This is a genomic window from Prevotella sp. P5-50, assembly GCF_002251295.1.
In the GTDB taxonomy this organism is placed as follows: Bacteria; Bacteroidota; Bacteroidia; order Bacteroidales; family Bacteroidaceae; genus Prevotella.
The window spans coordinates 1-57,671 of the sequence record NZ_NPJA01000041.1; the positions used below are offsets into that span (position 1 = coordinate 1).

The 57,671-nt window shown below is 44.8% G+C and carries 39 protein-coding genes, 4 tRNA genes and 1 pseudogene (1 of these 44 running past the window's edge); 25 read left to right on the forward strand and 19 right to left on the reverse strand.

The window, feature by feature from the left end; translation table 11 throughout:
• The 11 genes and pseudogenes from tet to mltG form a co-directional block, all read right to left on the reverse strand.
• A partial coding sequence (gene tet, locus CIK88_RS09325; protein WP_094436070.1) for a tetracycline resistance ribosomal protection protein occupies positions 1-1,594 on the reverse strand: 1,594 nt, incomplete at its 3' end.
• Positions 1,595-2,253: 659 nt separating this feature from the next.
• A pseudogene (locus CIK88_RS09330) lies at positions 2,254-4,527 on the reverse strand (helicase-related protein); the annotation flags it as partial.
• Between the two features lie 230 nt (positions 4,528-4,757).
• Positions 4,758-5,876: an AAA family ATPase gene (locus CIK88_RS09340; protein WP_094436072.1), complete on the reverse strand. Its 1,119-nt coding sequence runs from the start codon at positions 5,874-5,876 to the stop codon at positions 4,758-4,760.
• A 125-nt stretch (positions 5,877-6,001) separates the two neighbouring features.
• Complete coding sequence (locus tag CIK88_RS09345) at positions 6,002-6,340, reverse strand: helix-turn-helix domain-containing protein (protein WP_094436074.1); 339 nt, start codon at positions 6,338-6,340, stop codon at positions 6,002-6,004.
• Positions 6,341-6,511: 171 nt separating this feature from the next.
• The gene (locus CIK88_RS09350; RefSeq protein ID WP_254046882.1) at positions 6,512-7,231 is read right to left on the reverse strand and encodes a hypothetical protein; all 720 of its coding nucleotides are present in this window, start codon (positions 7,229-7,231) and stop codon (positions 6,512-6,514) included.
• A 194-nt stretch (positions 7,232-7,425) separates the two neighbouring features.
• A complete protein-coding gene (locus CIK88_RS09355) occupies positions 7,426-8,934 on the reverse strand; it encodes a helix-turn-helix domain-containing protein (protein ID WP_094436078.1) in 1,509 nt (502 codons plus the stop codon).
• Positions 8,935-9,268: 334 nt separating this feature from the next.
• A complete protein-coding gene (gene mnmE / locus CIK88_RS09360) occupies positions 9,269-10,621 on the reverse strand; it encodes a tRNA uridine-5-carboxymethylaminomethyl(34) synthesis GTPase MnmE (RefSeq protein WP_094436080.1) in 1,353 nt (450 codons plus the stop codon).
• Positions 10,622-11,494 carry a nucleoside phosphorylase gene (locus CIK88_RS09365; RefSeq protein ID WP_094436082.1) on the reverse strand — a complete coding sequence of 291 codons (873 nt, stop codon included), beginning with the start codon at positions 11,492-11,494 and terminating at the stop codon, positions 10,622-10,624.
• Between the two features lie 18 nt (positions 11,495-11,512).
• The gene (locus CIK88_RS09370) at positions 11,513-12,685 is read right to left on the reverse strand and encodes a hypothetical protein (protein ID WP_094390011.1); all 1,173 of its coding nucleotides are present in this window, start codon (positions 12,683-12,685) and stop codon (positions 11,513-11,515) included.
• Positions 12,686-12,849: 164 nt separating this feature from the next.
• Complete coding sequence (locus CIK88_RS09375) at positions 12,850-13,584, reverse strand: tRNA 2-thiocytidine biosynthesis TtcA family protein (RefSeq protein WP_094436084.1); 735 nt, start codon at positions 13,582-13,584, stop codon at positions 12,850-12,852.
• Between the two features lie 5 nt (positions 13,585-13,589).
• Complete coding sequence (gene mltG, locus CIK88_RS09380) at positions 13,590-14,615, reverse strand: endolytic transglycosylase MltG (protein WP_094436196.1); 1,026 nt, start codon at positions 14,613-14,615, stop codon at positions 13,590-13,592.
• A gap of 105 nt (positions 14,616-14,720) precedes the next feature.
• Here mltG and CIK88_RS09385 point away from each other — a divergent pair, with 105 nt between their 5' ends.
• The 5 genes from CIK88_RS09385 to CIK88_RS09405 are packed head-to-tail and all read left to right on the forward strand — an operon-like array spanning position 14,721 to position 25,805.
• A complete protein-coding gene (locus tag CIK88_RS09385; protein ID WP_094436086.1) occupies positions 14,721-17,345 on the forward strand; it encodes a 4-alpha-glucanotransferase in 2,625 nt (874 codons plus the stop codon).
• A 30-nt stretch (positions 17,346-17,375) separates the two neighbouring features.
• Positions 17,376-18,026 carry an HAD family hydrolase gene (locus CIK88_RS09390; protein ID WP_094436088.1) on the forward strand — a complete coding sequence of 217 codons (651 nt, stop codon included), beginning with the start codon at positions 17,376-17,378 and terminating at the stop codon, positions 18,024-18,026.
• Between the two features lie 12 nt (positions 18,027-18,038).
• Entirely contained in the window at positions 18,039-18,728 is a 690-nt protein-coding gene (locus CIK88_RS09395) for an RluA family pseudouridine synthase (protein WP_094436090.1), read from the forward strand.
• 57 nt (positions 18,729-18,785) lie between these two features.
• Positions 18,786-23,435, forward strand: coding sequence for a translocation/assembly module TamB domain-containing protein (locus CIK88_RS09400; protein ID WP_094436092.1), 4,650 nt, complete (start codon positions 18,786-18,788; stop codon positions 23,433-23,435).
• A 9-nt stretch (positions 23,436-23,444) separates the two neighbouring features.
• On the forward strand, positions 23,445-25,805 hold the full coding sequence (locus CIK88_RS09405) for a BamA/TamA family outer membrane protein (protein ID WP_371591552.1): 2,361 nt from the start codon (positions 23,445-23,447) through the stop codon (positions 25,803-25,805).
• Between the two features lie 1,183 nt (positions 25,806-26,988).
• On the opposite strand, the gene CIK88_RS09410 is transcribed toward CIK88_RS09405, so the two are convergent.
• A complete protein-coding gene (locus tag CIK88_RS09410) occupies positions 26,989-28,938 on the reverse strand; it encodes a nucleoside-diphosphate sugar epimerase/dehydratase (protein WP_094436094.1) in 1,950 nt (649 codons plus the stop codon).
• A 139-nt stretch (positions 28,939-29,077) separates the two neighbouring features.
• Positions 29,078-29,503: a hypothetical protein gene (locus CIK88_RS09415; protein ID WP_094436096.1), complete on the reverse strand. Its 426-nt coding sequence runs from the start codon at positions 29,501-29,503 to the stop codon at positions 29,078-29,080.
• A 129-nt stretch (positions 29,504-29,632) separates the two neighbouring features.
• Between CIK88_RS09415 and CIK88_RS09420 the strand changes: the two genes are divergently transcribed.
• Positions 29,633-31,300 carry a glycogen/starch synthase gene (locus CIK88_RS09420; RefSeq protein WP_094436098.1) on the forward strand — a complete coding sequence of 556 codons (1,668 nt, stop codon included), beginning with the start codon at positions 29,633-29,635 and terminating at the stop codon, positions 31,298-31,300.
• 34 nt (positions 31,301-31,334) lie between these two features.
• Entirely contained in the window at positions 31,335-33,908 is a 2,574-nt protein-coding gene (gene glgP / locus CIK88_RS09425) for an alpha-glucan family phosphorylase (protein WP_094436100.1), read from the forward strand.
• Positions 33,909-34,060: 152 nt separating this feature from the next.
• Here glgP and CIK88_RS09430 read toward each other — a convergent pair whose 3' ends face one another.
• The 3 genes from CIK88_RS09430 to CIK88_RS09440 are packed head-to-tail and all read right to left on the reverse strand — an operon-like array spanning position 34,061 to position 36,752.
• Complete coding sequence (locus CIK88_RS09430) at positions 34,061-35,158, reverse strand: TlpA disulfide reductase family protein (protein ID WP_094390021.1); 1,098 nt, start codon at positions 35,156-35,158, stop codon at positions 34,061-34,063.
• Positions 35,159-35,172: 14 nt separating this feature from the next.
• Positions 35,173-36,111: a ribose-phosphate pyrophosphokinase gene (locus CIK88_RS09435; RefSeq protein ID WP_094390022.1), complete on the reverse strand. Its 939-nt coding sequence runs from the start codon at positions 36,109-36,111 to the stop codon at positions 35,173-35,175.
• A gap of 35 nt (positions 36,112-36,146) precedes the next feature.
• On the reverse strand, positions 36,147-36,752 hold the full coding sequence (locus CIK88_RS09440; RefSeq protein WP_094390023.1) for a thiamine phosphate synthase: 606 nt from the start codon (positions 36,750-36,752) through the stop codon (positions 36,147-36,149).
• Positions 36,753-36,862: 110 nt separating this feature from the next.
• Between CIK88_RS09440 and nspC the strand changes: the two genes are divergently transcribed.
• The 8 genes from nspC (at position 36,863) to gldE (ending at position 41,003) form a co-directional block, all read left to right on the forward strand.
• Complete coding sequence (gene nspC, locus CIK88_RS09445; RefSeq protein ID WP_094436102.1) at positions 36,863-37,990, forward strand: carboxynorspermidine decarboxylase; 1,128 nt, start codon at positions 36,863-36,865, stop codon at positions 37,988-37,990.
• Between the two features lie 103 nt (positions 37,991-38,093).
• Positions 38,094-38,166 (forward strand) — tRNA-Gly (locus CIK88_RS09450).
• A 48-nt stretch (positions 38,167-38,214) separates the two neighbouring features.
• Positions 38,215-38,296, forward strand: a tRNA-Leu gene (locus tag CIK88_RS09455).
• Positions 38,297-38,326: 30 nt separating this feature from the next.
• Positions 38,327-38,413 (forward strand) — tRNA-Leu (locus CIK88_RS09460).
• Positions 38,414-38,436: 23 nt separating this feature from the next.
• Positions 38,437-38,509: transfer RNA gene (locus CIK88_RS09465), tRNA-Gly, on the forward strand.
• Positions 38,510-38,577: 68 nt separating this feature from the next.
• Positions 38,578-39,117, forward strand: a complete 540-nt coding sequence (locus tag CIK88_RS09470; protein ID WP_094436104.1) for a hypothetical protein — start codon at positions 38,578-38,580, stop codon at positions 39,115-39,117.
• 47 nt (positions 39,118-39,164) lie between these two features.
• Positions 39,165-39,662 (forward strand): single-stranded DNA-binding protein, encoded by a 498-nt coding sequence (locus tag CIK88_RS09475; protein WP_094390026.1) that lies wholly within the window; start codon positions 39,165-39,167, stop codon positions 39,660-39,662.
• Between the two features lie 42 nt (positions 39,663-39,704).
• Positions 39,705-41,003, forward strand: coding sequence for a gliding motility-associated protein GldE (gldE, locus tag CIK88_RS09480; RefSeq protein ID WP_371591559.1), 1,299 nt, complete (start codon positions 39,705-39,707; stop codon positions 41,001-41,003).
• Positions 41,004-41,023: 20 nt separating this feature from the next.
• Here the strand turns inward: gldE and CIK88_RS09485 are convergent, their stop codons facing one another.
• Positions 41,024-42,244 carry a clostripain-related cysteine peptidase gene (locus CIK88_RS09485; protein ID WP_094436108.1) on the reverse strand — a complete coding sequence of 407 codons (1,221 nt, stop codon included), beginning with the start codon at positions 42,242-42,244 and terminating at the stop codon, positions 41,024-41,026.
• Positions 42,245-42,330: 86 nt separating this feature from the next.
• Here CIK88_RS09485 and CIK88_RS09490 point away from each other — a divergent pair, with 86 nt between their 5' ends.
• The 10 genes from CIK88_RS09490 (at position 42,331) to CIK88_RS09535 (ending at position 54,305) form a co-directional block, all read left to right on the forward strand.
• Positions 42,331-43,035 (forward strand): glycoside hydrolase family 25 protein, encoded by a 705-nt coding sequence (locus tag CIK88_RS09490; protein WP_094436110.1) that lies wholly within the window; start codon positions 42,331-42,333, stop codon positions 43,033-43,035.
• 44 nt (positions 43,036-43,079) lie between these two features.
• Positions 43,080-44,162 carry a zinc ribbon domain-containing protein gene (locus CIK88_RS09495; RefSeq protein WP_094390030.1) on the forward strand — a complete coding sequence of 361 codons (1,083 nt, stop codon included), beginning with the start codon at positions 43,080-43,082 and terminating at the stop codon, positions 44,160-44,162.
• Positions 44,163-44,175: 13 nt separating this feature from the next.
• On the forward strand, positions 44,176-44,577 hold the full coding sequence (locus tag CIK88_RS09500; RefSeq protein ID WP_094390068.1) for an FKBP-type peptidyl-prolyl cis-trans isomerase: 402 nt from the start codon (positions 44,176-44,178) through the stop codon (positions 44,575-44,577).
• A gap of 165 nt (positions 44,578-44,742) precedes the next feature.
• Positions 44,743-46,140, forward strand: a complete 1,398-nt coding sequence (locus tag CIK88_RS09505; protein ID WP_094390031.1) for an ABC transporter ATP-binding protein — start codon at positions 44,743-44,745, stop codon at positions 46,138-46,140.
• 19 nt (positions 46,141-46,159) lie between these two features.
• Positions 46,160-46,951, forward strand: a complete 792-nt coding sequence (locus CIK88_RS09510) for an ABC transporter permease (RefSeq protein ID WP_173815110.1) — start codon at positions 46,160-46,162, stop codon at positions 46,949-46,951.
• Entirely contained in the window at positions 46,948-47,745 is a 798-nt protein-coding gene (locus tag CIK88_RS09515) for an ABC transporter permease (RefSeq protein WP_094390032.1), read from the forward strand. The genes CIK88_RS09510 and CIK88_RS09515 overlap by 4 nt, the downstream gene beginning before the upstream one ends.
• Before the next feature lie 24 nt (positions 47,746-47,769).
• A complete protein-coding gene (locus CIK88_RS09520; RefSeq protein WP_094436112.1) occupies positions 47,770-49,110 on the forward strand; it encodes an ABC transporter substrate-binding protein in 1,341 nt (446 codons plus the stop codon).
• Between the two features lie 195 nt (positions 49,111-49,305).
• Entirely contained in the window at positions 49,306-51,810 is a 2,505-nt protein-coding gene (gene gyrA / locus CIK88_RS09525) for a DNA gyrase subunit A (protein ID WP_094390034.1), read from the forward strand.
• Positions 51,811-51,865: 55 nt separating this feature from the next.
• Positions 51,866-53,080: a hypothetical protein gene (locus CIK88_RS09530; RefSeq protein WP_094390035.1), complete on the forward strand. Its 1,215-nt coding sequence runs from the start codon at positions 51,866-51,868 to the stop codon at positions 53,078-53,080.
• Between the two features lie 19 nt (positions 53,081-53,099).
• Positions 53,100-54,305: a tetratricopeptide repeat protein gene (locus CIK88_RS09535; RefSeq protein ID WP_094390036.1), complete on the forward strand. Its 1,206-nt coding sequence runs from the start codon at positions 53,100-53,102 to the stop codon at positions 54,303-54,305.
• A gap of 769 nt (positions 54,306-55,074) precedes the next feature.
• Here CIK88_RS09535 and CIK88_RS09540 read toward each other — a convergent pair.
• Both CIK88_RS09540 and recN read right to left on the reverse strand, forming a co-directional pair.
• Complete coding sequence (locus CIK88_RS09540) at positions 55,075-56,778, reverse strand: tetratricopeptide repeat-containing serine protease family protein (protein WP_094436114.1); 1,704 nt, start codon at positions 56,776-56,778, stop codon at positions 55,075-55,077.
• A gap of 23 nt (positions 56,779-56,801) precedes the next feature.
• Positions 56,802-57,671, reverse strand: partial view of a DNA repair protein RecN gene (gene recN / locus CIK88_RS09545; RefSeq protein ID WP_094436116.1) — the 3' portion only. 792 nt of this gene lie beyond the right edge of the window; only the last 870 of its 1,662 coding nucleotides appear in the window; its start codon lies off the right edge, out of view; the stop codon is at positions 56,802-56,804.

Here is a 57,671-nt window from a genome sequence, read left to right on the forward strand (position 1 = left end):
ACTGTTGCAAGGCCAGCCTGAAGACATAAGGGGTCAGCTGTCTGAAATCAGCAGGTGTACTTACCGGGCTATAATACTCGGCTTGAGTAAAAGTTACTTTCAGATCAGTCACTTCCCATCCATGTAAACCAGATTGGCAAGACATACGAATCCCTTCAAAAACGGCATTTTGAAAAGAATGGTTCAGATAACCATAGGAGATGTCACTTTCGATTTGCAACCCTGTCCCTAACGGCAAGGGTTCAAGCGTCAGCCCTATTGTGGCCCAGTAAGGGTTGGGTGGCACTTCGATCTGAATAATCTTATTGACCTTTTTTACAGGTCGTTCTTTGTAGATAGTCTTGATCTCATCAAAATGGACCTTTACGGAAAATCGTTCTTCCAGCAATGTCTGTATGATTTCCTTTTGTGTCAAACCATATAACGAGATTTCCAATTCATCACTATATGAGTTTATGGAAAAGGACAAAGACGGGTCTTCAATCCACAATGTATTCAGAGCGGATATCACCTTGCTTCTCTCTTCGGACCTGTCTGGCCGGACGGAGGATTTGAGAGCGGGATGCTGATGAGATAACCCTTGAATCAAACAAGGTTTAGTACCTAAATAATCTCCGATTCGAAAATCTTCCATATCTTCTACAATCGCGATATCATTGGCCCCCACTTCATCAACATTTATCTCTCTGCCCTGATAAATAGTCTTTAGATTTTTAATCTTGATGAATTTTTCCGAATCGTTGATTCTTACAATGTCTCGAAGTCTCAGACTTCCGTCAATTATTTTTAGAAAACTTCTTTTATGTCCTTTGGGGTCATGCTCTATCTTATAGAGATAAGCTGAAAGTCTGTTTGAGACTGATTCTGGAGGAAGTATAAAAGAAGAGATGGCGTCCAACAACTCATTGATACCGATATTGAACATTGCTGATCCATGTAGTACCGGATAGACTTTGGCTTTTGCCACAAGATCGATTATCGTATTCCAATAATCAGCCGGTGAAATTTCGCTATCCGCCAAATATCGTTCTAATATATTGTCGTCATGGTTGCATACAAATTCTTTGTATTCTTCCTTTATATATGTTTGGGAGCAAATCGGATAAACCAATCCATCGACAACAGTTTGCATAAACAGGACATCTTGAGACAGATTTGTTTTTATATCCAGATACAAACGCTCTAAATTCACACCGTCACGGTCAATTTTATTGATAAATATAATTGTCGGGATTTGCAGTTTTTGTAAAGTATTGAACAGCAACTTTGTTTGCGCTTGTATGCCTTCCTTTGCGGATAAGATGAGGACTGCTCCATCAAGCATTTTGAATGTCCGCTCCACTTCCGCAATAAAATCCATGTGTCCCGGAGTGTCAATGATATTGCATTTCACTCCATTCCAGATAATAGATGTCGTAGAAGCCCGAACAGTAATTCCTCTACGTTTCTCTATATCCATAGAGTCTGTTATGGTGTCACCATTATCCACACGGCCGCACTTTTCCGTTGCTCCACTGGCAAACAGCAGATTCTCGGTTACGGAAGTTTTTCCTGCATCAATGTGAGCAAGAATTCCTAAATTTATAATATTCATTTGGATTAAGCAATAATATACTACAATAGATGCATTGTCGAAACGCACCTTTTAATACCTCCTCGTAGCATGTGAGAACTACAGGATTACTAACTCGTATTAATATGTATATTATTACTGCCGCATAACGATTACAAAATTACACAAAAAAATATATCTAACAAAAGTAGGAGGATTTTTTAACTTTTTTTTAACATAGACATTTTATTAGGGAAACGTAGGTTCAACTGGTAAGTACAAATAAGTAGAAATGTTTGAACAACACTGTTTTAGGAAGTTGAAAAATCAAGTTTCTCTCTCGGTATAGCGTTTATTTTGGCCAATATCTTCTTTAGTTTGGCATTTGAGTATTTCCCATTCGTGTTCTATTTAGCTCCTTATTATGAGTATGTAGCAAGTTGCTTATCAAATTCAGCCTCTTTGAGGGTCAAATATGGTTTTGCAAATGGTGACTGACAAGACATAAACAAGGTCAGCAGGATTTTTTACATAAATGGACATGAATGTATATAACCTAAAATAAGAATAAATTTTAATAAGGGCTGCCCAAAAAGAAAAAAATGCAGTTGCCATCCTACAGATACTTGCAGAAAGGATAAAATTTACTTTTAGACCTTTTGGGATAGCCCTTATTAATACTTCAGATAAAATTCCTAAGGTTATATTTTCAATCCTTTGAACCGGGTTTCCTCCTTGGCATACAGTCCCGGACGCCCGATTATGACATGGTTGGCAACGATACTATCCGCCGGACTGCGTATCTGCGGCGGTGCATTTTCGGGATATTGCGCCTGCCTGTTCCTCACATCTTCCGCTTCCGGCTTGACCTGTTGCCCTTCTTTCTCCTTTTCGGCGACTTCGGGCGTGGGCGGCGCAAGTTCCAGCTGTATTTTTCGGTCAAGGGCGGCAAGTTCGGATTTCAGCTGCTTCAGCTCGTCCTCCTTCTTCCACACCTTGCCCGCTATCTCCTGCAACTGCGGTATCTCCCTCTCCAGCACCTCGTTCTTCGCCTTGTACTGGTCGATAATGGAGGGTATCCTCTCCATCGCGTTCAGGAAGTTTCGGGCGGCAGCCATCGGATCAGCCATTGCCAGATGTCCGTTGTTATAGGTGTACTTGTAGTTCCCCTCTACCACGAAGCGGTTGTCGGTAAACTCCAATCCCTCTTTGAGTATCCTCTCGCTCACCACCTTTATCGGAAAACCGTACAGTTCTCCGACCTGTGTGTAAAGCCCGCCCGTAGTGGCGTTTTTCGCTATCTCCTGCAAACGCTTTCCGATAACCTTCTCATCGGCGGAATCCACACCGTCCACCTTTATTATATTAAGGCGGCTGCCCTCCCTGTCGGTCTGCGCCACCGAAAGGAAGCGGTTCCAGTCCTCCGTCATGGCATCTATGAAAGCCGTGTTGTTACGCAACTCGCCCGTCTTCGACTCTAACTTGAACTCCGAATCACGCTTGCCCTTGTTAAACGACTTGCGTTCCCCTTCGAGCGAGGCGATGCGCTTTTCAAGTTTCGCCTTGTCCAGCAGGTCGGTGTTGCCGGATAGCAACGCCATATATTCCGAAAAGTTCATGCCCGATTTCTCGTCCACTGCCCCCTCGTCGATGGTACGCGCCCCCATAGCACCGCTTTTGAGCTGGCTGATGAAAGTCTGCTTGCAGTGCAGGAGGTTGAACTTGTAGCTGTCCAGTGACTTCTCCACCGCGTAGATGATTACGTCCACGTTGTTCCCGGCGAAATGCTTGGCAATTTCGTTTCCGGCTCTAACTCCGCGTCCGTCACGCTGTTGCAGGTCGGACGGTCGCCACGGCGTATCGAGATGATGAATTGCCACACACCTTTTCTGTGCGTTCACACCCGTTCCGAGCATGGAGGTGGAGCCGAACAGAACACGCACCGTTCCGGCATTCATGGCGTCTATCACCGTCTTCCGAGCCTTGTCGGTCTTGCACTCCTGAATGAAGCGCACCTCGCTTGGCGGTATGCCGTAATCCTCCGTCAGCTTGCGCTTGATTTCCGAATAGACGTTCCACCCGTCGCCCGGCTGATATGTCCCCAAGTCCGAGAAAACGAACTGCGTGCCTTTCTGCGCGTCGTATTTTTGGTAATACTCCGCGATCATCTTGGCACAGTGGCTCGCCTTGTTATCGGGGTGGTCTTCATAATGCGGGTCTATCATGCGCATGTCGAGTGCCATCTTGCGGGCGTAGTCGGTGGCGATAAGCATCTTCGCCTTTTCCTCCGTTTCCGAAAGCGGCAGCCTGCCCAGAAGTGTGGCATCGCCAGTCTTGGCGAACTGCATCAGCTTCTGTATGAAGTCCTCCTGCTCCGGCGTGGGCGGTATGTGGTGCAGTATCTCATTCTTGTTGGGACGATCTACGCCCACGTCCTCTGCCGTGCGGTAGTCCGTGATTTCATTATAGAAGGCGGCAAGTTCCGGCACCTTGATGAAGTAGCGGAAACGCTCCTTTTGAACCACGTTGTTCGTCACGTTAAATTCAAAATCCGTCGTCTTCTTGGCGAATATCGCCGCCCAAGCGTCGAAACATCGGATGTCCTGCCGTTCCAGCTCCTTCGGACGCAAATACTTGAACAGCAGATACAACTCCGTCAGCGAGTTGCTGATGGTAGTACCCGAAAGGAAGGTCGCTCCCAAGTCTCTGCCCGTGCGCTCCTGTATGGTGCGTATGGCAAAGAGCATGTTCAGTGCCTTCTGGCTTCCCTCGCTGTTGCCCAGTCCCGCCACACGGTCATGGCGCGTGTTGAACGTCAGATTTTTGAACTGGTGGCTCTCATCTATGAAGATGTGGTCGATGCCCATCTGCTTGAAATCCACCACGTCGTCCGTGCGTGACTTTATGGCATGTTCCACCTTCTCCAGCTTCGCTTCAAGGTTGTGTTTGCGCTTCTCCAGACCTTTCAGCATAGTCATACCATAAGTTTTTGACAGGATTGACATTGAAAGAAGGAGATTGCTCTGACCTAAATGGGGACAGATACCAATAGTTTCCTTTGAGGACATAAGACTTATGGTAGCCTTGTGTTTCAAGGAACTGGATGATGCTTACAGATTTGATCTCGTCTATTGTCATTACTCTATGTATTTACGGGCAATCGTAGTTTATTATATATATACCCTTTAAACTTAAACTCATAAACTTATTTTTGGGAAGGTTGCGCGGGATGGTAGTGATAGCCGTCTTTATTTTTGGTTATCAACTTCCGCTCGTTGAATATCTTTAGCATTTCTTTTATTGCGTTATCCCCACGCTTATAGCCTTCTTCCGCATAAGATGCACCAAGAGCCTTCACTAACTCAATATACTTCTGTGGTGGTTCGTTGCCAAATACTTTCTGCAATACTCTTGTGTGAACATCGTCAGAAAGAGATGTGAGAGGTTTGTCTTTTGGCTTCACAACTGTAACATGATACCCCACATCAAGTACAGGTAGAGAATTGTCATCGATGTAAAACGCCCAGGAGGAGAACTCCTTGTCACGCATATGCATAGGCTTCACCTCACTGATATTGGCATCTTGCTTGTCTTTGCTAATAATCAGCACTGTCTCAGCCTTGTTCTCTAACTCTGTTCCTATATGGCCACGAGTGTTATTGTCATTCTTGTTCAGATGCAATACACAGTGTATATGCAGATTGTATTTGCTCGTCCATGCCATTAGCATCGTCATCACATCGGTGGACTCCTTAGCGTTGTTGATGTCATACATGAGGTCACGAAGACCATCTATGATGACAAGGCCAACACCTTCAAATGTTCTGAGAGCATAGTCAATGAGAGCAATACGTAGAGAGGGGGTGAACTCCCTGAGCCCATAGAATCTGATGCGTTTATCTTCCTTGTTCAAACTAAGACCTGCCAAGCGATAAATACGCTCAATCACATTATGACAGTGGAACTTACTTTGTTCAGTGTCAAAATATAGGATCATACGCTTCCCCTCTGGCAGACTTGCACGGTAGTTAAGTACAGTTGTATTAGTGACGGCAGCTGCTACCATTGCGGTGATATTGAAAGTCTTTTTGCTTTTTGCCTTTCCTGTTGATGCACTGAAATTGCCAAAGGTGGCAATGGTGCAATCTCCAACCCATAGTATCTGAGGAGGGACGGGTGGCTTCTCAGAGGCTTTTATTTCTCCTTGCCTGAGATAACTGTCAAGTTCATTGTCGTTGAAACTGCTTTTACATAGCATCCCAACTTCAAGTGAACCTGTTTCTGGTTCATCTTTGTCCCCTTTACTGTTTCTTCCTCTTGCCATTATTTTGTCTGTTTTGTTGCTTACACTTTGATGGGTCTATAACAACCTCGGATTTTTCCAGAAGGGCAGTCAGCTGGACATCAGAATAAATCCTGGTCATGTTCTTCTTTCGGCCTTTCATCTAATTAGTCTTTTGCTGGTTCTTTCCTTTCAAAAGAACAGTGGTTAGAGCGCATCCATCTCACTATCTCTTTCCGGTCAAAATAGATTGTCTTGCCCTTGGGCTTATAATGCGGAATCTCCATGTTCATCGTGAGCTTATATATCTGCGACTGTGAAACGCCAAGATATTCTGCGAGTTCAGTGGTTGTGAGCATTTCCTTAGTGATATACAAGCTGTTTTCAATCTTTTTCAAACGTTCTTCAAGCACTTCAGGCTCGACAGCTTTGAGCTCACGGACTGTGATTTCTAACAACTCTACGCGTTTTGCGAGAATCTCTATGTCAATTTTCTTGTTTGCCATAATTACATGTATTAAATTTTAGACAATGAGGGAGCTACCCCCGAAACGGAATCGATTCGGCGGCAAAGTTACCCTTTATATGTCGGCGGCAACTGACTATCCTCCTGACAGTTCTTTTTGTCAGGAGGATTGAAAGGGGAATTTGCTTTCAGTTGCTTACTTTAGTTTATTTCATTGCATTTCTTTCAGTTGATTTACAAGATTTGAATAAGCTTCATTTGGAAACGGTTGTGTTGATGCCCTAAGTTCTGTCAGGCGTGAACTAATTGCACCACGAGATGATGGCTTCATGGTTTTCTGAGGTGAAAGCAACTTGTTGTCTGCTATGAGCGATACCCAATTATGGGGGATCATCTTTTGCATTGAGAGAGCAAACATGAATTGAAGTACATGACGCATGTTCTGGACAACAAGGGGACGCTTCAACTTGCATCTGAAAAACAAATCCACAGTTCTTTCATCAACTGTATCAACAAAGAAATTCGACTCATTGGCGAATTGCGTGATGAGTCGAATCTGATTTTCATTGAAAGTTGCTAAGGAATGTGGAGTATCTACCACATATTCAATGTGGTTGAATGAATGAACCATTTCTAAGAAATCTTTCTTTCCAAACTCTGGCAACTTGAAGAATTTTTCTACCAAATCCTTTCTTGTTGTAAGCAGCTCATAAATGCTGAAAAGATTCCTGAAATGGTTGCGGATTGATTCTTCTTCCTGAGAGAAAACGGGAAGATGATAACTGATAAAGTCGTTAACATAGCGGTCATACAACTTGCTGTCATTAACGATTTCCGACTGGTACTGCTCGTATGCAGCACGAAAGAGTGTCCAAAGCTCATCTTTGGAAGGCTCATTCTCCTGTTCTGGGCAATGATTAGAACACTGCAAACACAAAAAGAGAGAGCACAGAGGAGTTTTTCTTCTGACTCGTCCAGGAACAGGGATTTGGTTCCGTTGCGCCTATCTCGCATTCGGAGTTTGACAGATTTACATACTTGCATATTGTTTTATTATTATTTGTTTTTGTTGCAAAATTCCTAAATGATACAATATTGACCTCAGTAAAGAGAAAGTAAATCGTACTAATCAAGAGTAATTGATAGTAAATCGTCTTTTGAAAGACGTTTTTCCATCAATCTGTCGAACTCTTCTTTTCTGAAATATATGCATTTCTTCTTCTTTACTTTTGTGATTTTATAGCGTTTTACATAATAATGAACTATATCTTTTGATAAATGATACTTCTTCATTGCCTCCTCGACAGTGTAATATCGTTCGCGACCATCAAAATCTCCATTTTTCACTTGTTCGATATGCTGTTTAGAATAGTAGGTAGTACCATATTCCACCTTTGCGGGAATTTGATGGCGGTAGATAAAGGAGCGTACAGCATCTGCTGTCATTTTGTAGGTTGAACGCATCTCTTCCGGTGTAATCCAGTCTGTAATTTCCGAATAGTTGTTCTTCAGATTATACAGCACATCTATGGCTTTCTTCTCATAGAAGTTGAATCCTTTGAGTGCAATCTTTGGCGTTTTATGCTCTCTGGTCATTACACCTACATGTTTAACTCCCACCTTGAACATCTCTGCAACCTCTTCAGTTGAATAATAGCCATCTGGGGTTGGTGGGCATTTCTTCTCCTGGTGTTGAGCTTGGAGAACAAGCTTTTCGTCTCTGTCTGACTTTTCTGCTACTTTTGCATTTGCCATTCGTTCACGCATGACTTTATCAAAGTCAGTACGGAATATCATCGTAAACTTTCCACGTTTTTCCGTTCTGACATCAAAATGCTTCAAGGTGTAACTCACTTGGTCTTTTGATATGCCATATTTTTCCATAGCCTCTTCATAGGTACTCCAGTCCGGATCGATACTATCGTCCTTGCGTTTGATACAATCAATATGCACCTTGGAGTAGAAGACTTTACCATTACGGTTTACTCGCGGAACTTTGTGGCGCATCACAAAAGTGATAACAGCTGTCCTTGTCATATTATACATCTCCATGATTTGGTCAGCAGTGTAATAATTATCAACGTCAATCTCTTCAAGGAGATCAGCAAAATGTGCGTCAATGGCTTTCTTGCTAAAGAAGGTATTGCGCCCTTCGTATATCTTGGGGATGCCCAAACGGTCACAACGCCCCCATACAGCCTTACGGCCGATGTTGTACTTCTCCATGATTTCCTGAAGAGTATAGTATTCCTGCTCCTCCTTTCTCTGATAGCGTCTTTTCCGATAGGGAGTGGCATCATCAAACACACGTTCAATGTCTGAGTATCTCACAAACGTCTTATTTCTTATCTTTACGGCTTTGATTAAGCCTGTCTGGAAATAACGATACACTGTAGGAAGACTGACATCGAACAGAACGCTCACGTCCTCGGGGGATAAAAATGCCTTATCCCGCAGAGAGTTGTTCCTCTCAGCGTTTAGAAGAGATTCGGCATTTTCCTTCTCCCTTTTTTTCTTTTCCGCCTCGCGTCTCCGAAATGCGACACGTTCACACCCTCGACAGCAGTACTTGAACGACATTTTGGAAGCAACGAACGCTTTTCCGCATACTCCACATTCTTTAATTATCTCCATTTTACGCTTGCAATTCTGATGTTTTTTTCTGTAAAAGACCCCCGATTTTGTCTCAGTCTTTATCACATTTTTTCAGTATTTCTCACGAGTGCCCTGCATAGCGGTTGTGACGGATAATGGAGGATTCTCAGTATTTCTCACGAGGTGTCCTACATAGCGTTTTGCTATTCCATTTGTTCGCACGATTGAAACGCAGGAACGAAATTTGAGCCAAAGTTACCTCGAAAAACTGGTATCAACAAATTACAAATGGAAAGTGTTAAAACGAAAAAAGCCACCAAAATGGTGGCTTATAAGCAGTTACAAGAACGTTTTGCAAGTATGGTCAGGCGGTCTATTTACCGATGCAGAAGTGCTGGAAGATATTGCCGAGTACTTCGTTGGGAGTGATTTGGCCTTGTCCGGTGATTTCTGCCAAGTCGGAAAGGACGAGGCGGAGGTCTTCAGCAATGAGGTCACCAGACAGTTGGTTGTTAAGTCCTGCGATGACGCGGCTCAGATTGTTTTGGGCATGGAGTAATGCCTCATAGTGTCGTGCATTGGTGATGATGATATCCGACTCTTTTATTTCGGGAATCTGGGCTGCTTCATAGATGAGGCTTTCCAGCGCTTCTATGTTAATGCCGAACTTGGCACTAACGGCTATATGCGGGAAGCGTGAGGCATCTTCTGACAAGGTAATGGCTTGTTGGTCGGACTTATTGCAGACGAGAATCAAGGCCTTGTTGTTGATGTGGTTCATCATGTCTTCGAACTCTTCTTGGGAGGGTGTGGCGTCGATGAGCCAGAGTACAATACGAGCTTTGTCTATGGTTTGATAGGTGCGCTCGATACCTATCTGTTCAACAGCATCGTTGGTTTGGCGGATGCCAGCAGTATCAATAAAACGGAACTGTACTCCATTGATGGTCATCACGTCTTCAATGGTATCGCGTGTTGTTCCGTGGATATCGGAAACGATAGCACGTTCTTCTTTCAACAGTTTATTGAGTAATGTGGATTTTCCTACATTGGTTTTTCCGACAATGGCCACCGGTATGCCTTGTTTGATAGCCTGTCCCATTTGAAACGATGTTGCCAACTTTTGAATATGACTCTCAATATGTTGGGCGAGTTGCAGTAATTCGGTACGGTCGGCAAATTCCAAGTCTTCGTGGTCAGAGAAATCGAGTTCGAGTTCCAGTAGTGAAGTCAGTCGTAGCAGTTGTTCGCGCAGCTTTGACAATTCATTGGAGATACCTCCCCGCAGTTGGCTCATGGCCAAGTGGTGTGTTGCTTTGTTGTTTGCCGCGATAAGGTCAGCTACAGCTTCTGCTTGTGAGAGGTCGAGTTTTCCGTTAAGGTAGGCTCGTTGTGTATATTCGCCCGGTTGTGCTATGCGGCATCCTTGCGCAACAAGCAGTTCTATGACTTTGTTGATGATATACTGGCTTCCGTGGCATGATATTTCTGCACTTTCCTCTCCTGTGTAAGAGTGAGGTGCTCGGAATACGGAAACGAGGACTTCATCTATGACTTCATCATGGTTGACGATATGTCCATAGACGATAGAGTTAGCCTGCGCCTTTGTAAGGTCATGGGTGAAAATATGGGAAAGAATCTCAAGAGTTTGTGCTCCTGAGATTCTGATTATTCCTAAAGCGCCTCCCGTCTTAGTGGCGAGCGCGCAGATTGTGTCGTTTTGCATTTATATTCTGTCGAGTACTTTTTCGATAAGTGTGTCGATGGAGTTTTTGTATTCAGTATTCATCTTTTGTGCATAGCGGTTGGCGATGACCATGCAGCAGGTCATGGCTTTATGTCCGAGCAACGACGATAGTCCTGCTAATGCACTCGACTCCATCTCGAAGTTACATATTTTCCTGCCATCGTATTCGAAGGCTTCAACTTTTTCGTTTTGTGTGGGATCTGCCAAGGGGATGCGTAGTTGTCTGCCTTGTGGTCCGTAGAATCCTCCACAGGCGATAGTATATCCGCGTACCATGTCATCTTGTGCGATACGGTCGATAAGTTCTTCATCGGCTTGTGCCACGTATGGTGCGCCCAATAGTGGATTCCAGTTCATGTGTTGTTTGAACTCTTCTTCCATTTTAAGGTCACACACTTTGTTTCGTCCGCCATAGAAGTTGAGCAGTCCATCGAAACCGATGCTCTTTACCGATGCAACAAATGTGCCTGTAGGTGTGAAGGGTTGGAGACCTCCACAGGTTCCGATGCGTACGAGTGTCAGGGTGCGATGCTCTTCTCTCTCTTCTCGTGTTTGGTAGTCGATATTAGCCAACGAGTCGAGTTCGTTAACCACGATGTCTATGTTATCGCATCCAATACCTGTTGATTGTACTGTGATGCGTTTTCCTTTATAGTTGCCTGTGATGGTATGAAACTCTCTGCTGCTCACTTCACATTCTTTGGTATCGAAGTGGTTAGCCACAGTATTTACTCTTCCGGGGTCACCCACAAGGATGACCTTATCTGCCAGTTGTTCGGGGCGTAGATGTAGATGGAAGCATGATCCATCGTTGTTGATAATTAGTTCTGATTCTGGGAATTTTCTTTTCATAGGTTTTCTCCTTTCTTCTTATTTTTGAGTATTTCTAAGAGTAATGTTTTCTTCGTTTCTGATTATTTTTTCGAGGTTGTGGATCTCTATATGTATTTGATGCTGTTGTTGTTCTGTAGCAATGATTTCGGGCGCCATTTCCCGTTTCTCATCAGCCGTTGCACCACTATAATACTCTCTAACCCGTTCGATGGCTTGCTGGAGTGCAGTCTGTTGAGACCGCAATTTTACCAGTTGTAGGTAGCGTTGTGCATTACCTTTCGCTTTGAAATCAGACAGTTTGTGATAATCCACATCATCGTTGATGACGAAGGTGAATTCTTCATTATCTGTATTTTTCTTTTGTCTTGCCTTGGCTTTTTCAAGTCGTTCGAGCGCTTGGTCTATATCAGGCGACACCCATGTTTCTGTGATGTCGGTAATTCGTGCGAAGTTTGTGATCTGTTCTTTGGAATAGGTTTCTGGGTCGTAGGTCTGTCTGACGTCTGATGGTACGAAAGTATAGATACACACTTTGCCATCTTCCTGTCCTCGGTCTGTGGCAAACCAACCGATACGATCATATTCGTCGATAACCATCATATAGTCGTTTGCTTCAGAATTGAAAGGCATTCCGATATTCTCTGGTGTCAGAAATCTGTCTTCTTCCGTATCGTATGTCGTCACGAAGATATCGTAACCTCCTAAGCTTTCGTCACCTTCTGCTGCGAAGTATAGGGTAACGCCGTCAGGCATCATAAAGGGATAGTTGACGTGGAAGAATTGTTTTGCATCGTTGACGCCTTGCAGCAATCTTGGTTTAGTCCATTTATTGCCTTCTTTGTCGCTTTCATAGAGATTGATAATTCCATCTTCGTCTTCTTGTGACAGGATGCATTGGTTACCAATGGCATTAAGATAGACATAGGCATTAGGTTGTTGCTGGGTGTTGAAGAAATGACTGTAGGAGTCGATGTGTCCCTCTTCTGGATTGAGATAATAGTGTTGTAGGAAGTCGTTTTTATCGACCACAATACTATCGATGACCATGATGCGTTGTGTCGCCATGGTCATTCTGTCAAGCCGTTCTTGCCATGCTGCCACCTCAGGAGACACCTGTGTCTTGTGGCGGGGTGTCTGCTTACGTTTCTGTGCTGCTCCAATGATTGTTATCATGAGCATCAGGATGATAGTCAGGCTGCGTAGTTTCATATGTGGCTTTTTCTAATTAATTTCTAAATAATAATGAATAACAAAATTACGAAAATTCCTTGATGAAAGGCGAATGTCGTCACGGATATTAATATATTTTAACCGAAATCAGAGTTTTGTCCTTCTGCGGTATTCTTCTTCGGTATCAATCTGTTGATTCGGATTTAATACTCTGTGAGTTTTTCTTCGGCTTCAAGGGCGTTCCAGATGGAGTAGCGTGCTTCTGGGTTGATGCTTTCCATTTGTTTGTAGAGGTCTGCTATTTCAGCCCGTTTGGTGTCTTTCTCGTATGGGCACAACTTCCGTTGTTTCTGATAGTTGTGTTGTTCTGCATAGGTTTTGATATCAGTTTCCTGACAGAGACATAGCGGTCTGATCAGGGCGAGTGGCATTTTTTTCATGCGTAGCAAGGCTGGCATAGTGGAGAAATGTCCTTGAAACGATAGGTTCATGAGTGCAGTATGAATAATATCATCCTGATGGTGTCCTAATGCTATTTTGTTACATCCTATTTGTTGTGCGAGATTGAAAATCTGCTTACGTCTGTTCCATGAGCACAGGAAGCAAGCTGGTTTGCGAGGATTGACTGTAGGATCGAATGCTGTTGTCACGACATGGAGTGGAACTCCTACCGATTGTGCGAAGTCTTCCAGATATTTGGTATCGCTCTCGTAGGCAATATTTTCCATTCTCACGTGTATCGCCTCCACTTCGAAGTGTGGACGTTGTATTTTTGCTCGTTTTCCCAACATTTCCAATAGGAACAAAGAATCTTTTCCTCCTGACAGGGCTACGAGTATTTTATCGCCATCTTCGATGAGGTGATATTGTGTCATAGCTTTCTGAAACTGACTTTTCAGTCTGCGTTCCAGCCGCTGTTCATCCGTAGGTATGGGCATTGGCTTTATTTGATGCCGTTTTCGTTGAGTGCTTTTGAATAGCGTGCTGCATTCTTGAGATGTTCAGCATAGGTCTTCGCAAAGTTGTGGGTACCTGAGAAGTCCTCTTTTGCGCACATATAGAGATAGTCATGGTTGACCGCATTAAGTACGGCATCTATACCTTTAATCGATGCTATCTTGATGGGACCAGGGGGCAGACCTTCGTTGATGTAAGTATTGTAGGGACTTTGAAAACGAGTCAGTTTGTTGTATATTCGTTTCAACTCAAACTGCTTGAGTGCAAATTTCACAGTAGGGTCAGCCTGCAAGGGCATGTGGCTCTTGAGCCGGTTCAGATACATACCTGCTATCATAGGCTTTTCTGCTGTGTTAGCTGTTTCCTCGTCGATGATGCTTGCCAAGGTAGCCACTTGTACTGGCGTGAGGTTTCTGGCTTCAGCCTTAACGGTTCGTTCGCCTTTCCAGAAATGGTTGTGTTCTCGTTGCATACGTTGGAGCAGGGCATCGATACTGATGTCCCAATACACTTCGTAGGTGTCGGGTACAAACATGGCGCTGATGGTGCAAGTATCATAGCCGTATTTGTTGCAGGTCTTTTCAGACAGAAGAGCTTGTGCAATAGTGGTAGAGTCAAGCATCAGTTTCTTGGAGAGCTGTGCTGCCAGTCTGTCCATTGTTCTTGCTTCAGGAATGGTCAGTCGCAGGCTGGCTTGCTGTCCGTTTCTCAGTTTGCGGAACAATTTCAGCGCGCCTTCTCCTGGCGTGATAGCATATCGTCCTGTCCGTACATGCTTGCTGTAGCTGGTGTGGCGCAGCAGAGTCTTGAGTCCTGCCATCGCCATAGGCGAAGCCTGAGGTTGTATCTTGGCAAAAACAGAATCTTGCGTATCGTCTTTGTCGATGTATATATAATATGTATCCTTTTGTGCCGATACGGAGGCAAAAAAGAAGTAGGCTACAAGGGCCACGATAATCACCATACCTGCAAAAGCGGGGTAGAGAAATTTCTTATTGTTTTGAATCTTCATCATAATAAGCTGTTTTTTTCAACTGCAAAGGTACAAATAAAAATATAATCGTGAGAAGTAATCCGAATTTATTTTGTAACTTTGCCCAGAAAACCGATAGTAAAGATGAAACTCAAGTTCAGAATCAAATATGCGACATCATGGGGTGAACGTCTCTGTGTAGTTTTAAACTGTTGCAGCAAAGACGGAACTGTGCGGCAGCATCACCTTGAAATGAAGACAGATGATGGTGAATGGTGGTTGTTGGAGACTTCAGTCTTGGAGTCGCGCCAACATCCTCTTTCCCATATCGTATATGCCTATCATGTGGAAGACTCCAAAGGTTGTGTACAACGTCGGGAATGGAATCTTGTAGCCCGTTGCTACCATTTCGATACTGCCAAAGACTATGAGTTCTGCGACCAATGGCGTGACCGTCCGTTGCTTTATCATCTTTATACCGATGCTTGTGCGGTAACGCGGCACGAACCCTTGTGTCAAGAGGTTGAGGCTCGTGTGTTCCCTTTGTATCGTAAGACCTTGATGTTTCGTGTCTCTGCTCCCCAGTTGCGTTTAGGGCAGTCGGTAGCACTTTGTGGCAGCCACCCTTCCATGGGAAGCTGGAATCCCAGTCGTTTCCTGCGTATGGAATATGTGGGTCAGCATGAATGGATGTTGACCATCAATGCTGTCGGCATGTTTCTGCCTTTGGAATACAAATATATCGTGGTAGATGATGCCACCAATAGTATCGTTAGTTGGGAAGAAGGAGATAACCGCCAGGTAGAGCAGACGGAGTTGGTGGATGGTCAAGTCTATGTGATGTATGGTGAACAGTTGCGGTTGCCCGAAAAACTATGGCGTGCCGCAGGAGTTGCCATACCTGTTGCCGCCTTGCGTAGCGAACACTCTTATGGCGTGGGTGATTTTGGCGATTTGAAACATTTTATGGATTGGGTGGCACGTACCGGAATGAATGTTGTACAACTGTTGCCAGTATTTGATACTACAACCAATCATCATGCTCCAGACGCCTGCCCGTATAAACCGATTAGCGGTTTTGCCCTTCATCCACATTATATAGATCTTGATGCTGCAGGAACGCTCCGTTCAAAAACCGCCATGACGCAGTTTATGCGCCGCCGCCAGGAACTTAATGCGCAAGCCACAGTTGATTACGAAGCCGTGGATTGTGTAAAGACAGACTATCTCCGTCAACTCTTTGCTGAGCAAGGCAAGCGAACGCTTTCTACAGCCTCTTGTCAGGCATTTGTGGCAAGTGCGAGTGAGTGGCTCAAGCCCTATGCCGACTATCGTGGTGAACCTTACGATTATGTTTGCTATGTGCAGTATCTGTTGCATAGCCAATTGAAAGCAGCAGCCGATTATGGCCGTGCCAAAGGTGTTGTCTTGAAAGGAGACCTTCCTCTCGGTATGCATCGTGAGAGTGTAGATGTCAGACAATATCCAGAGCTGTTTCGTTTGGACGGACAAATGGGAGTGTCGCCAGACCATTCTACTACGAAGGGGCAGAACTGGCAGTCGCCTACTTATCAATGGACCACAGACGGAGATTCGCGTCAACATCATATTGAAGAATGGTTGCAGAAGCGCCTCCGTCACCTGACGCAATATTTCGGAGCCATCAAGTTAGACCATATCGTAGGCTATTTCTGCCAATGGGAATTGCCAGATGATGCCGTTGATGCCCGATTAGGACATTATATTCCCTCGTTGCCTCTGACTGTTGATGAGATAGAATATTTTGGACTTCATTTCCGTCACGATCTTTTTACCCGTCCTTTCATCAACGATCATATTATCGGTCAAACGTTTGGTATTCATGCAGACTATGTTCGCGAACATTACTTGAACGCTTTGGCCTATCAACTCTATGAACTCAAGCCAGAGTTTAATACCCAACGTAAAGTTGTGCAGGCATTCTGTGGCAGAAACGATGAGAACAGCCTATGGATTCGTGACGGACTGTTGCGCTTGATCGCCAATGTGCTTTTTGTCGAGGACCATGATCAGAAAGAAATGTATCATCCTCGGATGCAGGCCGTAGAAGAACCCGTTTTCGATGCCCTTAATGCCGATGAGAAAGAAGCCTATCTGCGACTCTATTACAATTATTTTCGTCAACGCCATTCCTTCTATTGGGGACAATTGGCAACTCGCCGACTTGCTGAACTGTCTGACCATTGCCGGATGTTGGTATGTGGTGATGATCTTGGTCAACAGCCCGAAAGCGTGTCGTCAGTACTCGATACCTTGCGCTTTCTCTCGCTTGAAGTGCAACAGATGCCCAAACAGCATGGGCTGGAATTTGCCCATCTCGAAGCCAATCCCTATCGTTCGGTAGTCACCATTTCTACTCCCGACATGGCTCCGTTACGACTATGGTGGCAGGACAATCCCGAACGTCGCCAACGCTACTATATCACCATGTTGCAGAAAGAGGGTAGGGCTCCCGAACAGTTGCCAGCCTTCTTGGCAGAAGAGATTATAGCCCGCCACCTTTATTGTCCTTCGATGCTTTGCATCTTGCAACTACAGGATTGGCTTGCTATGGATGGCGAACTCCGTCGTTCGCGTCCGCAGGATGAGCGCATCAATACACCATCAGATCCGTCTCATTGTTGGAACTATCGTATGCCCATCACCATCGATCAGTTGCTTCAAGCCGATAGGCTGAATGATAAAATCCTGACCATGGTGAAACGTAGCCATCGTTACAATCCTGAATAATATCGTTATATCCCTGAATAATCAAAGAATATGAAACAGTATAAAACATATATTTTCGACCTTGACGGCACTTTGCTCAACACGTTGAATGATCTTGCCGCCTCTACCAATTATGCACTCCGACAATTCGCTATGCCCGAACACGACATAGATTCCATTCGCCGCTTCGTAGGTAATGGTGTCCGTTTGTTGATGGAGCGTGCCATACCAGATGGAGCCCGCAATCCACAGTTTGAGGAATGTTTTGCCACATTCCGCAAGCATTATATGGAACATTCACTCGACACCACAGTACCTTACGAGGGAATATCCGCTCTTATCCATGCGCTTAGCCAACGAGGCAATAACATGGCTGTGGTGAGCAATAAGTTCTATGCTGCTACCCGTGAGTTGGTGGCTCATTTCTTTCCAGAGATTCCTGTGGCTGTAGGAGAACATGAGGCAGAAGGCATTCGTAAGAAACCAGCTCCTGATACGGTAGAAGAAGCACTCCGCCTGCTGGGTGTCGGCAAAGACGATGCTGTGTATGTAGGTGATAGTGATGTGGATCTTGCAACCGCTCGCAATAGCGGTTTGCCTTGTATTAGTGTGCTGTGGGGATTCCGCGATCGTGATTTCCTCATAGAACATGGTGCTACTACGTTTGTCAATCATCCAATGGAAATAATAGCAGAAGACTAATCCCACATTCCCATGCAAGTAGTTTACGAAGACAACCATATTATTGTCGTTTATAAGGAAAGCGGCGAGATCGTTCAAGGTGACAAAACGGGTGATACTCCATTGGCAGAAACCGTAAAAGCCTATATCAAGGAGAAATACCAGAAGCCAGGAGCCGTATTTCTTGGCGTGGTCCATCGTCTTGACCGTCCTGTTAGCGGATTGGTGGTGTTTGCCCGTACTTCTAAAGCGCTATCACGACTTAACGAAATGTTTCGCAAGGGTGAGGTTCATAAAACCTATTGGGCTTTGGTTCAACCTTCAGGCAATCCTGTGACTTCCAACACTTTTGTTACCGCCACCCATTGGCTGACTCGCAATGAGAAGCAAAACAAATCGTATGCCTACGATCGTGAGGTAGCCGGTTCGAAGAAGGCTGTCTTACGCTACCGTACCATCGGTCAGACCGAACGTTATCAGCTGGTAGAAGTGGAGTTGCTGACAGGACGTCATCATCAGATACGCTGCCAGTTGTCCACCTTGGGGATGCCTATCCGCGGAGACTTGAAATATGGTGCAAAGCGTAGTAATCCAGATGGAAGCATCTCGTTGTTGTCTCATCATGTGGAATTTATCCATCCTGTGTCAAAACAGAAAATAGTCCTCGACTCTCCATTACCAGACGATAAAATCTGGCATAATATTGCATTTCTCGACAAATAGCCTTGTAGTTCAGAATATTTCGCTTATTTTTGCACTACATTTTGTAAAGAACCATATATGAAGAAAGCACTTTGGTGGATCATGGGCATTCTATTGAGCCCCATCCTGTTGTTTCTTATCTTGACCGTATTGATTTATCTGCCGCCTGTTCAAAATTGGGTGGTGGACAAGGTTGCGCAGGTTGCTTCGGAAAAGACGGGCCTCACCATTACTATTGACCACGTGAACCTTTCCTTCCCCCTTGATCTCGGAGTTGATGGCATGCAGGTGGTTCAAATAGATTCTGTTACCGGACGTCCAGACACGTTGATGCGTGTTGATCGCACGGTGGTGGATGTGCAACTTTTGCCGTTGATAGACAACCGTGTGGTGATCAGTCAATTGGAAATCAATCGTGCGCAAGTCAATACCTTGGGAATGATAGCCGCAGCCCGTGTGAAGGGCGAAATTGGGCGATTCTCCGTCACCAGTCGGGGTATAGACCTTGATGATGAGACTATGGAACTGAATGGCGCCAGACTGGAAGACGGCCGGTTGGATATCGCTCTTAACGATAGTGTTCCAGAGGACACGACGACCTCTGAAAACCGTTGGAAAATCATGGCAGACAGTATTGTTGTCCACCAGACTTCGGTAGCCTTTCATATGCCCGGAGATACTATGAGTGTGGATGCCCACCTTGGACATCTTTGTGTGCGTCAGGCAGATATCGACCTGGGCACACAAACCTATATGGTGCAATCGGTTGACTGGGCGAAGGGAAGTCTGCATTACGACCTGAATTTCGAACCTGTTGTCGATGGACTTGATTACAACCATTTGGCCCTCGACCAGATACATATCGGAATAGACAGCATTTACTATCATGATCCAACGTTGCGAATGACCTTCCGCGAGTTGAAAGTCAAGGAAAAATGTGGCCTCGCCATTACAGAGATGAATGGCAGGATGGTGATGGCCAATGGCATGTTGCGGTTGCCATCATTCCGTTTGAAGACTCCCGATTCAGATCTTGATGTAGCCCTCGACCTTCCGTTCTCAATCATGGATGTCGGTTCGACGGAGAAACTTCGCTTGCGTCTGAATGCTCAGTTGGGAAAACAAGACCTGATGCGCTTCATGGGCATGATGCCTCAGAGTTTCCAGCGACAATGGCCCAACAGTCCGCTTACTGTAAAAGGAGTGCTTTCGGGTAATATGATGTACATGGATTTTTCCGGTATTGACGTATCGCTTCCGACCGCCTTCCATGCCAAGGCAACAGGTTTTGTAGCCAATCTCAATACTCCCGCCCAGCTACGCTCCAAAATCCGTTTCCAGGCAGAGACGGGAAATATAGGCTTTATTACCGGTTTGTTGCCTAAGGCAATCCAACGTAATTACCGCATCCCCAATGGTATTAGAGCCAACGGCTTGTTAGAGGCAGATGCAGCCCGTTATGCAGCCGATGTCACCCTCCGTGAGGGTCGGGGAACTGTCAAGGCGAAAGGTGCGTTGAATGCCAATAATATGTCCTATTCGGCAAATCTGCAGGTGCGCCAACTCAACCTTCACCACTTCATGCCTCATGACTCCATTTATACGTTGTCAGCCGATGTCCAGGTGAAAGGTCATGGTACCGATTTCTTCTCACCACGCACTATGGCGCAGGCAGAGGTGCAGTTGCATAGCCTGGGATATGGTTCTTGGACTCTCGATAAGGCACAGGCCACGCTTGACTTGCGCCATGGCGTAGCCCATGTTGAGGTGGACAGCCGAAACCAGTTGGCTACGGGTATTGTCACGCTCGATGCGTTGATGAATAAAAAACGTCTTCAAGCCACTCTGACAACCGACCTGCAGCGTCTGGACCTTTTCCATTTGCGCATGGTCGATAATCCTCTTGTGATAGGTCTCTGTGGACATATTGATGCCAGCAGTAATCTGCAAACCACGCATTATGTGAATGGTATTTTCAACGACCTTACCATCCGCGACTCCTCTCGTGTCTATCGTCCTCGCGACATCACCCTTTTTGCCAATCTCAATCCCGATACTACAGAAGCCCGTTTGGAATGTGGCGACCTCAACTTAAAACTTAACGCTTCAGGTAGTTATGAGCACTTGATAGCCTCGCTGACACAGGTTTCCGATTCGATTATATCGCAGATGGAGCATAAGGTTATCGATCAGTCAGCCATACGCAGTCTGTTGCCTGTTATGCGTCTTCATGTGGAGAGTCAGAGCGACAACCCCATAGCCAATCTGTTGCGTACAGGTCAACATATCGACTACAAGAATTTGCATTTAGATTTGGAGACTTCGCCTCAAAAAGGCATCAACGGCGATGGTTATATCCATTCGTTAGTCTATGATGGTACGCGTCTGGATACCATCAATTTGAAACTCCTACAGTATAAAGACCAGTTGGCATTCCATGGACAGGTTCGCAATAATAAGCGCAACCCGCAGTTTGTATTCAATACCTTGTTTAATGGTGTTGTTCAGGAGCGTGGTGCCTCGGTAGGTCTGCGTTTCTATGACGACAAAAACCAGTTGGGCTTGCGTCTTGGAGCCAAGGCAGAGATGGTGGATAGCGGCATTAGTATCCATCTCTTGCCCGATCGTCCTACTTTGGGATATAAGGAGTTTTCGCTGAATAAAGACAACTATATATTCCTTGGAGCCAACAATAAGGTGAAGGCCGATATCAATCTTGTTGCCGATGATGGCACGGGTGTGAAGGTCTATTCTACAGAGAGTGATCCTGATGCGTTGCAAGACATTACGGTCAGCATGAACCGCTTCAACCTTGCCAGCATCACAGCCGTTCTTCCCTATGTTCCTCGTTTGGGCGGTTTGATGGAAGGCGACTATCATGTGGTGCAACACTCTTCCGGTCGTTTCTCTGTCGTGGGAAGTGTGGCTGTTAGCGACATGGCTTATGAGGGTTGTAAATGGGGCGATATAAGTTCCGAAATCATATATCTGCAGAAAGAAGACGATGCCCATGCCGTTGAGGCGCGTCTGATGAAAGACGACGAGGAGATCGGCGTATTGTCAGGAACCTATTATAATGCCGGTGAAGGTTCGCTCGATGCTGTATTGCAGTTGCAACGTCTGCCACTCGAACTGGTTAATGGTTTCGTACCCAACCAGATTGCCGGTCTTGAGGGTTTCGCAGAAGGGGAACTGACGATAAAGGGTCCTCTCAACAAACCCCAGGTGAATGGAGAGTTGATGCTTGAGAACTCCTATCTTGTCAGCGTGCCCTACGGCATGAAATTGCGCTTCGACGACGACCCTGTGCGTATCGTAGGCTCCAACCTGTTGCTTGAGAATTTTAACGTCTATGCCCATAACGACAATCCGTTGACCATCATGGGAAACGTCAATTTCTCAGACCTTGACCAAATCACGGTTGATATGCGTATGAGAGCCGCCAACTATCAGATTATTGATGCCAAGGAGAATAGTAGGAGTGAGGCGTATGGTAAAGCCTTTGTCAATTTCATGGGTCGCATGAATGGCGAACTCTCCAATCTCACGATGCGTGGAAAACTTGACGTACTTGGTTCTACAGATATGCGTTACATTCTGCGTGACTCGCCACTCTCTACCGACAACCAACTTGACGAACTGGTGAAGTTTACAGACTTTAGCGATACAACGCAGACCGTGGTGAATCGCCCAGACCTGGCAGGCTTCAATATGAATCTGACGATGGAAGTATCGAAAGGCGCACACGTGATAGCCTATCTTAATGCCGACCATTCCAACTATGTTGACTTGATGGGTGGCGGCACGTTGCGCATGACCTATAATCCAGCCGACAATCTGCAACTGACGGGTAAATACACCTTGAGTAATGGTGAGATGAAATACTCGTTGCCCGTTATTCCACTCAAGACTTTTGTTATCCAGGATGGATCGTATATTGAGTTTACGGGCGACATGATGAATCCCACTCTTCATATCACGGCAACAGAAGCAACCAAGGCTACCGTGACGGGAAGTAATGGAGTGGGTAGGAGCGTGGACTTCACTTGTGGTGTTATCATCACCCGTACGCTCAACGATATGGGTCTTGAGTTTACCCTTGATGCGCCTGAAGACATGCAGCTTCATAGTGAGTTGCAGGCCATGAGTGTGGAACGTCGTGGCAAACTTGCCGTTTCCATGCTCACCACGGGTATGTATCTCTCTGAAGGTAATACAAATGCTTTCTCGATGAACTCAGCCCTCAGCTCGTTCCTCAATTCCGAAATCAACCAGATTACAGGTAATGCCTTGCGCACCCTTGATCTCTCCTTCGGTCTTGATAATTCTACAGATGCCGCAGGAAATATGCATACAGACTACTCGTTTAAGTTTGCCAAGCGCTTCTGGAACAACCGCCTCAAAGTGGTAGTGGGCGGCAAGGTGTCGTCGGGTAGTGAGTATCAGAATGGTACAGAGTCAGTATTTGACAATGTGACGTTGGAATATCGGTTGGACGACAGCGCCAATAAATACGTGACCTTCTTCTATGATAATAATGCCTATGACTGGCTTGACGGTTACACCCAGAAGTATGGCGCAGGATTCGTATGGAGGCGCACCTTGCAGACCTTCAGCGATATCATCCGGTTCCGTAGTGGCAATACGCCCCTATATGTTCCACCAACGCCTATGCGTACCGATAGCCTGAAGCGTGATAGCGTGAGGGTGGTGAAGCTTAACAAATAATTCTCGATTATGATGCATTCAACAATCAAACGATACATTTATCTGCTGACAGGTGCTGTGGTGATTAGTGCCTGTAGTATGACCAAGGGTGTGCCTGACGACGACCAGCTCTTCATCGGATTAACGAAAATCAACTATACCGACTATGAAGAGAACGATAATTATTCTGCTACAAGAGAAGAGATAGACGCAGCCCTGGCAACAGCTCCTAATGGCGCGCTATTGGGTAGCAGCTATCATCGCCTTCCTTTCTCCTTCGGTCTTTCGGTATGGAATGCTTTTTCTGCCGACAGTTCTGGTCTTGGTCATTGGATGAATAAGACGTTTGGCAAACAGCCTGTCCTCATGTCGTGGGTCAATCCTCAGTTGCGTGCACAGGTTGCCAAAAGTGTGTTGCGCAATCATGGTTATTTCCATGGAAATGTTGACGCAGAAGTGGTTCTGCAAAACAACATGAAAACAGCCAAGATCGGCTATGATGTGTCGTTCGGTCATCTCTTCACCTTAGATAGTGTGCGTTATGTGGGATTTAACCGTGAGGCAGACAGCCTGATCCATGCCACATCAGCCTCTGCTATCGTGCGCAAGGGTGATCCCTTCGTGGTGGCTAATCTCGATGGGGAGCGTAGCCGAATCAGCAATCTGCTCCGCAATAATGGCTACTATTATTACCAGCCCAGCTACGCCTCTTATCTGGCAGACACCTTTGCTGTGGACGGTAAGGTGCAGTTGCGCTTCCAGTTGGCAGAGGAGACACCAGCTCAGGCCCGTCACAAGTGGTATATCGGTCGTGTGAATATCAATATGCGCAAAACGTATAATGAGGCATTTACCGATTCTATGGTTTACCGCTATTTGACCATCCGTTATGCCGGTCGGCGCCCACCGGTTCGTCCGCGTGTCATTATAGCCGATATGAAAATTCGTCCGCGCCAGCTCTATAGCTATGACGATTACTTGCAGAGTGCCCAGAAAATCAATGCGATGGGATTGTTTTCCTCTACCGAGTTTCAGTTTACGCCGCGTGACAATTCGCCCTCTTGCGATACGCTGGACTTGACACTCATTTGCACCTTCGACAAACCGTGGGATTCGTATATCGAAACCAATTTCAATGGTAGTGCGATAGGTCGCGTGGGACCAGAGGTCAAACTTGGACTGGTGCGTCGCAATGCCTTCCATGGTGGCGAGAAGATAGATCTGTCGGTTCATGGATCCTATGAGTGGGCTACCAACAGCAGTTCCAGCATGAGCAACTACGAGTATGGCTTTGATGCGAGCATAGAGTTTCCACGCCTTATTGCACCATATTTTGGCGGTAATAGCACGCAACGCTATACGCTGCCCGACGGTCGCACGGTGCGCCTTCCTCGCCGGTTCTACGCAACACCCTCTACCGTTGCCAAGGTGTCGAGCAATACCATCCGTCGGCCTGGCTATTACAAGATGCATATTGTGAGTGGTAAGTGGGCATACAACTGGCAGACCTCTGCCACCAGCAAACATGAGTTCTCGCCGCTTACGGTGAAATACCAGTTTATGAATAGCCATACCGCCGAGTTTGACAAGGTGATGGAAGAGAATCCCTATCTCCGTGCCACCATGCAAGACTATTTCGTGCCAGAGATGCGCTATAGCTATACCTATACCAGTCCTTCTACGTTGCGTCATCCTGTGAGATGGACCGCCACGGTGTCTGAGTCGGGCAACTTCACTTCGTTGGCGCTTCTTGCCTTTGGTAAGAAATGGAACGAGAGAGAGAAGAAACTTTTCAAGAATCCTTATTCGCAGTTTGTCAAGATCGAAACGGATTTTACCAAAATATGGACGCTTGATGCTTCTTCGCAGTTGTTGGGACATGTCAACGCGGGTGTGCTCTATTGCTTCGGAAATACCGACTGGGCGCCCAATACCGAACTGTTTTATGTGGGTGGTGCCAATAGCATCCGTGCCTTTTCTGTGCGTGGTATAGGTCCTGGCAGCTTCCCTGGCATCGAGGATAAAGCCATGTCCTATCTGATGCAGAATGGTGATATCAAATTGGTGTGCAATCTTGAGTATCGCCGTAATCTTTTCGGTAGCCTCTATGGTGCTGTATTCCTTGACGCAGGTAATGTTTGGAATGTCCGCGACAACTATGGCACTTCAGTTCCTTATGCCACCACTAAGTTCAAGATTCAGAATGTGCTTCGTGAGATGGCTGTCGGCACGGGTCTTGGTTTGCGCTACGATCTCGACTTTCTTGTGTTGCGTCTCGACTGGGGTATCGGTATTCATGTGCCTTACGATACGGGCAAGGGTGGCATCTACAATGTTGATGGTTTCAAAAAGAACCAGACCCTCCATTTTGCTATCGGATATCCATTCTGATTTCTCGGAAGTGGTATTGTTCGGCCATCTGGATTAACGCAGGATGCTTCCTTGTGCGTTCGGGTTATCATCGGGATATGTTCGGGTTTTGCTGTTTCATGATGTGATATTTTCTCGCTCTCCACATTCCCACATCGTGGTATTCTCCTGTTCTGTTCCTTGTTTCTCCCAACTTTGTCCCATCATTGTCCGCTAAATATTGGGACTTAGTGTGGAGTCACTTGTGACTTACTGAGGAGTTGGCCATGTCTGTGTGCGGACGGAATGTTTTGTGCGATGAGTGATTCTCTCTTGAACCACGGTGCAAAGATACAACATCCCCCCAAACCAATCATACGTTTCTATACGTTTCTTGCGATTCGAGGACATTTTTATTATGAAATGTTTGCATGCCCATGAATAACCTTGTTTCACAAGGCGGAAACCTGTTTATACGGCTTTGACACCAAGGAGATGGAAATCCGCAGATTACACATTCTCTCCAAAATCCTAATGAGCGATTGGGCGTAATAGGCGTTTGAAAGTCGTAGTAGATGGTTTCAGTTATAGTTGAAAAAACACCATTTTTTGCAGTCTGACTGGGTTATAAAATGTGTCCAGTACATCCCAAAATCCATTTCAATGGTATCCAGAACGCATGAATGAGTGCGTTTTCTGTGTTTTGCATGGAAGGTGGAAATCATCGGAACAAGGGGGGGCGAACTCGATTTTTGAGGATTTCATGAATAAAATAGCCCAAAAATGGGGTTTTTACCAGGATTTTGCGGCTTTGGAATGCTGATTTTGCTGGTAGCGCTGGGATATTCCTGCATTCTCTTATTACGTAAATTATTGATAATATGGCTCTTAGATGGATTCTTGATTGCGTAAATCTTCCAATTCCAGTTCTTCCAATTAATTTTTCGAGGGTGCTTTTTTCTCTTATTATATATATAACTATTTAATTATTAATAAGTTATAAGACTCTAAAATGAGGGTTTGCGTTTTCATACCCTTTATTGGAATTTGGAAGAACTGGAATATTGGAAGATTTGCCTTTTCTGATATGTCCAATTTCTGGTCCATAACTTCTTCCTCTCCAAAGCCATTCATGGTGTATGCAAAGGGTGGGATAAAACAAAAAGAAGCCCCTTCCTGCGTATGATAGAAGGGTCTTCTTAGTATGGAGTAAATGCTTGTAGTGCTATTTTTGGTCGAGAGCTTCGTAGCGTGAATGTTTGCTGATGTATTCCGGTACGATTTCCTTCATCTTCCTTACGGTGTTCATGTCGTCGTAAGCAGCGGAAATCTGGTATAGTTCGGTAATGCTCTGCTGTGCCTCTTCGTATTCGTAGCTACGAACCTCGGCAATACGTATTTTTTCGTGGAACGAAGGCTTGGTGTTTTCTTTCTCGTTGAGCACTTCCTCATAGAGTTTCTCGCCTTCGCGGAGTCCCGTGTATTTGATTTCTACGTTTTTGGCTCCGCTCAACTGTATCATGCGCTTTGCCAAGTCGGCAATAAGTACAGGTTCTCCCATGTCGAACACGAATATCTCGCCACCCTTACCATGTGTTCCAGCTTCGAGCACCAGTTTGCAAGCCTCTGGTATGAGCATGAAATAGCGAATGATCTTAGGGTGTGTGACGGTCAATGGACCGCCAGCCTCCAGTTGTTTACGGAATAGCGGAATGACAGATCCGTTGGAACCGAGCACGTTTCCGAAGCGTGTGGTGACAAACTGCGTGATGCCTTTGATTTTACCGTCTTTGATGGCCTTGTCAAGGCTTTGCACATAGATTTCGCAGATACGCTTCGAACAACCCATTACGTTTGTGGGATTGACCGCTTTGTCGGTAGAGATCATCACAAACTTCTTGATATTGTATTTCACGCTGAGGTCTGCAATGATTTTGGTGCCCCATACGTTGTTTTGAATGCTTTCGCTGGGGTTGTCTTCCATCATCGGCACGTGTTTGTAGGCAGCAGCATGGAAAACGTAATCAGGCTGGAATGTGCTGAAAATCTCCTCCATGCGTTTCTCTTTGCAGATAGAGGTCACTACGGTATGTGCCACGATGTCAGGATATTCGTTGCTCATCATCAGTCTGATGTCGTGTTGTGGAGTCTCAGCCTGGTCGATGAGCATCATTTCTGCGGGCTTGTAGATGGCAATCTGGCGAACCATTTCCGATCCGATAGAACCGGCAGATCCTGTGATGAGCACTTTCTTGCCTCTCAACAGGGCCCCGACGCTATTCATGTCAACCTGTATCTCATCGCGTGGCAGGAGGTCTTCAACGCTAACTTCCTTCAGTTTGATGTTGGCAAGACTGCTGTCAGTCAGTTTTCCGTTTTCAACCTGCATCTCATGGGCGCTGATTGTCATATAGATTTTGACACCGGTGGAAATCAGCGTGTTCTGCATCTCACGGTCGTTTTGGAAGTCTTTAGTGCGAGTAGGGGAGATGAGTACACCTTTGATGCCGTATTTCTTGATGATATGTGCAATATTGTCTTGGGTGTTATATACTTTCTTGCCCATCAGTCGGACATGGTGAAGTCGGTTCTCGTTGCTCTTTTCATGGGCAATGAATCCCATCAACACAAACTTGGCAGGTTGCTGGGTACGAATGTACTTGGCAAGTCCCACCGCTCCTTCCATTGTACCATAGATGAGTACGCGTACAGCCTTCTTATCCGCCAATATTACGTCGTATAGCATCTTTACCAGCACGCGAATGGTCCACATGGCTAATGTGGCAATGAGGAACATGGTGCATGTCTCGGTCAATGTGAGTATGCCTATTTTGTCAACATGCAGATACTCCATGGTGAAATGGGCTATCAGCGACAATGCCAAGCCGACGGCATTACTCATCGCCACATGCCATAAATCGACAAATGATGAGTAGCGAAGAATTCCAGAATAGGTGTGAAATATTCTGAAGCCTACGCAAGTGAGAAGTACGTAGAGCAAGAGGGTATATAGCAGTTCAAACCGATGGTCTATGAATGCTCCTGTCTTGTTGAAAATCCAATAGGTAAAGAGACCGGAGAAGAAAATAGTAGCAGTATCAATCAAGAACATGCACCAGTATGGCAGTGCTTCTTTTTTGAAGTACCAATTCAGGATAGAGTTGAGTAGATTCATAGCTTTTCTTAAAATCTATATTATTTTTAACCGCAAAGATACGTAAAAAATATAAACTTTCTATAGTTTTGCGTTATTTTTTTTACTAAGAGGGCCGATTTTTTGAAAATATATCAAGGGGGGGGGAAATAAAGGCAATTTAATGTCCTTTTGTGAAGATTAGCATTTTGGGCAACTTCTGCCAATTCCCGTTTTTGGGAATTTTCAGCGTACTGCCACTTGTTTGTTTCAGCAGATAGGTGGAGTCGTTTTGCAAGGTGAGGGTAGCGGTGAGATCTTCGCTGCCAAAATCGTTGACCATCGTCATGACAATCTCTCGGCTTCCTTTTTTCTTGACCGATGTGATCGGCCAGCAGAAAGAATTGTGTTTCTTTCCGAGATAGCCAGGAAGTTCACCATAGATCTCTTGTCCGGGGATGATGACATTCTGGTTTTGAAAATCGATTCGCAGATAAACGTCGTATTCCTCATTGGTGAGATATCCACTGAAAGTGCCCTGTGACTGTTGGGCACCGACTGTTGCGAAAATGGCTGTAAATATTATTATGAATAGTTTTCTTTTCATCTACGTATTAATTTGCCGCAAAGATAGTAAATCTATATCAATAAATGTGTTTTTTGGTGAAAAATAATTGCCTAAACTCGCATGATTTTAATATTTTTAAGTAACTTTGTGGCCGTTATACATGTATATATGGGAAAAGAATTGATTAAGCCAGATTATGTCTTTGAATCGAGCTGGGAAGTTTGTAATAAAGTAGGAGGTATATATACCGTGCTTTCCAGCCGAGCTAAAACACTTCAAGATGCCATGTGCGACCGGATTATCTTCATCGGTCCAGATGTGTGGCATGATAACGAGAGTCCTTATTTTCAAGAGGAAAAGTCGCTATTGGCAGAATGGCAATGGCAGGCGAAAGAAGAGGGGCTGAAAGTAAAGGTAGGCCGTTGGGCTGTTCCTGGAAAACCTATTGCTATTTTGGTGGATTTCCAACCTTTTTTTGAGAAGAAAAATGAAATCTATGGCTGGTTGTGGGAACACTATCAGGTGGATTCGCTTCATGCCTATGGCGATTATGATGAAGCATCTATGTTTTCTTATGCCGCAGCACTCGTGGTAGAAAGCATCTACCGTTGGCTGGGCAAGGAAGTTGAGGGAAAACATGTGATTTACCATGCCAACGAATGGATGTGTGGACTCGGAGCATTATATATAAATAATGTGTTGCCGCAGATCGGTACCGTTTTCACCACTCACGCCACCAGTATCGGTCGTTCAATCGCAGGCAACCAGAAGCCACTCTATGACTATCTCTTTGCCTATAATGGCGATCAGATGGCAGAAGAGCTTAATATGCAGAGCAAGCACTCCATTGAGAAGCAAACCGCTCATTATGTAGATTGTTTTACTACGGTAAGTGATATTACCGCCAATGAATGTCGTGAACTCCTTGACAAGCCCGTTGATGTGGTATTGCCAAATGGTTTCGACAACAGTTTCGTGCCTAAAGCCGCCACATTCACCAAAAAGCGCAAGGCAGCTCGCAAGCGCCTTCTTGATGTGGCTAATGCCTTATTGGGCGAATCGCTCGACGACGATACACTTATCGTTTCAACATCAGGACGTTACGAATTCCGTAATAAGGGTATTGACGTGTTTGTGGAGGCCATGAATCGTCTGCTTCGCGACAGAGAACTGAAGAAAAAGGTCTTGGCATTTATTGAAGTGCCGGGATGGGTAGGCGAGCCACGTAAGGATTTGCAGGAACGTTTGGCGAAGAACGAAAAGTATGAAACACCATTGGATGTTCCACAGCTGACCCATTGGCTGCATAATATGAGTCACGATAACGTGTTGGGCATGATGAAATACTACGATATGCACAACCGTAAGGACGATAAGGTGAAGGTCATCTTCCTGCCCTGCTATCTCGATGGACGTGACGGAATAGTCAATATGTCATATTATGATGTGGTATTGGGTAATGACCTGTGCATTTATCCATCGTATTACGAACCGTGGGGATATACTCCGCTGGAGGCCGTTGCCTTCAAAGTGCCTTGTATCACAACAGATCTGGCAGGCTTCGGACTTTGGGCTAACGGCGTGTTCGGTCATGCAGGTGAGATAGAGGATGGCGTGAAGGTCATTCATCGCACAGATTATAATTATTCTGAAGTAGCAGATGCCATCAAGGATACGGTGGCGAAATATTCGGCTATGCCGAAAAATGATGTTGAAAGTTGCCGACGCAAAGCCGATGCACTTTCGAAAAAAGCACTTTGGAGCGAGTTTATCGAATACTATTATGAGGCTTACGACATCGCTTTGCGTAAGGCTCAGAACCGTATGAACAAATAATAAATAGAGTATCAACGTATATATAGAGAAAAGTATGAAAATCAAAGCAGATTACGTAAATGCTCCTCAGTGGAAGGAATTGACTGTAAAATCGACCCTTCCTGAGCAGTTGAAATGTTTGAATGAGATTGCCCACAACATGTGGTGGGTGTGGAACTATGAGGCACGCGACTTGTTCCGTGACCTTGACCCTGAGCTTTATCATGATGCCAAGCACAATCCCGTAATGCTTCTTGAGCGTCTGAGCTTTACCCGTAAAGAGGAAATCCTCAAGGACAAGGCTCTGATGAAGCGCATCCAGAGTGTTTATGCACTCTTCCGTGAATATATGGATGTTAAGCCCGACCAAACCCGTCCTTCTGTAGCTTATTTCTGCATGGAGTATGGTATCCATTCTGCCCTGAAAATCTACTCAGGCGGTCTCGGTATGTTGGCTGGTGACTATGTGAAAGAGGCTTCTGACTCTAATGTTGATATGTGTGCCGTGGGTTTCCTCTATCGTTTCGGCTATTTCACACAGAGTCTTTCTATGGACGGACAGCAGATTGCCAACTATGAGTCTCAGAACTTCGGTTCACTCCCCATCGAGCGCGAACTCGACGAGAACGGCAATCCTCTCGTAATAGATGTTCCTTACACCAACTATCAGGTTCATGCTTATGTTTGGCGTGTGAATGTGGGTCGTGTAAAGCTCTATCTGCTCGACACAGACAACGAACTGAACTCAGAATTCGACAGACCAATCACTCACTCACTCTATGGTGGCGACTGGGAAAACCGCCTGAAGCAGGAAATTCTGCTCGGTATCGGTGGTATGCTGCTGCTGAAGAAACTCGGCATTAAGAAGGATGTTTACCATTGCAACGAAGGCCATGCAGCACTTTGCAACCTGCAGCGCCTCTGCGACTATATCGATGGTGGAATGACCTTCAACGAAGCACTCGAACTCGTTCGCGCTTCTTCACTCTATACCGTTCACACTCCAGTACCTGCCGGTCACGACTACTTCGACGAAGGACTCTTCGGTAAGTATATGGGAGGCTATCCTGCAAAACTCGGTATCTCTTGGGATGAGTTCATCGGTATGGGACGTATCAACCCAGAAGACCATAACGAGCGCTTCTGCATGTCAACCTTCGCTTGCAACACTTGTCAGGAAGTAAACGGTGTATCTAAACTCCACGGATGGGTTAGCCAGCAGATGTTTGCTCCTATCTGGAACGGATACTATCCAGAGGAAAACCACGTGGGATATGTTACCAACGGTGTACACTTCCCAACATGGTGTGCTACAGAATGGCGTAAGGTTTATGGCAAGTATTTCAACGAGAACCACATGTACGATCAGTCGAACCAGAGCATCTGGGAGGCTATCTATAATGTGCCCGATGAAGAAATCTGGGAAACTCGTATGGCGCTGAAAAATAAATTGGTGTCATATATCCGCGAACAGTTCCGTGACACATGGTTGCGCAATCAGGGTGATCCCTCACGCGTGCTCAACCTGCTTGAGCGCATCAATCCTAATGCGTTGATTATCGGTTTCTGCCGTCGCTTCGCTACCTATAAGCGCGCTCACCTGTTGTTTACCGACCTCGACCGTCTGGCCAAGATCGTCAACGACCCAGAGCATCCCGTACAGTTCCTCTTCGCCGGTAAGGCTCACCCCGCAGATGGCGCAGGACAGGGACTCATCAAGAAGATTTATGAGATTAGCCAGCGTCCTGAGTTCCTCGGTAAGATCATCTTCCTTGAGGACTACGACTTCCTCTTGGCTCGTCGCCTTGTCAGCGGTGTTGATATTTGGATGAATACTCCAACTCGTCCGCTTGAGGCTTCTGGTACATCTGGTGAAAAGGCTGAGATGAATGGCGTTGTCAACCTCTCTGTACTTGATGGATGGTGGCTTGAAGGCTATCGTGAAGGTGCAGGATGGGCACTTACCGAAAAGCGTACCTATCAGAACCAGGGTCATCAGGACCAGCTCGATGCGGCTACAATCTACTCGCTACTCGAAAACGAGATTATTCCTCTTTACTATAAGAAGAACAAGAAGGGCTTCAGCGAGGGATGGATCAAGGTTATCAAGAACTCTATCGCTCAGATCGCTCCTCACTATACCATGAAGCGTCAGCTCGACGACTACTATGACAAGTTCTACACCAAAGAGGCTAAACGCTTCAAGGAAATCAGCAAGGACAACTGCCGTCTGGCTAAGGAAATTGCACAGTGGAAGGAAGTTGTTGCTGAGCGTTGGGATGCCATCAACGTCGTTTCTGCATCATGGGACTTCCCTGCAAGTGGTGCTGAAACCGGTGGTAAGTACAAGCTGACTTACGTCATCAACGAGCAAGGTCTTGAAGATGCAGTAGGATTGGAGAAGGTGAATCTCTATGTTAACAAGGAAGGACAGGAGCGTATCTTCAATGTAGAGCCTCTGAAGATGGTTGGTCATGAGGGTAACAACTATACCTTCGAAGTTGAGCTGACTCCTCAGCAGGCCGGTACCTATAAATCAGCTGTCCGCATGTATCCGAAGAACAAGAACCTGCCTCACCGTCAGGACTTCTGCTACGTGAAATGGCTTGAACTGCCCAACAACCAGTAATCTGTTGGACATTCAGATAAGATAAGGAGAGTGGCTTTTCTTCCTCGTGTGGAAGAACAGCCACTCTCTTTCTTTTCTATACAACCGCCTTGATGATAAACCCCCAATCCGTCTGATGACCGATTGGGGGTTAAAGGTGGATGTTGCGATTGTTATTTCAGGTAATCAGCAACAAAGTTTCTGAGTTGTTCATCGCGGAGATCGCGACGCAGGATTTTGCCTTCTTGATCAACAATAACGGTACAAGGGATGCTTTTTACATTAAATAATGTAGCAGCAGACGATTCCCAGCCTTTCAGGTCGCTAACCTGTGTCCAACTCGTTCCCCATTGCTTGATGGCATTTGTCCAAGCGTCTTTGTTGTTGTCAAGAGAAACACCGAGAATGCCCAGACCCTTATCCTTGTAACTCTCGTAGAGGGAAATCACGGAAGGCATTTCTCTACGGCATGGGCCACACCAAGATGCCCAGAAATCTATAACGGTCAATTTGTGCTTCTTTATCTCTGCCAAAGCGCTCACAGGATTACCCTCTGCATCAGGAAGCGTGAAGTCGGGCATGACGGATCCTTCCGCTGTATTGGCTTGCTTGGCCAATTCCTGTTCCATTTGCTGGATGGCGGTACGCTGACGCAATTCCTTCGGCATCTGACTGATGAGATGCTTGGTCGTTGTGGCAGAGAATATATCCTTGGAAAAGTTGAGGATGAGAAAATAGCCGAATTCGTTGTCGATATTGCGTTCGGCGGCAACTTCTACCTTGTTGCTGAACTGTTTGTTGAGTTCTTCTATTTCCTTCATACCCTTTTCTCGTTCTGCCGGACTGACGGGATGGGCATAGATGCGTTCTGCAATAAGATTGATGGCTTTGCCTACAACCATCAACGAGTCGTTGAGACGTTGCCACTCGTTGTTGCAAGGCGTACCGCCAACCCTTGATGCGGAAGGTTCTGCGGAAAGCCGGATGTCGATATTGCCATTCTCCCTGAAGAATGTGGCGTTGATCTGGTGGGCTTTCGCACTATAAAGCATGCAGAAGCATGTAGAATCTGCACTTCCCGAAAGACTGAACTTTCCGTTTTTTACTACTAAGGTGTCGCAGGGAATGCCGGTTACCATGTCGGTCGTGAGAAAGAGTGTGTCTCCGTCTTGCATGTTTTCGGCAGAACCTTTGATATGGTACGTGTTTGAATGACAAGCAGCAAGCGTAATGCCTGCTGCTGTCACTATAAATAATGTCTTGATGTTCATCTGAAGGATGGATATTATACAAGGTATTGGCTTGAGATACTCTCGTTGTTGAGCACGCGGCGGATGGTTTCTGCAAACATATCTGCCACAGAGAGCTGCTTCACCTTAGCACAGCGTTGTGTGTAGGGGATAGAGTCTGTGAAGACAATTTCCTCAAGGGCCGATTCTTGTACGCGTTCGCTTGCAGGGCCACTCATCACACAATGGGATGCACATGCGCGAACAGTCTTAGCACCTGCTTCTTTCATGATGTCGGCAGCCTTGGTGATGGTTCCAGCTGTATCGACCATGTCGTCGATAATCACCACATTCTTGTCTTTGACGTCACCGATAATCTGCATGGTGGCTACAACGTTGGCGCGAGCGCGGGTCTTGTTGCAGAGAACCAGCGGGCAACCCAGATATTTAGCATAGGTGTTGGCGCGCTTAGAACCGCCGACATCAGGTGATGCAATAACGAGGTCGTCTAGATTGAGACTCTGAAGATAGGGGAGGATGACGCCGGAAGCATAGAGGTGGTCAACGGGAACATCAAAGAAACCTTGTATCTGGTCGGCATGCAAGTCCATGGTGATGACACGATCAACACCGGCTACGGAAAGCAAGTCGGCTACCAGTTTGGCACCAATGCTGACACGGGGCTTGTCTTTGCGATCCTGACGTGCCCATCCGAAATAGGGGATAACGGCATTGATGGTGCGTGCAGAGGCGCGCTTGGCAGCATCGATCATCAGCAACAGCTCCATCAGGTTGTCACTATTGGGGAATGTGCTCTGTACGAGGAAGATATCGCGACCGCGAATAGACTCCTCGAAAGAGACAGCAAACTCGCCGTCGGAGAACTTTGTGATTTGCAGTTCACCGAGCGGACATCCTAAACTAAGGCAGATTTTCTCTGCCAGATACTTTGTGGCAGTGCCTGAAAATACCATGTAAGAGTTCGATTCTCTCATTTTGTAGTAAATATTGTTGTTAGTTGTTTCTTTTTCTATCCAATGGCCTTTCTGAGCTTTTCGAAGTGGGCAATAAGTTCTTTGTAGTCTAATCCCTGATGGATGTTGAAGCGGTTCCACAGGTCACCACAAATGACAACTCCGCCAAAGCCGAGTTCTTTGGCCATGCGAATATTGTCTATGTTCATGCCTCCTAATGCATACACGTGCCGGTCGATAAGTCCCAACTTAGAAGCCTGTTCCAGTTCGTTGGGAGTAAATGAGGCTTTCTCATTACCCGTCTGACTGTCGAAGATGTGTTTGAGAAACACGTAGTCTGCGTTGCGTTTAGTCACTTTGAGCTCGTCGAGCTTCTGACAGGTGCGACTCAGGCGTCCACGATAGCCTTGCGGGGCTGGTTGTCCTGCCTCGTCAATATGGATGCCTCTCAGATTGTATTCCTCCTTGAGGTAGAAGTGGTCATGTACTACAATCTTTGAACAGTAGTCTTCAGGCAGTAGAGTCAGCAGGCGCTCAGCATACATTGGCGAAGAACCAGGCTTGCATAAATGCAGGCAGTCGAGTCCCTCGTCGAAAAGTGTTGCCAATATTTTGTCTTCTTCCACGAAATACGTGGGCTTGGTCATTACTATGAGTTTCATTGCAATAATCTAGAATCAAATGCAAAAGTAATCATTTTATATGGAATAATGCAATTTAATGACAATAAAAAGCTAACTTTGCAGTCGAAATCAAGATTTATATCAAAAAAATGGAAAATAGTACACCTATATATATTATAGAGGAGGCGAAATTGCGACGTAATCTCGCTTTGATAAAAGACGTGGCTGAACGAACCGGTTCGGAGTTTATTCTTGCCTTCAAGGCATTCGCATTATGGAAAACATTTCCTATTTTTCGGGAGTATATTCAATCTACTACCGCTAGTTCGCTGTCTGAGGCTATGCTCGCTTATCATGAGTTTGGAAAGAAAGCCCATACCTTTTCGCCAGCTTATACAGATGGAGAGTTTGATGATATTGTAGCTTGCTCATCGCATATCACGTTTAATTCGTTGTCGCAATACGAGCGCTTTCACCATCGTGCATCATCATGTTCGATAGGATTGCGTGTCAATCCTGAATATTCGGAAGTGGGTACCATGCTCTATAATCCCTGCGCTCCAGGTACACGCTTTGGTATTACGGCAGATAAGTTGCCGAAAGAACTGCCGTCGGATATTGACGGATTCCATTGCCATTGCCATTGTGAGAGTGGGGCAGATGTGTTTGAACGGACACTACGGCATATAGAAGAAAAATTCTCTCCTTGGTTCTCGCAGATAAAATGGATCAATTTCGGAGGAGGCCATTTGGTGACTCGCAAAGGTTACGATATAGAGTTGTTGGAACGTATAATGAAAGGTTTCCACCAGCGTTATCCCCATCTGAAGGTGATATTTGAACCAGGAAGCGCCTTTGCCTGGCAGACTGGACCGCTTGTGGCCCATGTTGTGGATATTGTGAATGATCGAGGAATCAAGACTGCCATCCTTGATGTCAGCTTCACATGCCACATGCCCGATTGTCTTGAAATGCCATATCATCCAGAGGTGCGTGGGGCAGAATTGGTCGATTTGGAGGAGGCAACGAAAGAAAATACCTATAGATTGGGTGGTAATAGTTGCCTGTCTGGAGATTTTATGGGGTCTTGGCGCTTTAAAAATCCATTGGTGATCGGTCAGGAGATTATTTTTGAGGATATGATTCATTATACAACGGTCAAGACAAACATGTTTAATGGTATTTCTCACCCGTCCATTGGAATGCTCCATATGGACGGGAAATTGGAAATATTGCGCCATTTTGGCTATGAAGACTATCGAAATCGCATGGATTGATACTTTTTTTTAGAAAAAAATGCGAGAAAATTTTGGTAATTCAGAAAAATAGCGTACCTTTGCATCCGCAATCGAGAGAGATGCTCCTTGAGAGAGGAAATAAGCGGAAATAGCTCAGTTGGTAGAGCACAACCTTGCCAAGGTTGGGGTCGCGGGTCCGAGTCCCGTTTTCCGCTCATTTATTGAACAGAAAAGAGCGTTAGGATAGGTCTTAGCGATTTAAAGCCCAGGTGGCGGAATTGGTAGACGCGCACGTTTCAGGTGCGTGTGCCGCGAGGCGTGCAGGTTCGAGTCCTGTTCTGGGCACTCTTTTTTATTCACTAAATATTTTATGTTGGAGAGGTGGCGGAATTGGTAGACGCGCTACTTTGAGGGGGTAGTGTCAATTGCGACGTGGGAGTTCGAGTCTCCTCCTCTTCACCATAAAGATTTTTATTTTTTTTGTTGCGGAAATAGCTCAGTTGGTAGAGCACAACCTTGCCAAGGTTGGGGTCGCGGGTCCGAGTCCCGTTTTCCGCTCTTTTTTTTATTTATCCTAAGGAAAACCGAAATCTATTTTTTTATTTTAAAAAGATAAATATTTACCGATGAATTTATATATACGCTATTTTGATAAAGAGGTTCTTGTTGATAACGTTGATGATGCTATTCAGTTTCTTGCAGATATCGACGAGATTGGAATGAATCCTATTCTTGAGAAAGACATTCGCAACTACTATAACAGCGATATGTATTATCCTAAGCGTTATAAAGTTCGCCCACGAATCTATTTTATCATCATCAAGACTGAAGCCAAGACGATGCTTGACTTTAAGGAGAAGCGTGCGTTGCATCCTGTGCCAGAGGTTCATGAGAAAAAAAATGTATCGGCATTGGCAAGACTGAACGAAGAAAAGTTTGGCTGGTATGAAGGCTCGCTTGATTTTAAGCGTGTGCAAATAGTTCCTGGTACGGGTAAATTCCAATATCGAGATACCCATTTTGTAGCACAATGTAAGGCGGTATCAGGAATGGATTGTTATAATCGTATTATTGACCACTTGCGTGAACGGGTTGACGAAAGAAGTCAGTTCCCATCTGCAAAAGGAAAGAATTTCCATTTCCAGTTCTTGGGACTGTGTAAATAACATGTTGCCAAACATGGCGGTTTGAATTTTATCATTATAGAGATATTATGAACAAAGTGATGCTGATAGGAAATGTTGGTGCCGACCCAGAGGTTAGATATGTTGACCAAGGTGTGGCAGTTGCACGGGTACGGCTTGCAACAACCGAACGTGGATATACCTTACAGAACGGTACGCAGGTTCCTGATCATACCGATTGGCACAACGTAATTCTGTGGAGACGTTTGGCAGAAATTGTGGAACAATATGTGCATAAAGGTGATAAACTGTATGTAGAAGGACGCATTCGCTATTCTTCGTATGATGATCGTCAGGGTCAGCGTCGTTTCAAAACAGAGATATGGGCTGATAACATAGAGTTGCTTTCTCCTAAGATGCAAAACAATCCTGCAACAGAAACTTCTCAGTATGCATCAAGTTCTTCTTCTGTTTCAGAGAACCCGACCATGGTAAATTCCAATGATAATACTCAAAGTTCTGTCAATGGGCAGAATGCATCAATGACTTCTGTGGATAATAATGATGCAGAAGCTCTTCCTTTCTAAGCGACAATGGATATCCAACATATTTTATCGGAAGTGCAGTTGATGACTCCAGATTATGGGGCCGTTATTGCATTGGTTTTGGCATTTGCCTTACTCTTTGTCTCTGGTTTCGCTTCTGGAAGCGAGATTGCTTTTTTCTCTTTGACACCAAATGACGAGAATGAATTGGAAGAGGAAAAGTCGGCATCAGACGGCAAGATCATAGCGCTTCGTAACGATTCTGAACGTACGTTGGCAACCATTCTGATTACCAACAATTTGGTGAATGTAACCATTATCATGCTGCTGAACTATTTCTTTGCACGTGTAGTTGATTTTGGTAATGCGGTATGGTTGCAGTTCTTGTGTATTACGGTTCTTTTGACATTTTTGTTGTTGCTCTTTGGAGAAATTATTCCGAAGATTTACACCCGTCAACAACCACTTCGCTTTTGTCGTCGTGTGGTGTCTGGCATTATGTTTTGCCGTAAACTGTTCTATCCTTTTGCAACCATTCTCATCAAGTCTGGTGTGTTGGCAGGAAAGGTGGTACAGAAGGATAATCATGTGTTGAGCGTTGATGACTTGGAACAGGCTCTTGAACTGACAGATAAGAATGATATCAAGGAAGAACAGCATATGCTTGAAGGTATCGTTCGGTTTGGTGATGAGACAGCTAAAGAGATTATGACGAGTCGTCAGGATGTTGTAGATTTGGATTTTCGTTCTTCATTTAGTGAGGTGCTGAAATGTATAGTAGATAATAACTATTCTCGCATACCTGTCTATCAAGATAATAGTGATAACATACGAGGCATTCTCTATATCAAGGATTTGTTGCCACATTTGGGTAAACCTGCCACATTCCGTTGGCAATCTCTTATCCGTCCTCCATATTTCGTTCCAGAGACTAAGAAAATAGACGATTTGCTGCGTGAGTTCCAGTCGAATCGCGTTCATATCGCCATTGTTGTTGATGAATTTGGTGGTACGAGCGGTATTGTCACATTGGAAGATGTATTGGAGGAAATTGTGGGTGAGATTAATGACGAATACGATGAGGATGAACATAATTATGTGCGTATCAACAGCAATACCTTTGTCTTTGAAGGAAAGACGCTGTTGAGTGACTTTTACCGTATTCTCAAGATTGATGATGATTTCTTCGTTGATGTTGAGGGAGATGCAGATACTGTTGCAGGTTTGCTGCTTGAAATCAAAGGAGATTTCCCACAGTTACATGAGCGGATAGACTATCGTCATTTTACCTTTGAGATATTGGAACTTGAAGAGCGCCGTATTTCAAAAGTAAAGGTTGTGGTTCATCAGTCAACAGTAGAACCGTCTGTGGACAAGCAATAACGGTAATGCAACAAGGATGGTCACCATCCTATAGATGACCATCCTGCTGCATTATACCATTCCATTTGTTTGATAAGTTCGTTATAGTTTTTCTGTGTGCTGTTGTAACGGTTCAATGGTACGAACATACTCATTCCGCCGAAGTTGTCATCTGTTACGGTGAAGTCATCGAAGTCAACCAATCCGTTGGTATCCCATTTGCTACTTTTCTTTTTGTAAACAACGGCGGCATCGTAGGTTTGTCTCCATTTCAGGTAAGCTTCGTTGCCCGTGTTTTGGCGCAGGAAATCCATCATGTCGTACATGATGCGCTCTGCCCGGTAAACATAGTTGACGTTGTTGTAATAATACACCAGTCCATCCATATTGAAGGTCTTACCGTTGAGTTCGTTGCTGATGATATCGTGTGTGGCGCTGGCAAGATCTGATAATTTTGCGGTATTTACCGTTGATATGGGAACCCTGTTTCCTGTTCCTCCAGCTTCATTGTAGCGATCGCATATTTGTTGATACATAGTGGCGTCTGTCTTGTTGAACATCGCCGGTATTATGTTGGCATAGGGGGCTCCTGCTCCTGGTATTTCTGCTGGTGATGCGATGATGTAATCTGTAGTGTTACGGAGCTCGTAAGCCACTTCTACGTTCTGGAAAGTACAACAGTCTGCGAAGATGAATTTGAAGGTGTGTGGCAAGGCTGCTAGCGCGTCACGCATTTCTGTTATCTCCATCCATTTCGTTTCTTCTTTGTTGAGGTCTTTACCTGAATCTTGTCCGAAGGCTTTTTTGATACTTGGCGTTGAGGCTTTGGGTGTTGTTGTGTTGTGAAACAGCCATCCGTCTGCATGTCCCCATAGAACGAGGCCATACGAATCGTTGGGGTATTCTTTCATGCACCATCCCAATATTTGTTTCATTTCTTCTGAATCAGAACTGTAGAAATCGTTGTTGAATTGATAAACGGTATCAACAGGTTGTTTGGCGTTGCCGGTCAGTCTGATGATAAAAGGTTTCTCCTGTGGGGTCTGTCTGTCAACAAACACGAGAAGTCTGTCTTTGCTTCCCAGCTTTTTTGCCCCGATGATCATATCGTTGATATTGACTTGTGCGATGGATGAGAGATTATTCTCAGCAGCCATATAAACGATGACCGTTCGTCCCTGTCCATTTGATTCTGATGAGTTATCATGTGAGCATGCTGTGAACGCTAATACAGCAAGAATTGTCGTTAATAGATATTTCATAAGTTTAAATTTGTGCTATTTCGAATGCAAAGATAAGTATATTTGTGAATAAATTAGTAACTTTGCATCTAAAATTTGGAAAGATAATGGGAAAAACGTTTATATCTACACTTATATTCCTTGTTGTCACCACTTTAGACGTCATGGCACAAGACCCTTTTTTGCAATGTGAGGACACCTGTAGTCATATTCATGGAATAGATTTGAGTCATTATCAGGGTAATGTCTTTTGGGAGACTATTGGCGACAATACCAAGATGGCTTATGTCTATCTCAAGGCGACGGAAGGGGGAACCCGTATCGATGAGATGTTTGAGCGCAATATAGAAATGGCCCAGCGTTATGGATTGAAAGTGGGTAGCTATCATTTCTATCGCCCAAAGGTGGAGCAAAAGTTGCAGTTGCAGAATTTCCGTTCTCAATGTCTGCCTGACCAGCAGGATCTTATCCCTATGATTGATGTGGAGACCACAAGTGGGTTGCCGACCGATGAGTTTTGCGACTCTCTGTTCCGGTTTCTCGACTTGGTGGAAGAAGAATATGGGCAGAAGCCTTTGGTTTATACTTACCGCAACTTCTACAATAAGCATCTTTTAGGAAAACTCGACGGGTATAAACTCATGATAGCCATGTACACCGATGAAGAACCTGTTTTAGCTGACGAGCGAGACATTCATTTATGGCAATATACCGGTAAGGGGCGTATCGTGGGTATTAGCGGTTATGTTGATAAAAGCAGATTTATGGGACATCATAAGTTGCGTGAGATACGCTTTCATCATCGGAAATAGTCTTTTTGTAGAAAAACCAAGTAATAAAGAAATAAGAATCAGATATGCCAATTATCAAATGTCCTGAGTGTGGCCGTCAGGTTAGCAGTTTGGCCGCCACTTGTCCCAGTTGTGGGGTAGCTATTGCTGGTAATATTGTAAAGTGTCCCCATTGTGGAGAAATAGTATTAGCGAATCAGAATGTATGTCCGAACTGTCATACGAATATTGCGCTCAAAAGTCAGCAAGTTCCTATTGCTGCAAAGAATCCTTCGGGCAGTCATCGGGTTGCGGTCGGGCAACCTTCCGTACAATCAACAGTAGGCAAGCAAGGAAATCAGACTGGAGCTCCTGCATCAGATAATGCCGCAGAAGAGCAGCCCAATCATTCTAAATCCTGGAAGTTGTTTTTGGCCTCTTTCCTTATTGCCCTTACAATAATCTTTGTTGGTTGGTATTTTTATAATAAGACGCAACAGGATAACGAGACAGCCGCTTATGAAAATGCCATGGAGAGTAATGAACTTGCTGTGCTTCAGAATTATCTTGATATGTATCCCGAAGCACCACAGGAACGTCGCGACTCCATCATGGCCCACATAGATATTCTGAAACAGATAGACAACGATTGGTATAATGCTCTTGCCAGTCAGTCTGCCTATGCCCTTGAACGATACATTCAAGAACATCCAGAGAGCGTTCATGCAACAGAGGCACGTATTAAGATCGATTCACTTGATTGGGTTTCTGCTGTTACTCAGAATACTTTGGAATCGTATAAGAAATATATTGAAAAGCATGCCGATGGCGAATATATTGATGATGCGAAGACGAATTTTGAAAAATGCTCCAGCATGCAAGTGTCTTCTGCCGACATCGAAATGGTTAGCGGGCTTGTACGAGCCTATTGTGCCAATAGCGCCAACCGCGAACTGCTTGCCTCTCGTGGTGTTGACCTGACGAATGCAGATATTACTTTTGCGGACGACTGGGAAGTGAAAAAGGTAGAAAATGAGACTACGGGCGAAATGGATTATCACGTAAGCGTAACCATGCAGGCTGTGCAACGTGATGCGTCCCATAGTCAGACTTTACGTTTTACAGCCACTATTGCTGCAGGTCGCCTTACAGATGTTCATGTTCAATAAAATTCGTTTAAAAATGGCATCAAAGCGTGCATATATTCAGGCCAACAAGGATTGGTTGAACAATAAAGCGAAGGAGAAAGATGTTTTGCCTCTATCCAATGGCATATATTATAAAGTTTTGGAAACGGGGAGTTCATCTGGTCTTATGCCTACTGTGAGAAGTATTGTTACGGCCCATTATACAGGACGGACCATAGACAATCGGGTCTTTGACACTAGTCGTGGTGGTGTGCCGTTGGCTTGTCGGCTATGCGATCTTATCCAGGGATGGATTGTTGCTATGCAACAGATGCATGTTGGGGACAAATGGGAAGTGTATATCCCTGCAGAAATGGGATATGGGAAATTTTCCCAACCAGGGATTCCTGCCGGTTCTACTCTGATATTTGAGATAGAACTGTTGGCTTGTGATTGAAAGTTGCTGACGTTGATGGCAGAGAAGTGATTTCAAACTAACAAATGGGCTGATCATGGGCAAACAAGGGCTAAACATGATAAAAGTGAAGGTGAATCATGTCGCGAAAGGAGTGCAAACAGAAAAATAAGATGTACTTTTGTTGGCAATTTTAATAACATACTAATGAAAGAAACAACTCAGAATATTATAAATATACAACACGTCACCAAAAGGTTTGGCGAGAAGGTGGCACTTGCCGACATCAATCTCTACGTCCGTAAAGGTGAGTTTATGACCATTTTGGGACCATCAGGATGTGGTAAAACCACCTTGCTTCGCCTGTTGGCAGGATTCGAAACAGCTACAGAGGGAGTTATCTCTTTTGACGGTACTGACATTACCAACACACCACCTTATAAACGCAATGTCAATACGGTATTTCAGAAATATGCATTATTTCCACATCTTAACGTCTACGATAATATAGCTTTCGGATTGAAGTTGAAAAATACGCCTAAAGCCGAAATCATGCCGAAAATAAAAGCTGCGTTGAAGATGGTAAACATGAGCGATTATGAATATCGTGATGTCAACTCCTTGTCGGGAGGACAGCAACAACGTATTGCTATCGCCAGAGCTATTGTCAACGAACCAGAGGTGCTTCTGTTGGATGAACCGTTGGCGGCTCTTGATCTGAAAATGCGGAAGGATATGCAACTCGAACTGAAAGAGATGCATGAACGGTTAGGGATTACTTTCGTTTACGTTACCCACGACCAAGAAGAAGCCCTTACGCTGAGCGACCGTATCGTGGTGATGAGTGAAGGAGAGGTTCAGCAGATAGGAACTCCTACAGATATTTATAACGAACCGGCCAATGCCTTCGTGGCAGATTTTATCGGAGAGAGTAATATTCTTGACGGAACGATGCGCCATGATTGTCTTGTTACTGTGGCAGAAAAAGACATCGCTTGTGTGGATAAGGGATTCTTGATTGATGAACAAGTGGATGTGGTGATACGACCTGAAGATGTTGAGATGACAACCAATACGGCTGAAGCCCAGTTCGTTGGACAGGTTACCTCGTCCATATTCAAAGGCGTACATTATGAGATGTTGGTGGTAACCGACAACGGATACGAACTGCTGGTTCAGAATTACAAACACTTCGAAGTGGGGCAGACTGTGGGTATGAATATCACTCCAGACAATATTCATATTATGCGGAAGGATTGTACCGCCAATATTTATCGGGCGAAGGTGAATGCTCCGGACGTGGTGGAATTTCTCGGACAGGAATTCCGGTTGTCACTTCCAGAACGGCTGCAGAACGCATACGCAATTGATGTGAAAGTTGCGTTTGATGCCGTTGAATTGTTTGATAACGAGCAAGACGGAACATTTACGGGCGATATTTGTTTTATACTCTATAAAGGAAATCACTACCATCTTACCATAGATACCGATTGGGGCGAAAAACTCTATGTTGACACACAAGACGTGTGGGATTTGGGCGATCATGTTGGCATTACCATACAGAAAGTGGAATGTGGCGAGATGAAGTATGAAGCAGTTCCCTGACAACAATACCAGAAAGACAATGGAGAAAAGAAGGATAAAGCTAATGGTTTCCAGGCAGAGTTGGACGATGCCCTATGCTATTTTTGCAGCCATTTTTGTCGTACTGCCTTTGCTGCTTATTGTAGCCTTTGCTTTTACCGATGAAGAAGGGTGTTTCACACTTTATAATTTTCAGAAGTTCTTGGCCCATCCGGAAGCCATTAATACCTTTGTCTATTCTATCGGAATAGCCTTTGTCAATACGCTGATCTGTATAGCGCTTGGATATCCGGCAGCCTATATTTTGGCGCAGACCAAGATGAAATATTCTTCTACGATAGTGATGCTCTTTATTCTTCCCATGTGGGTGAATGTGCTGGTACGTACGTTGGCAACGGTTGCTTTATTCGACTTTGTTGATATTCCCCTGGGTGAAACAGCATTACTTTTTGGTATGGTCTATAATTTCATACCGTTCATGATTTATCCCATTTATAATACGTTGCAAAAGATGGACCGTAGCTATCTTGAGGCTGCGGAAGATTTGGGCGCCTCGCCCTTCCAACGTTTCTACAAAGTGGTTTTGCCACTTTCCATGCCTGGTGTGGCAAGCGGAATACTGATGGTTTTCATGCCAACGATCTCCACCTTTGCCATCTCCGAACTGTTGACCATGAACAATATAAAATTGTTTGGAACAACAATTCAAGAGAATATCAACAACTCTATGTGGAATTATGGTGCCGCGCTTTCGCTTATCATGCTCTTCCTCATAGGAGCATCTACATTTATTGCTGGTGACGATGCCAGCCAGGAAGGAGGCATCAGATGATTAAACGCATACTTTGCCAGGGCTACCTGTGGCTGTTGCTCTTGCTCCTCTATGCCCCAATTATCATCATAGTAGTATTCTCGTTTACCGAGGCTAAGGTTATGGGAAACTGGACGGGATTTTCCACTCAGCTGTACCGGAATCTTTTTTCGGATAATGTACATCACTCCTTAACGGCTGCATTTATTAACACGGTAAGCATCGCACTCATCACCGCAACCGTATCAACAGTTTTCGGTACCATCACAGCCATAGGTATCCATAATCTGCGCAATAGGCGCATTCGGCGAGCTATTTCTTTTGTCAACACCATCCCCATCCTTAATGGTGATGTGATTATTGGTATTTCGCTCTTTTTACTCTTTATTACGTTGGGCATCCCGCAAGGCTATACTACTGTTGTTCTGTCGCATATCACCTTTTGTCTGCCTTATGTTATCCTGTGTGTCTTGCCACGTTTGAAGCAGATGAATCCGAATCTTTATGAGGCAGCACTCGATTTGGGAGCATCGCCCATGCAGGCACTCCGCAAAATCATTATCCCTGAAGTCTTACCAGGAATGGTGTCGGGCTTCATGCTTGCCGTTACGATGAGTATTGATGATTTTGCCGTTACTATCTTTACCATTGGTAATGAAGGTCTTGAAACTCTTTCCACCTACATTTATGCCGATGCAAGAAAAGGAGGCCTGACTCCAGAGTTGCGTCCGCTTAGTACTATTATCTTTGTTGTTGTGCTGCTCATGCTTGTAGCGCTTAATCGAAGAAAAGTGAAGAGTGAATCAAATACCTGAATATAAGAGACTGTACTGTTGACAATGAAGAAAATAAACTCGATAATATGTTCGTTGATGCTCTCGTTGCTGTTGCTGACATCTTGCTATAATAGCGAAAACAGAGAGGAAATACTCAAGGTCTATAATTGGGCAGATTATATCGATGAGAACGTTTTGACTGATTTCCCAAAATGGTATGAAGAGCAAACGGGAAGAAAGGTGCGAATCATCTTTCAGACATTTGATATCAACGAGGTCATGCTTACCAAAATCGAGCGGGGGCATGAAGACTATGATGTGGTGTGCCCGTCAGAATATATTATTGAACGTATGTTGCGCAAGAATCTGCTCTTGCCGATAGATACTTGTTTTGGAAAAACTCCCAATTATATACGGAATATTTCCCCCTATATCATTCGGCAGATTGATGCAACAAGTAATAACGGGCGTGTGGCTCACCATTATGCCGTGCCTTATATGTGGGGAACTTGTGGCATCTTGTATAATAAAGCGTATGTAGATAGAAAAGACGCCCAAACGTGGGGGACGTTGTGGAATAGCAATTATCGCAACCGTTTACTTATGAAAGACTCCTATCGTGATTCCTACGGAACAGCACTCATTTGGGCACATCACAAGGAAATTGCTTCAGGAAAATTGAGCGTAACCCAACTGATGAATGATTATTCTCCAGAAGCCATCAAAACTGTGGAACGGGAATTGAAGGCTATAAAACCTAATATTGAAGGATGGGAGTCTGATTTTGGCAAGGAAACGATGACCAAAGGAAAGTCATGGCTGAATATGACGTGGAGCGGAGATGCTGTCTGGGCTATTGAAGAGGCTGGTAAAGTGGGAGTCGCTCTGGGGTACGAAGTTCCTCGCGAAGGAAGTAATGTTTGGTTTGACGGATGGGTTATTCCCAAATATGCACGTAATCCGAAAGCCGCAGCTTATTTTATCAACTACCTATGTCAACCCAAGGTGGCTCTTGCAAATATGGAGACAACGGGGTATGTCAGTAGTGTGGCAACTCCAGAAATTCTGGCGCAAATGAGTGATAGTGTGGAATATCCGGAAACAGTCAATTTAGGTTATTTCTTTGGAAAAGACGCACATAAGGCGCACCTCAATCCTATTATGTATCCAGACAGTCAGGTGGTATCCCGATGCGCTATGATTCATGATGCAGGCGAACATACGGCAGAGGTGCTCGACATGTGGTCAAAAGTAAAAGGAGATAATCTTGGAGGGGGACTTGCGGTATTCCTTCTGGCTGCTGTTGCCATACTTACAGTTGTTGTGGTCATACGCAAATATGAACACAACAAGCACCGTAGACTTTCACGCAAACACCGTCGACGTCATGTAATCCGCTTGTAAATGGCATCGTGAACTGCGAATTAGCCAAAAAGAACAGTATTTTGTTCCCAATAATCATTAAAATATTTTGTGTTCTGCTCACTTTTTTATACCTTTGTACATTGAAATTGAAGTGGCGAAATGCGTCAGAGACCACGAAAACGGCCTTAAACGCGATTTTGCACAAAAATGACGAAAACAAAAAACAATTAAATAATGGATCAAACTATCGACAACGACAGAATCCTTAAAATTAACATCGAAGAAGAGATGAAGTCGTCATATATTGACTACTCCATGTCGGTTATTGTAGCACGAGCCCTTCCAGATGTTAGAGACGGATTCAAACCTGTTCATCGCCGTATCCTTTATGGTATGATGAATGTAAACAACGTATCAACTCAACCTTATAAGAAATGTGCACGTATCGTTGGTGAGGTGCTTGGTAAATACCACCCCCACGGAGACTCTTCTATCTATGGCGCACTTGTGCGCATGGCGCAAGATTGGAACCTTCGTTATACGTTGGTTGACGGTCAGGGTAACTTTGGTTCGGTGGATGGAGACTCACCTGCTGCCATGCGTTACACAGAGTGCCGACTTTCGAAAATGGGTGAGCACATCATGGATGACCTTGATAAGGACACTGTAGATATGACCAACAACTTCGACGACTCCCTCCAAGAGCCTACCGTAATGCCTACCAAGATTCCTAATCTGTTGGTTAATGGCGGTAACGGTATTGCCGTGGGTATGGCCACCAATATGCCTACCCATAACCTGAATGAGGTGATTGACGGATGCTGTGCATATATTGATAATCCAGACATTGATGTGGATGGACTTATGGAATACATCCCTGGACCCGATTTCCCAACAGGAGCATACATCTATGGTCTGCAGGGCGTGAAAGATGCATATGCAACTGGTCGCGGACGTATTGTAATGCGTGCAAAGGCTGAAATTGAGACCGGTGAAACCCATGATAAAATTGTGGTAACAGAAATTCCTTATGGTGTCAATAAGGCTGACCTTGTTAAATATATTGCCGACTTGGCCAATGAACACAAGATAGAAGGTGTTGCCAATGTTAACGACGAGTCTGGCCGACAGGGTATGCGTATCGTGGTAGATTGCAAGCGTGACGCTAATGCCAATGTACTGCTCAACAAACTGTTCAAGATGACTGCTCTGCAGAGCAGTTTCTCTGTCAATACCATCGCGCTCGTCAATGGTCGTCCTCGCCTGCTGACACTCAAGGATTGTGTGAAGTACTTCGTAGAACATCGTCACGATGTGACCATACGTCGCACCAAATACGATTTGAAGAAAGCACAGGAGCGCGCACATATTCTTGAAGGATTGATTATTGCTGTCAACAATATCGATGAGGTCATTCATCTGATTCGTCAGAGCAAAACGCCAAGCGATGCGCAACGCGCTTTGGAACAGCGTTTTGAACTTGATGAAATGCAGTCGAAAGCAATCGTTGACATGCGTTTGGCACAACTCACAGGATTGCGCGTGGATCAGCTCCATCAGGAGTATGATGATATTATGAAACTCATTGCCGACTTGGAGGAAATCCTGAACAATCCTGAGCGTTGTAAGGAAGTGATGAAAGAGGAACTCCAGGAAGTGAAGGAAAAATATGGAGACGAGCGTCGTACCGTAATCATTCCATTTGATCATGAGTTTAATGCAGAAGACTTCTATCCAGACGATCCTGTGGTGATTACCATTTCGCACATGGGGTACATCAAGCGCACGAAACTTGACGAATTCCACGAGCAAGGACGTGGTGGAGTGGGAGCCAAGGCTGCCCGACATCGTGACAACGATTTCACAGAGTATATTTATCCTGCCACTATGCACAACACGCTTCTCTTCTTTACTCGTAAGGGACGTTGCTATTGGCAGAAATGCTATGAAGTGCCCGAGGGCGACAAGAACTCGAAGGGACGTGCCATCCAGAACATGCTCAACATCGAGTCTGACGACGCTATTAATGCTGTACTCCGCGTGAAAAACTTCAACGATGAGGAATTCCTCAAAACACACTTTGTGGTGTTTGCCACCAAGAAGGGTATCATCAAGAAGACTTGTCTTGAAGCATATCGCCATCAGCGTGCTATCGGTGTGAAGGCTATCAATATCAACGATGATGATGAAGTGGTTGCAGTACGTCTGACCAATGGTCATAACGAGTTGCTGCTGGCTAACCGAAACGGACGTGCTGTACGTTTCAATGAAGATCAGGTACGCACAATGGGACGTGTCTCTACCGGTGTTATCGGTATGCGACTTGACGAAGGAGATGACGAACTCGTAGGAATGGTATGCGTCAACGATCCACAGACAGAGTCTATCATGGTTGTGTCAGAAAACGGTTATGGAAAACGTTCCGATGTAGAAGACTATAGAAAGACTTCACGTGGAGCTAAGGGTGTGAAGACTCTTGCCGTGACCGAAAAAACTGGTCGCCTTGTAGCCATCAAGGTGGTAACCGACGAGAATGATCTGATGATTATCAATAAAAGCGGTATTCTTATTCGTCTTAAAGTTGCCGATGTACGAATCATGGGACGTGCTACCCAAGGTGTACGTCTTATCAACCTTACCAAGAAAAACGATACAATCGCTTCCGTATGTAAGGTTGATAGCAATGCCGATGAAGATATCGAAACCGAAGAGGTGGATGTGAATGACGATGAGGCATAATAGCTTGAAAAAAGGAAAAAGTATAAAATAACAGTTTAATTAATAATTAAAGCTTATGAAAAAATTATTTGTAATGGCAATGATGTGCATCGCAAGCGGTGCTGCATTTGCTGGGGACAGCCCCGAATTGAAGGCTATCCTGAAGGCTAAGACTTACGATGAGGCTGCAAGTCTTGTCAAAGCTGCTAATCTGCCTAATGCAGAAGAGAAAGCTAAGGCTTACAACAAATTGGTAGATTTGGCCATGTCGAAGGTTACCAAGGAAACTGGTACTATTGCAGAGAACCAGTTGGCAGAGCAGATGAAGACCGGTAAAGTGGAGCAATACGATACACTCGGACTTGCTGATGCTATCTGCAATGCAATCAACGACGCTATCGAGTGTAACAAATACGATCAAGAGCCCAACGCCAAAGGCAAAGTAGCTCCTAAGTTTGCAGAGAAGAATGCTCAGCGTATATGGTCTGTACGTACTCATCTTGTAAATATCGGTCAGGATGTTTCACGTTCAGGTAACGATGCTGCTGTGCTGAAATATTGGGGCGCATTCCTCGATTCATCAGCTGATCCCCTTTTCGCTTCACAGGAACATGAGTCACAGAAGGCTTATTTCGGACAGGTTGCATTCTTCGCCGGTCGCTATGCTGCCCAGGCAAAGGATATGACTCGTGCAAATAAATACCTCGATATGGCTATGGAAGATCCCGAACAGAAGACTGAAGCTCTGAATCTGAAACTGTATCTTGGTCGTAGCGAACTGAAGACCAAGCAGGACTCTCTTCAGTATATTGAAACCTTGAAGGATCTTTATGTGAAGAACCCAGAAAATGCTGTCGTACTTGATGGTCTTTATATCATGTATGGTGAGATGAAAGACAGAAAAGCTCAGGATGCTTTGCTCGACAATCACTTGGCTAAATATCCTAACGATTTCACAGCTCTTGCAGACAAAGGTATGCTTCTCGCTATTGACGACAACGATCCTAAAGCTGGTGCAGAATGGCTGCGTAAGGCAATTGCTGTAAACGACAAAAATGCTGTGGTACAGTACTATCTTGGAACTTGTTTGATTGTTCAAGCTGGAAATACTGAAGATACGAATGCTCGCAAGGCACTCTTCCAGGAGGCTGTAAAGGCACTTGATGCTGCCAAGGAAATTGATCCAGACAAGGCGCAGGTACGTTGGGGCTACAACCGTTACCAGGCATATTACGGCCTTTATGGTGCAGACGATCCCAAAACAAAGGCTGCAGAAGCAGAAGCAAAATAATTAGACAATACTATAGCAGATGAAGAAGCAACGCTTGCTTGCCTTGTTTCTCTTGCTGCTCTCCTTTATACCGTGCCTGCAGGCTCAGAAGAAAGAGCTTGGTCAGGCACGGTCTTATATCAAGAGTGGCAAAGATTATGACAAGGCGGAAAAACTCATGACAGACCTGCTTCAGAAAGACTCTACGTGTCATACGAATGAAAAAGTCTATCTGATGTGGTTTACTTCTGTCTTGAAACAATACGAAGCGGCCAACGAAAAATTGTATCTTAAACAGAAATACGATACAGCGGCCTTCTTCGGATTGACTCACCGTCTATATGCCATTGCTGAGTCGCTCGATTCAATAGATGTGGCAGAACATGGTGGAAAGAAACCGCGATTGAAGTATCGGGAGGGTCATGCGCGTTTGCTCAACCAGCTTCGTCCCAACCTCTATTTCGGCGGAACCTATCATGTAGGTAAGGGTAATTATAAAGAGGCAATACGCTTCTTTGAAACCTATTTGGAAGCCGACAACCAACCACTTTTCCAAGGATATAATTATTCTTCAAAAGATTCCAGAATGCCACAGGCGGCCTATTGGGCTGTCTATTCGGCTTACAAATTGAATGATGCCGACAAGGTGTTGCGCTATGCTCCTATGGCGATGGCTGACACTGCAAAGACCGCCTATACGCTGTTGCATGTGGCTGAGGCTTACGAATGGCAACGGAATGATTCGGCTTATCTCGCAACTCTTGACGAGGGGTTCGTGCGTTTCCCAGAACATCCTTATTTTTTTCCACATTTGGAAGACTATTATACGGGGAATGGTAATTTTGAGATGGCGCTGAAATATGCAGAACGTGCTCTTGAGGTAAATCCACAGAACACTATCTTCCAATTGGCCAAAGCCACGTCTCTGCTTAATCTTGAACGTTATGATGAGAGTGTGCGGATCAGCGAGCGGCTTATTGCCGATTGTGATACGATGCCGGAACCATACTATACGATAGGGTCTGCTTATCTAAATCAGGCTTTGACAATGGAAACGGGAGTGAAGGCACGCGACAACAAAACGAAGATTCGTGAATTTTATATCAAAGCGCGGCCTTATATGGAGGCTTATCGCAAACTTGCACCCAATGAGAAAAAGAAATGGGCTCCTGCACTTTACCGTATTTATCTCAACCTCAATATGGGGAAGCAGTTTGAGGAAATTGACCACTTGATGCATGATTGATAACCAGATCAGATCTTTTAGGTATTAGTAGTTGATCAGAACTTCAAAGATTGGGATGATAGTAATCCTTATAGTTTGAAAACATTTATGGAAAGACGAGGCTTGCTAACCATAGCATGCCTCGTCTTTGGTAGGTATACGCGGCATGGGCATTGGCTAATGGGCGAAGTGTAGATTCATGATAATGTATTAGTAGAAACATATAATAGGGTGAAGGGGCTTCGTTGAGAAGTCAATTCTGAAACTGAAATAATAAAAGTGATTTGACGCCTTGTCGATATTTACCTTAGTAGTCTTTTACTTCTCCTATCAAGTTCCCTTTGTTTCTGTATGGTTATGGGACTTAATTGGGACTCACTTGGGATTTTGTTAGGAATTACTGTCTTTGTATGTGAAAGGAATATGTTGTGTGATGATGGACGATAAGGTAATTGTCAAAGAAATATTCGATTAAACTCGTAGCGTCGAGAATAAAAAATTCTCTTACGCATTACAGTATTACAGTATTACAGTTTTTGAAAACGGATTTTTTACCAGTTTGAATGCGATTTTGATATCTTTAAGATGGCAAATTTACTATTAGCTCATCGTATTTGCTCCTTGAAAACTGTAATACTGTAATAACTGTAAATTTTGAAAATGTAAATAAAATGACTTCTTTTGTGTATTGGAGTAATCCTTTGATGATATAATACGGACTGTAATAGGATAGAAAAACGAGGCATACTTGATTACAGTATGCCTCGTTTTTGAAAGTTATTATTTATTGTTATTTAGTGTGTCGATCCATGAAGATTTGTACGGCAGTATTGCCCATTTGTTTGGCCTTCTGTAGATTGGCCATTCCATCTTTTTTATTATCTGACAGCCATTGTGCTGCGCCAAGGAAATAATAGCCGTCGCTTTCGTCTGGTGCCAATGTGATGAGTTGTTGTGAGGCTTCAATAGCTTCTTTGTACATGGCAACTCTTACCAGAAGTGCTGCTTTTTCTGCTAGGTATAGTGTGGCTTGAGGAGCTAGTTCTACTGCCTTGTCTATGTCGCTGAGAGCTTGTTGGTAAAGGCGTCCTGCCACTTCCGACTGTTCTCTCATATAATAGAATGGTGCGTCGAGTTGGGCAACCATTAGAGTGCCATATTCGTTATAGTCGGCAACAGCCAAACGGTATTTTCCTGCGTCATGTCTGGCTTGTGCGCGTGCTAGAAGAAATGGTGCAGCTTCTTTCAAATACGGTTTGTTGTATAGAGCTAATGCACTATCGAGGAGTGCAAGTTGCTGTACGGTATCTTTCTTCTGAGCTTTGCATAGTGAGGCGGCATAGAAGATGTCTGCACTTCTGAGGTCGCTGTTAGTCAACTTCATATAGAGGTCACCGGCTTCGTCGTATTTCCCTTGTGTATATAGAATTTGAGCTTCCTGTTGCATATAAACGCTTTGTGGTTCTGTCTTGTAGGCTTCGCGTGCTTCTGCAAGTGCCTTGTCGAGAGTCCATGGGGCAAAAGTTTTTTTATCGTTGCTCTGGAGGCAGTATTGTAATACCGTTTGTGCATACTGATAGTGTGCATCAGCTTTGTTGCTTCCCATCTTCACAGCTTGTTGAAGGTATTTGTCGGCCTCTTCATAGCTTTCGTTGCTGATGGCAATTCTTGCTAGATTGACGTAGCCGTCGGCTGATTCAGGAAACTGTTTCACGAAACGTCTGACGTAATCTGTGTATTTTTGCGTCTTGAAAGCGTTGCGTGCAACGAATAGTGTCAGTAGTGCATCGTTGATGTCTGAGGGAATGGCAATATCGATGTTTGTAGCTTGTATTGCAGGATCATTGAAACTTAATCCGTTAAGTTTCAGGTTTGCCGCAAATGGTGCAGAAACAGCATAGGCATCGGCCTGTTTGGTATTTGAAGATGGTTGGATGAGTCCTATGAGTTCTCCTTTGTCGTTCATTACTGGTGAACCGTTTTCAATATTAGATGCTGTTGTCTGGATATTGTAGTAACGGTACGATTCCATGAATGTTTCCCCACTTTTAACAGAGGCTTTGATCGTTCCTGGTTTTTTGTTGGCAGAGTAGGGTAGAATCCATACTTCTGATCCGTCTGTGGCTTGAGATTCTGCAATGTTTATGGCGTTGGCTTTTTTGGTCTGTACTCTGAATTTTGCCACATCGTACATTTCGTTTGCACCCATGAGATTCTCAACGGTCCATTCCTTTCCTGTGGCGTCGATAACCACAGCTTTTTGTGCACCTCTGAATGGTGTGTAACTGCTGATTGCCTCTCCATCTTCTGTAATAAACACACCTGTAGTGCTTGCAAGAAGACTACCGTCTGTTGCGAAGGTTTTGAGCGTGAATACACTTTTTGTTGCTTTTGCAGCCCATGATGGTGTTTGTGCATTTGTTGTGGTCAATGCCATGAAGGCAAGGATGAAAGCTATAGTTTTCCTTTTGTATGATATCAGTATTTTCTTCATATTCTTGTTTTTTTATGCTTTGGTTATGAGTGTTTCAACAGTTGTCTTGCATTAGCGATGGCGGCTTCAGAAACGTCGCTACCGCTTAGCATCTGTGCAATTTCATTAACTCTTTCTTCTTCGTTGAGTCGTTGCATTTTGCTGATGGTTCCTTGGGTACTTTCCTGTTTCGATACTTTATAGTGTACAGTTCCGAGTGCTGCAATCTGCGGTAGGTGTGTGATGGATATGACTTGTCGGTCCTTGTCTCCCATTTCCTGCATGATTTCAGCCATGCGTTCTGCAATTTTTCCACTTACTCCAGTATCTATTTCATCGAAGATGATGGTTGGTAGTTTGACAGCTCCGCTAATCATGGCTTTCAGCGAGAGCATGATGCGTGCTATTTCTCCTCCCGATGCTACGTGAGCAATGGGTTGGAGCGGACTTGATGTGTTGGCGCTGAATAGAAAAGCTACTTCATCGTGTCCGTCACGTCTGAGTGTAGTGGTATTGATGCTGATTTTGAATTGGAGTTTTGGCATTCCAAGTGCTGTGAGTCGTTCGTGCATTTGCTTCTCTATAATTGTTGAAGCCTTTTGTCGTTTCTGTGAGAGCTTTGATGCTAGTGCCTCGCAGTTGTCATGAAGTTGCTTGATTTCATTTCTCAACGTATCAAGCGCTTCATCTCCGTTCTCCATATCTTGCAGTTGTGCGGCATATTTGTTTCGCAACTCTATGAGTTCTGCTACAGTATCTACATGATGTTTGTTTTGCAACGAGTAGAGTGTATCGAGTCTTTTTTCTATCTGTTCTTGTTCTGCAGGGTCGAATTCCACATTTGACAATTGGTATTCCATGTCCTGTGCCAAGTCTTTGACTTCAATATAACATGCTTGTATGCGTTCTGTCCA

Bases quoted from the DNA above. Each gene is read 5' to 3' on its own strand.
- CIK88_RS09510 (WP_173815110.1), top strand. From the start codon at position 46,160: ATGGAGAAAAGAAGGATAAAGCTAATGGTTTCCAGGCAGAGTTGGACG.
- CIK88_RS09405 (WP_371591552.1), top strand. From the start codon at position 23,445: ATGATGCATTCAACAATCAAACGATACATTTATCTGCTGACAGGTGCT.
- mnmE (WP_094436080.1), bottom strand. From the start codon at position 10,621: ATGCAAAACGACACAATCTGCGCGCTCGCCACTAAGACGGGAGGCGCT.
- mltG (WP_094436196.1), bottom strand. From the start codon at position 14,615: ATGAAGATTCAAAACAATAAGAAATTTCTCTACCCCGCTTTTGCAGGT.
- CIK88_RS09400 (WP_094436092.1), top strand. From the start codon at position 18,786: ATGAAGAAAGCACTTTGGTGGATCATGGGCATTCTATTGAGCCCCATC.
- CIK88_RS09535 (WP_094390036.1), top strand. From the start codon at position 53,100: ATGAAGAAGCAACGCTTGCTTGCCTTGTTTCTCTTGCTGCTCTCCTTT.
- CIK88_RS09395 (WP_094436090.1), top strand. From the start codon at position 18,039: ATGCAAGTAGTTTACGAAGACAACCATATTATTGTCGTTTATAAGGAA.
- CIK88_RS09345 (WP_094436074.1), bottom strand. From the start codon at position 6,340: ATGGCAAACAAGAAAATTGACATAGAGATTCTCGCAAAACGCGTAGAG.
- CIK88_RS09365 (WP_094436082.1), bottom strand. From the start codon at position 11,494: ATGAAAAGAAAATTCCCAGAATCAGAACTAATTATCAACAACGATGGA.
- CIK88_RS09540 (WP_094436114.1), bottom strand. From the start codon at position 56,778: ATGAAGAAAATACTGATATCATACAAAAGGAAAACTATAGCTTTCATC.
- nspC (WP_094436102.1), top strand. From the start codon at position 36,863: ATGGAAAATAGTACACCTATATATATTATAGAGGAGGCGAAATTGCGA.
- CIK88_RS09500 (WP_094390068.1), top strand. From the start codon at position 44,176: ATGGCATCAAAGCGTGCATATATTCAGGCCAACAAGGATTGGTTGAAC.
- CIK88_RS09530 (WP_094390035.1), top strand. From the start codon at position 51,866: ATGAAAAAATTATTTGTAATGGCAATGATGTGCATCGCAAGCGGTGCT.
- CIK88_RS09370 (WP_094390011.1), bottom strand. From the start codon at position 12,685: ATGAAACTACGCAGCCTGACTATCATCCTGATGCTCATGATAACAATC.
- CIK88_RS09355 (WP_094436078.1), bottom strand. From the start codon at position 8,934: ATGGAGATAATTAAAGAATGTGGAGTATGCGGAAAAGCGTTCGTTGCT.
- CIK88_RS09485 (WP_094436108.1), bottom strand. From the start codon at position 42,244: ATGAAATATCTATTAACGACAATTCTTGCTGTATTAGCGTTCACAGCA.
- CIK88_RS09520 (WP_094436112.1), top strand. From the start codon at position 47,770: ATGAAGAAAATAAACTCGATAATATGTTCGTTGATGCTCTCGTTGCTG.
- CIK88_RS09440 (WP_094390023.1), bottom strand. From the start codon at position 36,752: ATGAAACTCATAGTAATGACCAAGCCCACGTATTTCGTGGAAGAAGAC.
- CIK88_RS09430 (WP_094390021.1), bottom strand. From the start codon at position 35,158: ATGAACATCAAGACATTATTTATAGTGACAGCAGCAGGCATTACGCTT.
- CIK88_RS09340 (WP_094436072.1), bottom strand. From the start codon at position 5,876: ATGGCAAGAGGAAGAAACAGTAAAGGGGACAAAGATGAACCAGAAACA.
- CIK88_RS09495 (WP_094390030.1), top strand. From the start codon at position 43,080: ATGCCAATTATCAAATGTCCTGAGTGTGGCCGTCAGGTTAGCAGTTTG.
- CIK88_RS09470 (WP_094436104.1), top strand. From the start codon at position 38,578: ATGAATTTATATATACGCTATTTTGATAAAGAGGTTCTTGTTGATAAC.
- CIK88_RS09490 (WP_094436110.1), top strand. From the start codon at position 42,331: ATGGGAAAAACGTTTATATCTACACTTATATTCCTTGTTGTCACCACT.
- CIK88_RS09415 (WP_094436096.1), bottom strand. From the start codon at position 29,503: ATGAAAAGAAAACTATTCATAATAATATTTACAGCCATTTTCGCAACA.
- CIK88_RS09505 (WP_094390031.1), top strand. From the start codon at position 44,743: ATGAAAGAAACAACTCAGAATATTATAAATATACAACACGTCACCAAA.
- CIK88_RS09435 (WP_094390022.1), bottom strand. From the start codon at position 36,111: ATGAGAGAATCGAACTCTTACATGGTATTTTCAGGCACTGCCACAAAG.
- CIK88_RS09375 (WP_094436084.1), bottom strand. From the start codon at position 13,584: ATGCCCATACCTACGGATGAACAGCGGCTGGAACGCAGACTGAAAAGT.
- glgP (WP_094436100.1), top strand. From the start codon at position 31,335: ATGAAAATCAAAGCAGATTACGTAAATGCTCCTCAGTGGAAGGAATTG.
- CIK88_RS09515 (WP_094390032.1), top strand. From the start codon at position 46,948: ATGATTAAACGCATACTTTGCCAGGGCTACCTGTGGCTGTTGCTCTTG.
- CIK88_RS09385 (WP_094436086.1), top strand. From the start codon at position 14,721: ATGAAACTCAAGTTCAGAATCAAATATGCGACATCATGGGGTGAACGT.
- gldE (WP_371591559.1), top strand. From the start codon at position 39,705: ATGACTCCAGATTATGGGGCCGTTATTGCATTGGTTTTGGCATTTGCC.
- gyrA (WP_094390034.1), top strand. From the start codon at position 49,306: ATGGATCAAACTATCGACAACGACAGAATCCTTAAAATTAACATCGAA.
- CIK88_RS09410 (WP_094436094.1), bottom strand. From the start codon at position 28,938: ATGAATCTACTCAACTCTATCCTGAATTGGTACTTCAAAAAAGAAGCA.
- CIK88_RS09420 (WP_094436098.1), top strand. From the start codon at position 29,633: ATGGGAAAAGAATTGATTAAGCCAGATTATGTCTTTGAATCGAGCTGG.
- CIK88_RS09475 (WP_094390026.1), top strand. From the start codon at position 39,165: ATGAACAAAGTGATGCTGATAGGAAATGTTGGTGCCGACCCAGAGGTT.
- CIK88_RS09390 (WP_094436088.1), top strand. From the start codon at position 17,376: ATGAAACAGTATAAAACATATATTTTCGACCTTGACGGCACTTTGCTC.